The 56,184-nt window shown below is 30.4% G+C and carries 44 protein-coding genes (1 of these 44 only partly in view); 19 read left to right on the top strand and 25 right to left on the bottom strand.

All coding sequences use genetic code 11. The features are described 5' to 3' along the window. The first annotated feature begins 715 nt into the window (after positions 1-715). A complete protein-coding gene (locus tag J3U20_RS03300) occupies positions 716-2,119 on the top strand; it encodes an anion permease (RefSeq protein WP_160542395.1) in 1,404 nt (467 codons plus the stop codon). 50 nt (positions 2,120-2,169) lie between these two features. Here J3U20_RS03300 and J3U20_RS03295 read toward each other — a convergent pair whose 3' ends face one another. Then, on the bottom strand, positions 2,170-4,317 hold the full coding sequence (locus J3U20_RS03295; RefSeq protein ID WP_160542394.1) for a S46 family peptidase: 2,148 nt from the start codon (positions 4,315-4,317) through the stop codon (positions 2,170-2,172). A gap of 195 nt (positions 4,318-4,512) precedes the next feature. On the opposite strand from J3U20_RS03295, the gene J3U20_RS03290 reads away from it, so the two are divergent. Beyond that, positions 4,513-6,735 (top strand): RelA/SpoT family protein, encoded by a 2,223-nt coding sequence (locus J3U20_RS03290; protein ID WP_160542393.1) that lies wholly within the window; start codon positions 4,513-4,515, stop codon positions 6,733-6,735. Between the two features lie 238 nt (positions 6,736-6,973). Here the strand turns inward: J3U20_RS03290 and J3U20_RS03285 are convergent, their stop codons facing one another. Both J3U20_RS03285 and J3U20_RS03280 read right to left on the bottom strand, forming a co-directional pair. Next, positions 6,974-7,852, bottom strand: a complete 879-nt coding sequence (locus tag J3U20_RS03285; protein ID WP_160542392.1) for a PPK2 family polyphosphate kinase — start codon at positions 7,850-7,852, stop codon at positions 6,974-6,976. A 267-nt stretch (positions 7,853-8,119) separates the two neighbouring features. Continuing rightward, the gene (locus J3U20_RS03280; protein WP_160542391.1) at positions 8,120-8,944 is read right to left on the bottom strand and encodes an SAM hydrolase/SAM-dependent halogenase family protein; all 825 of its coding nucleotides are present in this window, start codon (positions 8,942-8,944) and stop codon (positions 8,120-8,122) included. A gap of 66 nt (positions 8,945-9,010) precedes the next feature. Between J3U20_RS03280 and J3U20_RS03275 the strand changes: the two genes are divergently transcribed. Then, positions 9,011-9,964, top strand: a complete 954-nt coding sequence (locus J3U20_RS03275; protein ID WP_160542390.1) for a PhoH family protein — start codon at positions 9,011-9,013, stop codon at positions 9,962-9,964. Between the two features lie 204 nt (positions 9,965-10,168). Here J3U20_RS03275 and cmk read toward each other — a convergent pair whose 3' ends face one another. From cmk to J3U20_RS03245, 6 genes are all read right to left on the bottom strand, one after another. Next, positions 10,169-10,867 (bottom strand): (d)CMP kinase, encoded by a 699-nt coding sequence (gene cmk / locus J3U20_RS03270; RefSeq protein WP_185149846.1) that lies wholly within the window; start codon positions 10,865-10,867, stop codon positions 10,169-10,171. A gap of 6 nt (positions 10,868-10,873) precedes the next feature. After that, a complete protein-coding gene (gene porQ, locus J3U20_RS03265) occupies positions 10,874-11,890 on the bottom strand; it encodes a type IX secretion system protein PorQ (RefSeq protein WP_160542389.1) in 1,017 nt (338 codons plus the stop codon). Positions 11,891-11,985: 95 nt separating this feature from the next. Beyond that, entirely contained in the window at positions 11,986-13,377 is a 1,392-nt protein-coding gene (locus J3U20_RS03260) for an arginine decarboxylase (RefSeq protein WP_160542388.1), read from the bottom strand. 172 nt (positions 13,378-13,549) lie between these two features. Next, complete coding sequence (dapF, locus tag J3U20_RS03255; RefSeq protein ID WP_160542387.1) at positions 13,550-14,413, bottom strand: diaminopimelate epimerase; 864 nt, start codon at positions 14,411-14,413, stop codon at positions 13,550-13,552. Between the two features lie 212 nt (positions 14,414-14,625). Continuing rightward, positions 14,626-15,933 carry an ABC transporter permease gene (locus tag J3U20_RS03250; protein ID WP_160542386.1) on the bottom strand — a complete coding sequence of 436 codons (1,308 nt, stop codon included), beginning with the start codon at positions 15,931-15,933 and terminating at the stop codon, positions 14,626-14,628. After that, on the bottom strand, positions 15,930-16,853 hold the full coding sequence (locus tag J3U20_RS03245) for an ABC transporter ATP-binding protein (protein WP_160542385.1): 924 nt from the start codon (positions 16,851-16,853) through the stop codon (positions 15,930-15,932). The genes J3U20_RS03250 and J3U20_RS03245 overlap by 4 nt, the downstream gene beginning before the upstream one ends. 197 nt (positions 16,854-17,050) lie before the next feature. Here J3U20_RS03245 and J3U20_RS03240 point away from each other — a divergent pair, with 197 nt between their 5' ends. Both J3U20_RS03240 and J3U20_RS03235 read left to right on the top strand, forming a co-directional pair. Next, positions 17,051-19,135: a DUF5686 family protein gene (locus J3U20_RS03240; RefSeq protein WP_160542384.1), complete on the top strand. Its 2,085-nt coding sequence runs from the start codon at positions 17,051-17,053 to the stop codon at positions 19,133-19,135. A gap of 69 nt (positions 19,136-19,204) precedes the next feature. Then, on the top strand, positions 19,205-19,714 hold the full coding sequence (locus J3U20_RS03235; protein ID WP_160542383.1) for an SPOR domain-containing protein: 510 nt from the start codon (positions 19,205-19,207) through the stop codon (positions 19,712-19,714). 62 nt (positions 19,715-19,776) lie between these two features. On the opposite strand, the gene hflX is transcribed toward J3U20_RS03235, so the two are convergent. From hflX to J3U20_RS03215, 4 genes are all read right to left on the bottom strand, one after another. Beyond that, a complete protein-coding gene (hflX, locus tag J3U20_RS03230) occupies positions 19,777-20,994 on the bottom strand; it encodes a GTPase HflX (protein WP_160542382.1) in 1,218 nt (405 codons plus the stop codon). Between the two features lie 252 nt (positions 20,995-21,246). After that, positions 21,247-21,822: a DNA-3-methyladenine glycosylase I gene (locus J3U20_RS03225; RefSeq protein ID WP_160542381.1), complete on the bottom strand. Its 576-nt coding sequence runs from the start codon at positions 21,820-21,822 to the stop codon at positions 21,247-21,249. A gap of 37 nt (positions 21,823-21,859) precedes the next feature. Continuing rightward, complete coding sequence (locus tag J3U20_RS03220) at positions 21,860-23,536, bottom strand: OstA-like protein (RefSeq protein ID WP_160542380.1); 1,677 nt, start codon at positions 23,534-23,536, stop codon at positions 21,860-21,862. After that, the gene (locus J3U20_RS03215) at positions 23,537-23,989 is read right to left on the bottom strand and encodes a Fur family transcriptional regulator (RefSeq protein WP_160542379.1); all 453 of its coding nucleotides are present in this window, start codon (positions 23,987-23,989) and stop codon (positions 23,537-23,539) included. Between the two features lie 368 nt (positions 23,990-24,357). Here J3U20_RS03215 and msrA point away from each other — a divergent pair, with 368 nt between their 5' ends. From msrA to J3U20_RS03200, 3 genes are all read left to right on the top strand, one after another. After that, positions 24,358-24,936, top strand: coding sequence for a peptide-methionine (S)-S-oxide reductase MsrA (gene msrA, locus J3U20_RS03210; protein WP_255448174.1), 579 nt, complete (start codon positions 24,358-24,360; stop codon positions 24,934-24,936). Between the two features lie 244 nt (positions 24,937-25,180). Beyond that, the gene (guaB, locus tag J3U20_RS03205) at positions 25,181-26,641 is read left to right on the top strand and encodes an IMP dehydrogenase (protein WP_160542377.1); all 1,461 of its coding nucleotides are present in this window, start codon (positions 25,181-25,183) and stop codon (positions 26,639-26,641) included. A 77-nt stretch (positions 26,642-26,718) separates the two neighbouring features. Beyond that, positions 26,719-27,306, top strand: coding sequence for a hypothetical protein (locus J3U20_RS03200; protein WP_105297090.1), 588 nt, complete (start codon positions 26,719-26,721; stop codon positions 27,304-27,306). 150 nt (positions 27,307-27,456) lie between these two features. On the opposite strand, the gene J3U20_RS03195 is transcribed toward J3U20_RS03200, so the two are convergent. Continuing rightward, entirely contained in the window at positions 27,457-28,635 is a 1,179-nt protein-coding gene (locus J3U20_RS03195; protein ID WP_160542376.1) for an MFS transporter, read from the bottom strand. A 280-nt stretch (positions 28,636-28,915) separates the two neighbouring features. On the opposite strand from J3U20_RS03195, the gene trmB reads away from it, so the two are divergent. Continuing rightward, on the top strand, positions 28,916-29,587 hold the full coding sequence (gene trmB, locus J3U20_RS03190; protein WP_160542375.1) for a tRNA (guanosine(46)-N7)-methyltransferase TrmB: 672 nt from the start codon (positions 28,916-28,918) through the stop codon (positions 29,585-29,587). Between the two features lie 141 nt (positions 29,588-29,728). Here the strand turns inward: trmB and J3U20_RS03185 are convergent, their stop codons facing one another. Both J3U20_RS03185 and atpD read right to left on the bottom strand, forming a co-directional pair. Further along, complete coding sequence (locus J3U20_RS03185) at positions 29,729-29,998, bottom strand: FoF1 ATP synthase subunit delta/epsilon (RefSeq protein ID WP_160542374.1); 270 nt, start codon at positions 29,996-29,998, stop codon at positions 29,729-29,731. 24 nt (positions 29,999-30,022) lie between these two features. After that, positions 30,023-31,537, bottom strand: coding sequence for a F0F1 ATP synthase subunit beta (gene atpD / locus J3U20_RS03180; protein WP_105297063.1), 1,515 nt, complete (start codon positions 31,535-31,537; stop codon positions 30,023-30,025). A 31-nt stretch (positions 31,538-31,568) separates the two neighbouring features. On the opposite strand from atpD, the gene J3U20_RS03175 reads away from it, so the two are divergent. After that, a complete protein-coding gene (locus J3U20_RS03175; protein ID WP_255448173.1) occupies positions 31,569-32,597 on the top strand; it encodes a bifunctional riboflavin kinase/FAD synthetase in 1,029 nt (342 codons plus the stop codon). A 40-nt stretch (positions 32,598-32,637) separates the two neighbouring features. On the opposite strand, the gene J3U20_RS03170 is transcribed toward J3U20_RS03175, so the two are convergent. The 4 genes from J3U20_RS03170 to porU all read right to left on the bottom strand — a co-directional run bounded on the left by J3U20_RS03170 (position 32,638) and on the right by porU (position 39,395). Next, the gene (locus J3U20_RS03170; protein WP_160542373.1) at positions 32,638-33,201 is read right to left on the bottom strand and encodes an FKBP-type peptidyl-prolyl cis-trans isomerase; all 564 of its coding nucleotides are present in this window, start codon (positions 33,199-33,201) and stop codon (positions 32,638-32,640) included. Continuing rightward, entirely contained in the window at positions 33,188-34,201 is a 1,014-nt protein-coding gene (locus J3U20_RS03165; RefSeq protein ID WP_160542372.1) for a DHH family phosphoesterase, read from the bottom strand. The genes J3U20_RS03170 and J3U20_RS03165 overlap by 14 nt, the downstream gene beginning before the upstream one ends. A gap of 88 nt (positions 34,202-34,289) precedes the next feature. Continuing rightward, the gene (porV, locus tag J3U20_RS03160) at positions 34,290-35,450 is read right to left on the bottom strand and encodes a type IX secretion system outer membrane channel protein PorV (RefSeq protein WP_105297060.1); all 1,161 of its coding nucleotides are present in this window, start codon (positions 35,448-35,450) and stop codon (positions 34,290-34,292) included. Between the two features lie 66 nt (positions 35,451-35,516). Continuing rightward, positions 35,517-39,395 (bottom strand): type IX secretion system sortase PorU, encoded by a 3,879-nt coding sequence (porU, locus tag J3U20_RS03155; RefSeq protein WP_160542371.1) that lies wholly within the window; start codon positions 39,393-39,395, stop codon positions 35,517-35,519. Between the two features lie 148 nt (positions 39,396-39,543). Here porU and gldJ point away from each other — a divergent pair, with 148 nt between their 5' ends. From gldJ to J3U20_RS03140, 3 genes are all read left to right on the top strand, one after another. Next, positions 39,544-41,214, top strand: a complete 1,671-nt coding sequence (gene gldJ / locus J3U20_RS03150; RefSeq protein ID WP_370457895.1) for a gliding motility lipoprotein GldJ — start codon at positions 39,544-39,546, stop codon at positions 41,212-41,214. 77 nt (positions 41,215-41,291) lie between these two features. Continuing rightward, the gene (locus tag J3U20_RS03145) at positions 41,292-41,807 is read left to right on the top strand and encodes a Smr/MutS family protein (protein ID WP_160542369.1); all 516 of its coding nucleotides are present in this window, start codon (positions 41,292-41,294) and stop codon (positions 41,805-41,807) included. 32 nt (positions 41,808-41,839) lie between these two features. Beyond that, positions 41,840-44,683, top strand: a complete 2,844-nt coding sequence (locus J3U20_RS03140) for a M1 family metallopeptidase (RefSeq protein WP_160542368.1) — start codon at positions 41,840-41,842, stop codon at positions 44,681-44,683. Here J3U20_RS03140 and J3U20_RS03135 read toward each other — a convergent pair. Continuing rightward, on the bottom strand, positions 44,655-45,830 hold the full coding sequence (locus J3U20_RS03135) for a cysteine desulfurase family protein (RefSeq protein WP_160542367.1): 1,176 nt from the start codon (positions 45,828-45,830) through the stop codon (positions 44,655-44,657). The two genes, J3U20_RS03140 and J3U20_RS03135, sit on opposite strands and share 29 nt — an antisense overlap. A gap of 467 nt (positions 45,831-46,297) precedes the next feature. Further along, positions 46,298-47,599, bottom strand: coding sequence for a C4-dicarboxylate transporter DctA (dctA, locus tag J3U20_RS03130; RefSeq protein ID WP_105297054.1), 1,302 nt, complete (start codon positions 47,597-47,599; stop codon positions 46,298-46,300). A gap of 321 nt (positions 47,600-47,920) precedes the next feature. Here dctA and J3U20_RS03125 point away from each other — a divergent pair, with 321 nt between their 5' ends. Then, positions 47,921-48,847 carry a ribonuclease Z gene (locus tag J3U20_RS03125; protein ID WP_160542366.1) on the top strand — a complete coding sequence of 309 codons (927 nt, stop codon included), beginning with the start codon at positions 47,921-47,923 and terminating at the stop codon, positions 48,845-48,847. A gap of 118 nt (positions 48,848-48,965) precedes the next feature. Further along, a complete protein-coding gene (locus J3U20_RS03120; protein WP_160542365.1) occupies positions 48,966-50,309 on the top strand; it encodes an NCS2 family permease in 1,344 nt (447 codons plus the stop codon). A 291-nt stretch (positions 50,310-50,600) separates the two neighbouring features. Here the strand turns inward: J3U20_RS03120 and J3U20_RS03115 are convergent, their stop codons facing one another. After that, positions 50,601-51,854 carry a glutamate-5-semialdehyde dehydrogenase gene (locus J3U20_RS03115; protein WP_160542409.1) on the bottom strand — a complete coding sequence of 418 codons (1,254 nt, stop codon included), beginning with the start codon at positions 51,852-51,854 and terminating at the stop codon, positions 50,601-50,603. 3 nt (positions 51,855-51,857) lie between these two features. After that, positions 51,858-52,934, bottom strand: a complete 1,077-nt coding sequence (proB, locus tag J3U20_RS03110) for a glutamate 5-kinase (protein WP_160542364.1) — start codon at positions 52,932-52,934, stop codon at positions 51,858-51,860. A 259-nt stretch (positions 52,935-53,193) separates the two neighbouring features. Between proB and J3U20_RS03105 the strand changes: the two genes are divergently transcribed. The 3 genes from J3U20_RS03105 to J3U20_RS03095 all read left to right on the top strand — a co-directional run bounded on the left by J3U20_RS03105 (position 53,194) and on the right by J3U20_RS03095 (position 54,955). Then, on the top strand, positions 53,194-53,517 hold the full coding sequence (locus J3U20_RS03105; protein WP_105297050.1) for a zinc ribbon domain-containing protein YjdM: 324 nt from the start codon (positions 53,194-53,196) through the stop codon (positions 53,515-53,517). Positions 53,518-53,816: 299 nt separating this feature from the next. After that, positions 53,817-54,224 (top strand): Rrf2 family transcriptional regulator, encoded by a 408-nt coding sequence (locus J3U20_RS03100; protein ID WP_160542363.1) that lies wholly within the window; start codon positions 53,817-53,819, stop codon positions 54,222-54,224. 80 nt (positions 54,225-54,304) lie between these two features. After that, the gene (locus J3U20_RS03095; RefSeq protein WP_160542362.1) at positions 54,305-54,955 is read left to right on the top strand and encodes an NAD(P)-dependent oxidoreductase; all 651 of its coding nucleotides are present in this window, start codon (positions 54,305-54,307) and stop codon (positions 54,953-54,955) included. A gap of 128 nt (positions 54,956-55,083) precedes the next feature. On the opposite strand, the gene J3U20_RS03090 is transcribed toward J3U20_RS03095, so the two are convergent. Beyond that, positions 55,084-55,728 (bottom strand): trimeric intracellular cation channel family protein, encoded by a 645-nt coding sequence (locus J3U20_RS03090; protein ID WP_160542361.1) that lies wholly within the window; start codon positions 55,726-55,728, stop codon positions 55,084-55,086. A gap of 422 nt (positions 55,729-56,150) precedes the next feature. Here J3U20_RS03090 and uvrA point away from each other — a divergent pair, with 422 nt between their 5' ends. Continuing rightward, positions 56,151-56,184 carry the 5' portion of an excinuclease ABC subunit UvrA gene (uvrA, locus tag J3U20_RS03085; RefSeq protein ID WP_160542360.1) on the top strand. 2,789 nt of this gene lie beyond the right edge of the window, so only the first 34 of its 2,823 coding nucleotides appear in the window; its start codon is at positions 56,151-56,153; the stop codon falls past the right edge of the window.

Genomic DNA, 56,184 nt, shown 5'->3' with positions numbered 1-56,184 from the left:
TTAAAAAAGAAAGCTTTGTATAGGATTATACAAGGCTTTTTTTGTTTTGTTTTGGAGTGGTTTTTTTGGTTGGTGGAATTTTAAACTTATAAACTTTTAATTTAGATAAACTCATAAGTTAACTCGCATAATTTTATATCAGACCTTTACTGTCTATGATGATATTTACTATACATATTCATCGATGTTATTAATAACAATTTCATTCCCGATAAGGACTTTCTTATTTAAAAATAGTAAAACTAAATAGCTTTTGAAATCATAAATTAAAGAAATAGGTTTTATTGATTTTTATTTCTTTTATAACTCTTTTTTGATAGGTTTTTTCTTTTGATTCTTCGGAGACAACAAAATTTTAAAAAAAATATCTAATATTTAGTTTTTTCTAATCTTAAAATTTAACTTATTTATAAATTTATCTATTAAATATATTCTTGTGACTATTATATTATTACATTTTTAATCATTTTAAAAACTAGAATCTCCTACACTTTTTTTTGGATTAATTATTGCTTTTAGAATAAAAAATTGTATGAAATGTTTCATATAACCTAAAAGTTTAAAAAATGGTAATTTCGAAGGGAATAAATGATTCTAAATACTATGATACATTTTTTACTTCATATATATTTATTGATAGTTGACTTATATCGTTAAACAATTAGAATTTATTTATATAATAATTAAAAACAAATTAAATACATATAGTTAAATTATGAATAAAAATATATTAAAGTTTTTATTGGTTATTTTAGTAGGAGTTATTCTTTGGTTCGTACCTGTGCCGGATGGTCTTGATGTTAAAGCTTGGCATTTGGCATCAATTTTTATCGCAACGGTTTTAGGATTGATTCTTTCTCCGTTTCCTTTGGGAGCAATGGCAATCTTTAGTATGACCACGGTAGTTGCTCTAGATTTAATTCCGATTAAAAGCGCCTTAAAAGGTTTTGGAGATACTACAATCTGGATGATAGCTTGTGCTTTTTTTATTTCAAGAGGATTTATTAAAACAGGCTTTGGAAGAAGAGTAGGATATCTTTTCATTAGTAAATTAGGAAACAGTTCCTTAGGTTTATCTTATGGTTTGGTTATGACCGATTTAATATTTGCTCCGGCAATGCCATCCACATCTGCACGTTGTGGCGGAATAATAACCCCTTTATTTTTATCTATATCAAATGCCTATGATTCTACTCCAGAAAAAGGAACTCAGAATAAGATCGGGGCATTTTTAGTACAATGTATATTTCAATGTAATGCAATTACATGTGCCATGTTTTTAACTTCGATGGCAGGCAACCCTATGATAGCAAAATTTGTTGAGAATATGGGATATACCATCTCATGGACTGATTGGGCAAAGGCCGCAATTGTACCCGGCTTGTTATCTTTACTTGTAATTCCATACGTTTTATATAAATTTTATCCACCTGAATTAAAACATACCCCGGAAATGAAAGCGATTGCAAAAGAAAAGCTTAAAGAGATGGGTAAAATGACTACCAAAGAGTGGATCGTTCTGGGGGTTTTTTCCTATTTAGTAATTTTTTGGGTATTAGGTTCATTTCTTAAAATAGATGCGACATTTACAGCCTTTGTAGGATTATGTATTTTATTATTAACTCGTGCTCTAGATTGGAATGATGTAATTAGTGAAAAAGAAGCATGGCATACAATTATATGGTTTGCGATACTTATGACATTAGCTTCTCAATTGAATACTTTAGGATTTATTCCTTGGTTTGGAAATTATGTAGCTGAATCGGTGAAAGGTTTACCTTGGTTACCGATGTTATTTATACTTTTATTGGTGTATTATTATGTGCATTATCTTATGGCAAGTGCTATAGCACATATCAGTGCGATGTACGTTATATTTGTTTCCATATCGATAGCTGCAGGGGCTCCACCAATGTTAGCAATATTATTATTTGCATTTTTCAGTAATTTAAATATGTCAATTACACATTATTCGAGCGGACCCGCTCCTATTTTGTTTGGTTGCGGATATATCCCATTGGCAAAATGGTGGAAGATCGGATTTTTTATGAGTTTAGTTATTTTGGCCATTTGGCTACTAGTGGGAACCGCTTGGTGGAAAGCGATAGGATTGTTTTAAAAAATAATTATATAAAAAAAGGTTTTCTAATTTAGAAAACCTTTTTTATTTTACTTTACAATTTTCATTTCATCTATAAGCCTTTGGGCTCCTGCATATTTATCGATTATAAATAATATATAACGAATATCAACCATAATGTTTCTGCAGATAGAAGGATCATAATTAATATCGCTCATAGTGCCTTCCCAAACCCTGTCGAAATTAAGTCCTACCAAATTACCATGAGCATCAAAGGCGGGACTTCCTGAATTACCCCCGGTAGTGTGGTTGGTTGCAATATAATTTACTATGATATCTCCATTTTGTGAATAAGGCCCGAAATTTTTTTGATTGTACAATGTTATTAATTTTTTAGGTAAATTAAATTCGTAATCATCAGGAATATATTTTTCAATAACACCGGATAATGTTGTAAAAGGTTTATAATAGACTCCATCTTTTGGTGTATATCCGTCTATTTTACCATAAGTAACTCTTAAAGTAGAATTTGCATCAGGAAAGAATTTTTTTGAAGGAAAACTCTTTAATTGAGCATTCATATAGTTTCTTTGCAGGCTGTCATTTTTTTTATCAAAATCATCATGAAATGGTAAAATTTTTCTTCTGTACATTTCAATATAAGGAGTAATAAAGTTTAATACTGCATCGTCTTTTAATTTAGATTTTATATTTTCCTTTGAATCAGAAGATAATATTGATAAAAGATCTCCTCTTTCACGAGTTATATAAGAATTTTTCCAAAAATCGGTTAGATAAATATTACACGAAGATTCTTTTTCAAAATCTTCATGACCGGCTACCTGAAATCTTGGCTCAATATTCATACTGTACATGGAAAGCATTTTTGAAGATACTTTCCTGTCTAATTCCGAATCATAATTTTTATAAATTGAACTAACATTTTTTATTACTCTTAATTTAATTTTTTCAAAGTCTTGATCAGAAGCATTAAGAAGATTGGATACTATATAAGCCATACGAAAAGTTTCAGAATTCGAATAAAAAACTTCATTAAAATAAGTGTAAGCTTTATTATACCGACTATTATTTTTATATAAATCATTTAATGCATTTACTAAAGACAGATTTTTATTTTTAGTATCAAGATTTATTTGACTTTGCTCTACCAATTGATTTTCATATTCTTTTCTTTTTTCGATAGCATTTGATTTAAGTAACCCTTGATTTTCACCAATCCATTTTTTCCATCCATTAGCGATAGATGCATATTTTGCCGCATATTTTATCTTTATTTCTTTATTTTCACGCATCGCATGATCTAAAATTTTTAAGGATTCATTACGTAAAGAAATTCTTGATGGATTGGTTATTTCCAATAGTTGTTCAATAGCAGATGCCGGTAAATATTCTTGAGTTCTCCCGGGAAATCCGTATACAAATGAAAAGTCATTTTCCTTTTTCTCTTTAATTGATATAGGCAAATAGTACTTGGGGGTATAAGGTACATTATCTTTAGAATATTTTGCCGGATGATTATTTTTATCTGCATAAATCCTAAATAGGGAAAAATCTCCGGTATGCCTAGGCCACATCCAGTTGTCGGTATCTGATCCGTATTTTCCTATAGAAGATGGAGGAGCTCCCACTAATCGGATATCTTCGTAAGTTTCTGTAATAAAAGCATAATATTGATTACCGTTGTAAAAAGGCAAGATGGCAATGTCTTGATAGTACTCTTTTTTAATGGTTGAACTAATTTTATTAATATTATTTTTAATAATAATGTTTCTTTGTTGTTCAGTGAATTTATCACTAATACCCAATAATATTTGAGAAGTTACATCTATAATATCAACTATAAAAGTTGCTTTTAAGCCTTCGTTCGGTTTTTCTTCTTCATAGTTAGAAGCCCAAAATCCATGGGTTAACAGGTCATTGGTAACTGTAGAGTGTGATTGTATGCTATAGTAACCGCAATGATGGTTAGTAAGTAATAATCCCTTAGGTGAAATAACTTCAGAAGTACAGCCTCCTCCGAAATGAGCAACCGCATCTTTTATGCTTGGATTATGGGTATTAAATATTTGTTTTGGAGATATTTTCAAACCCATTTCCTTCATTTCTTTTTCATTGAGCTGATTAGGTATCCACATACCCCCACCCGTTTGAGCGATTAAAAATGAAGCATTAAAAAAACAGGTTAATAAAAAAGATTTTAGCGTAATTTTTTTCATTAATATTATAATTAGTTTTTCAAAAATATAAATTTATTAATAATATAATAACATAAAAAAGTTAGAATGCATATTTAAAAGAAAAATTAATTAGCTTTGTGTAACTAATAAATTTAAGATTTTAACAGATAAATAAAGATTAATTTTATGATTCGCATATAAATTGTAACTTGTAAAATAGACTAAATAAGTGGTATGGACGAAATAGACTTAAAAAAAGAAGAAGAAATAGTCAAACGTTACAAAGATATGCTTCGTAACACCTACAGAGATTTGACTACAGAAGATAAATCTCTGATTAGAAAAGCTTTTGAAGTTGCAAAAGATGCCCATAAGGATCAAAGGAGAAAAACCGGAGAACCTTATATATATCACCCTTTAGCCGTAGCTAAAATTGTTGCAGATGAAATAGGCTTAGGAGCAACAAGCATAGCATGTGCTTTACTGCATGATGTAGTGGAAGATACTCAGTATACCATTGAAGATATCTCCAATTTATTTAATCCTAAAGTAGCTAAAATTATAGATGGACTTACCAAAATATCCAACATAGACCATCAAAATCTTTCGTTACAATCCGAGAACTATAGAAAGCTGTTACTTACCTTGTCTGAAGATGTTAGAGTTATTTTAATTAAGATAGCTGACAGACTTCATAATATGAGGACTTTGGACAGCATGAAAAGTTCTAAACAGAAAAAAATTGCTGCTGAAACCACCTATATATATGCTCCTTTAGCCCATAGAATGGGGCTATATACCATCAAATCTGAGCTTGAAGATTTGAGCTTAAAATATACCGATCCGGAATCTTATTCTTTAATCGTTAAAAAACTTGAGGAAACAGAAAAAGACCGTCAACGATATATTGAAGAGTTTTCAAGGATTATGCAAGAAAGCTTAAATGCCGAAGGTTTGAATTTTACTATTAAAGGACGACATAAATCCGTTTTTTCAATTTATAAAAAAATGAAAAAACAAGATGTTTCCTTTGAGGAAGTTTTTGATTTATTTGCTATTAGAATTATATATAAATCTGATTATAAAAATGAAAAATTCCTGGCTTGGAAAATTTATTCCATAGTTACGGATAAATTTATGCCTAATCCCAGCAGAATGAGAGATTGGATTACTACTCCCAGATCTACGGGATATGAAAGTTTGCATGTTACCGTCATTGGTCCGGAATCTAAATGGGTGGAAGTACAAATCCGATCGGAGAGAATGGACGAATTGGCTGAAAAAGGTATTGCCGCTCACTATAAATATAAAGAAGGATATAAGGGAAGAGAAGATAATCAAATTGAAAATTGGATTTCTCAAGTTAGAGAAATGTTGGAAAACTTGGGAACGGCCTCTACAAAGGAATTGTTAGATGATTTTAAATTAAACTTATACACAAAGGACATTTTTGTCTTTACTCCTAAAGGAGATTTAAAAGTTCTTTCGGCAGGAGCAACGGCTCTAGATTTTGCTTATTCCGTGCATTCCGGTATCGGAGATCATTGTTTAGGAGCTAAAGTAAATAATAAATTGGTGCCGTTAAGTTATAAGTTATCAAGTGGAGATCAGGTGGAAATACTGACGTCCAATGTTCAAAAACCTAAAGCAGATTGGTTGGATTTTGTCGCCACTTCAAAAGCAAAATCAAGGATCAAAGCGGCATTGAATTCGGAAAAAAGAACGTATACAGAAGAAGGTAAAGAATTATTAATTCGTAAGTTACGGCACTTAAAAATTAATTTTTCAGAAGAAGAATTAAATTCCATTCAAAAATTTTTCGGAGCAAAAACCAGTCACGATGTTTTTTATCAGGTTGCTACCGGAGTCATCGATAGTAAAGCACTAAAAAAATATAGAGATAGTAAAGGAGTTTTAACAAATTTATTATCCAAATTAAGAAAAAGAACCTCTATAATCACTGAAAATAATTTTCTAGAACCTAAAGAGGAGGAAAATTATGATATGATTGTTTTTGGAGATGATGAAGAAAAACTAAACTATCAATTAGCGCAATGCTGTAATCCAATTCCGGGTGATAATATTTTTGGTTTTGTAACCATAAACAGTGGTATAAAAGTTCATAAAGAAAGCTGTTCCAATGCTATTGATATGCGAGCTAATTATGATTACAGAGTAATTCCGGCTAAATGGGTAAGTAGTTCAAGCAGGGATTTTCTGATAGAAGTTTCATTACAAGGAATTGACAGAAACGGTATTTTTAACGATATAACCACTCTTATTTCTAATAAATTTAAAATTAGTATAAAAAAAATAAACATTAATTCCGAAGATGGTATCTTTTACGGAAATTTAATATTATTTGTAAAAAATACTCTTCAATTAGAACAAATTATAGAAGAGTTGCATAATATTGAAGGTATAACCAATGTTAAAAGATCTGAGATAAAAAAATAATTTATTATTTAGTTTCTTTGTAATAATTTAGAGTATAAATTATTATTGTATTAAAAAAGTTTTTTTAATATAATATAGATTTATGGTAATCTCAGCTAAGAAATTAATTATAAACTCGAAAAAACAGTTTTTATTTATCTCAAAGGTGAAAGAAACAATTATAAGATAAATAAAAATTGTTAAGCAATAAGATGGAAGTTGTTTGTTCTACTCAATTAAAATAAACAAAGTGTGAATTTTAATCTTTTTCATTTAGTAAATCCTGATAAGCAATTTTTAAAGCCTCCTTTTCTTGTTTATTAACTTCCGGATATTTTGGGTTCATAGATTTTAATGTTTCATTAATGATGTAAGCCATTACCAATTGCCCGTAAGATTTATTATCAAAAGGAACAATAAACCAGGGACAATTTTCAGTGGAAGTTTTTTCAAAAGCCATTGCAAAAGCTTTTTGATATTCATTCCAAAATTTACGTTCTTTTAAATCTGAAGCTGAAAATTTCCAATTTTTTTCTTTTTCATTAATTCTCTTAATAAATCTTTTTTTCTGCTCGTCTTTACTTATATTGAGAAAAAATTTAATAATTCGAGTACCATTGTTAAACATACGATTTTCAAAATTTTTAATTTCCTCATATCTTTTTTCGAAAAACTCATCATTAATATCTTTGACAGAATTTATAGTAGGAATTTTTTCATTTAAAATAAATTCAGGATGTACTTTGCAAACTAATACGTTTTCATAATGAGAACGATTAAATATTTCAATTTTTCCACGTTCGGGCATTTTGATAATATGTCTCCATAAATAATCATGTTCATACTCTAAAGAAGAAGGTGTTTTAAAAGATGATACATTTACTCCTTGGGGATTTACTCCCGTCATGATTGCTCGTATGGAACTGTCTTTTCCGGCAGCATCAATTCCTTGTAAAATAATTAATAAAGATTGTTTGTTTTCAGCATTTAAAATATTTTGATAATAATCTATATTTTTAATTATTTTCTTTATCTCTTTTTTATTTTTTTTGAAATTTTCAGGTGATTGAGTAGTATAATTTTTAAGATTTACTGATTTTCCTTCTATCACACGGAAATCATCAATGGTAATTTTCATAATATATTATATTTTAATTGTTTTTTATATTAATTGTTTAAACGAACAAAATAAACTAATTTTTTTATAAAATAGAATGTTATAAATAATTTGTAAATTTATTCTGATGTGTAGATGTGAAAATATTGTACCAAAGTATATTTTTATATTCTTATTTTTTTTCTAAAAAATATAAATCAGAATTTTTTAAAGTTTTACACATGAATGATCACATGTATAGGTAAAAAAGTGTATAAAATAGGAAGTTTAAAAAATATGATTTACTAACTACGAAAAAACAATGCGGATATTAGTTCCTATATATAAGCCCATTAGAGAACTTGCGCCTCCAACGGTTTTTAAATTACTCTTATACATGGAAATTTGTAAATAGCCCGAAGAATTAAAAATAGCAAAAGCTTTTCCATGATATTTTTTGTCCTCAGAATCTGTCCCAAGTATATCGGTATATTTAGATTTAATTTCAGTGAATTTAACGTTTCTGGCAAAAATTATAAAGTCCTTTTTTTTTCCAAATTGGTGAAATTGTTCTTTACTAATGTTGGTTATTGCATTACCGAAATTATCTACATGAATAACCATTCCTGTTAACGAATTATCTTCACTTTTTTCAACCGGTTTGGGTTGAGTTAATTCTTTATAAGAATTTATTTTTCTACCTATTAATTCTAATTTTCCGCCTCTGGCAAGATGACAGGCCACAGGAATGAAAAGGTCTTTAGTTAAAAAGTGAAGATCATCGTATTTATTAATCGTGATTTCATATACTTGATCGGGAATATATTCTTCAGCGATTAAAGAAAGAATGCCGTTATCATTACAAATAAAAAAATGGCCGTTGATTTCTGCAGCTAAAGATTTTACAAAAGGAGAAGGCAACGCGTCGACACCAATTATATGAATGGTCCCTTTAGGAAAATTTTTGTATGAATTTTGAATAATATAAGCAGTTTGAATTAAATCAAAAGGCATAATTTGATGTGAGATATCAACGACTATAATATCCGAAATTTGGCTGTATATAGCACCTTTAAGAGCAGCCACATGGTAATCGTCTAAACCAAAATCGGTAGTGAGTGTTATTATTCCCATTTTTTATTATCCTACACAAAGTTATTGCTTATTTTTGTTATGTAAAATTAAAAAAGGAGTTAAAATTTGAATCAAATACGAATTACTTTAGAAGGGGTGGATTTAAAAACTTTCTATGGTGAATATAATCAAAACTTTAATCTGTTGATTAATCATTTTCCCAAATTAAAAATTACAGGAAGGGATCGAGTAGTGTCGGCTGCAGGAAATGATGCGGATTTAACTTTGTTTAATAATAAAGTTAAAGAAATAACAGAATATATAAACAGATATAATAAGTTAAATGATATTGCTCTGGAGGGAATACTCTCTAATGGAGAAAAGCAGAATGAACTTAGATCCGAATCTGAGGATATTATTGTTCACGGAATAGGAGGAAAACTTATTAGGGCTAAAACAGAAAATCTTAAAAAGCTGGTGAAAGCAGTCGAAAACAATGATATGGTATTTGCCATTGGTCCGGCAGGAACAGGGAAAACCTATACTAGTGTTGCTTTAGCTGTAAAAGCTTTAAAAGATAAACAAGTAAAAAGAATTGTGCTTACTCGTCCGGCTGTGGAAGCAGGGGAAAGTTTGGGATTTTTACCCGGTGATTTAAAAGATAAATTAGATCCCTATCTTCAGCCTTTGTATGATGCATTACGAGATATGATCAGTCATGAAAAACTGGCTTCTTATATTGAAAAAGGAGTCGTACAAATTGCTCCTTTGGCATTTATGAGAGGTCGAACATTAGATGAAGCCTTTGTAATTTTAGATGAAGCTCAAAATACAACCCATCTGCAAATGAAAATGTTTTTAACGCGTATGGGGGCTAATGCTAAGTTTATTATTACGGGAGATCCCGGGCAAATAGATTTACCTAAACATCAGAAATCCGGATTAAAAGAAGCTGTTCATCTTTTAAAAAGAGTTAAGGGAATAGGTTTTGTGCAATTGACAGAAATTGATGTGGTAAGACATAAATTAGTAAGAAAAATATTAGAAGCCTATCATAAACAAGAAGAGATTGAAGAATAGTTTTTCATTTTCTTTTCTAAAATAAAAGATCTTATTGAAAAATAAAATCCTTATTAATTTACTTATTTATAAGTTTTAATAAGAAACAGATTAATAAAAATTAATCCTTCATACTATAAACAAATAGATATATTTTCGAATTTTTTTAAAATAAATTGAATAATCAGTAACAAAAAGATAAAGTAAAAAGAATTACTTTATAAATCAGATTTGAAATTTATCCTTAACAATTTGAACCATTTTATTATAGGTTTCTGCTTTGCTTAAATGAGTGTTATCGATAAGAATGGCGTCTGCGGCCTGAGTTAATGGTGACACCGATCGGCTGCCATCAATGTAATCTCTTTGCTTAAGATTTTCTTGAACCTCTTCTAAAGAAATGTTTTTGTGTTGATTTTTATATTCAGTGAATCTTCGTTTAGCTCTTTCTTCTATACTGGCAGTAATAAAAAATTTTAAATCAGCATTTGGAAATACGACCGTTCCAATATCTCTACCATCCATAACAATCCCGCCGTTTTTTCCTATATTTCTCTGTTGTTTTACTAAATATTCTCTTACTTCAGGTATTTTTGCCACCCATGAAACATGTTCAGATATGTCAAAAGCACGAATTCTATTTTCAACATTTTTTTCATTAAGATAAATTTCATTGGTATTGGAATCAGAATTTAGCTTAAAGTCCAAATGAATATCATTTAAATGGGTTAATAAAGCTAGCTCATCTATAGTATTATTTTTATAAAAATTTTCAATAGCATATAAAGTTACAGCTCTATACATAGCACCGGTGTCTATATGAATCCATCCAAATTCTTTGGCTAACATTTTTGCATAGGAGCTTTTACCGGTGGAAGAATAACCATCTATGGCAATTATAGGTTTTATCTTGTTGTTTTTCATGTTATTTTACCAATCATAACGAGGGGCAAACATATTTTCCAAGTCTATACGTAGTCCAAATGTATTGGTGTTTCCCGCAGCATTATATCGCCCCCAAGCGTAATCAAAGCGAAAATATGAAATTTTCACACCAAAACCAAGAGTTAATCCGGCAAATGACCGTTGATCTTCAATGGCCAATTCATTACCTCTCTTAAAATTATATCCGGCTCTGAGGTTGAATCCTGATTCGGGAAATAATTCGGCTCCTAACGAAATATGATCTATAATTTTTCTTCCTCCATTGATCTTTTCTCCCTTTTTATTAATTGGTGAAGAAATATCAAATTTTTGTAAGTCATGTAAGGTAAGAGTTAACTCCATCGGTAATTTTTCGAATCGTTGCGAGATTCCTAAATTTGCTTGAATGGGCAATTTTTCTCTTCTATCATTATAATAAGTTAATTGCCCTCCAAAATTTCTAACCACAGCAGAAACGGTAGTATAGTAATCAATATCGTGAAATACCACCCCAAGATCAGCCAAAAGAGCGGAAGAGGTATAACTTTCAATTTTACTGGTAACATAAGATAAATTTCCGCCCACCGTAAAGAAATCAGAGATATTATAGGCATAACCCAAAGTTACTGCTGCGTCTTTTGCTGTAAATTTTCCGGTTACATTTCCAATTTCATCGGCGGCTTTAAGATCTCCATAATCTACATATCTTCCATGAAGGGAAAAAAAGTGCTTACTTTCTTTGGGATTATAGACATAGGATAAAGCTCCCAATTTGACATCTGCAAGATAAGAGGAATAATTTATTCCCGCTTGGTTATGCATTTTATTGTTCATCATTGCCGGATTGAACATAGCCATATTAGGATCATTGTCCCAAGAAGAGTTAGCATTACCTCCTAAAGCTGCTTGACGGGCAGATACGGTCATATTCATAAAAGTATATATTTCTTGCCCGTTTTGAGAATAGACAATGGAGTATAAACTAATGAATATAATTAGTATAAATTTATGCAATAGACGCATTATAGTAAAAATTACAAGAAAATAAATCAGGTACGCTTGATGGTACTTTTTTGTAATTATAAACTATGAATCTGTCAATTTATTGTATGGAGCTACTAATAACCTAAAAGATCTAAAATTTGCTTATAATTTTGTTCTTCTCGAAATACCTCATAAGTAAATTCGCCGTCTTTATTTTTATTGATCAAAATATGTTTTGGCTGCGGAACTAGACAATGGTGCACGCCTCCGAACCCGCTAATGGCATCTTGATAAGCTCCTGTATTGAAAAAACCTATATATAGAGGTTTTTCTTCACTGAAAATAGGAAGATAAATGGCATTAACGTGCTGTTCAGAATTGTAGTAATCATCGCTATCACAAGTAAGACCTCCTAAGAAAACCCGTTCATAGGAATCTTCCCAACGATTGATAGGAAGCATGGTAAAACGACGAGAAATAGCCCAAGAATCTGGTAATGTTGTCATAAAAGAACTGTCAATCATATCCCATTTTTCCCGATCATTTTGTCTTTTTTGACTTAAAATTTTGTAAACAATCCCTCCACTTTCTCCAACAGTGAATGAACCAAATTCGGTATATAAAGTAGGTTCTTCTACTCCTTCTTCTTCACAGAATTTTTTTATTTGGTAAGTAATCTCATTGACCATATAATAATAGTCGTAATCAAAATTCAAGGAATTTTTTATAGGAAAACCTCCTCCTATATTGAGCGAATCCACTTCGGGTGCGATTTTTTTCAATCGAGCATAAACTCGCAAACATTTATAAAGTTCGTTCCAATAATAGGAAGTATCTTTAATCCCCGTGTTGATAAAGAAATGCAACATCTTTAAACGAGCAAAAGGATGATTTTGGATTTTTTGAGCATAAAAGGGAACAATATCTTTATATCCGATTCCCAAACGAGAAGTATAAAACTCAAATTTAGGTTCTTCTTCAGAAGCAATTCGAATACCTATATTAAAATTAGTATCTATGCTGTCGGAAAGTCGATCGATTTCTCTGAAATTATCCAATACAGGTAATATGTTAGAAAATCCGCCGTTAATCATTTCCGAGATAATTTTTAAATATTCATCGGTTTTGAATCCGTTGCAAACAACTTCTATATTTTTATCGACAATTCCTTTATCGTATAATCTTCGTATAATTTCCATATCGTTTGAAAAAGAAGTTTCCAAACTAATTTTATTTTTTAAAGCTTCTTCAACCACGAATGAAAAATGACTTGATTTCGTACAATAACAATATCTATATTCATTATTGTAATTATTTTCCTTAAAAGCCTTTTTAAACCATTTTTTGGTTTGTTGTATGTTTTGCGATATTTTAGGTAAATAATTGAACTTAAAAGGAGTTCCGAATTTTTCAATTAAGTCCATTAAAGGGATGTCATGAAATAATAAATTTCCGTTATCAACCTTAAATTCGGGCTGTGGAAAATCAAAAGTTTGTTGAATTAAATCGTGATACTTTATTTTCATTTTAAATAGTGGAAAAAAATCAGATTACAAATATCTATAAATTTACTAGTTAATAAATGCTTTTTTAAAAAAATTAATAATTTTTTCCATCAAATATTAGATTTTAAAAATATTTTAACAATTTTAAGTTATCATTTATCAAATTCAGAAAATATTTTTTTATTGAGAATAATTATAAAAAACTGTTTATTAGCTCTTCATGCAAAACACCTTCACAAATTTGTCGAACTTCTCCGGTCATTCTTATTTGCCAATGATCATCAATTTCTATTTTAAGTTCTCCTCCGGGCATTTTAATGGTTACATTATTATTTATTAACCCTTTTTTTCTTAATACACCGGCTACTGCACAAGACGAACTTCCTGAGGCTAAGGTGAAACCGGCCCCTCTTTCCCAAATTAATATTTGAACTTCATCTCTATTTAGTACTTTTGCAAATTGAACATTTATACGGTTAGGAAATTTTGAAAACGTTTCAATTTTAGGTCCGTATTTTTTTATTTCCTCACTATCTAAATTTTCTTTGAGAATTACACAATGTGGATTTCCTACAGAAACACAATTGATTAGAAACTCTTGATCATCGATAGTAATACGTTCATCTTGTACTTCATCCGAATCAAAGGAAGTGGGTATTTGTTTTGAATCGAAAATGGCTTGGCCCATATCTACTGTTATTAAAGCAGCCCTTTCATTTAAAGTTTCTTGTATGGTTGCACGAACTTTACCTCCTTTGGTTTCTACTGTAAATTCCCTTTGAGGAATAATTTTATAATCGTATACATACTTGCAAAAAATTCGTAATCCATTTCCGCTTTTTTCTGCTTCGGAACCATCCGGATTAAAAATTTTCAGACCTATGTCAGCCGTTTCTGACTTTGTTTTTACTAATATTCCATCAGAACCTATTCCGAAGTTTACGTTACAGATTTTTTGAATGGCTTTTTCAGTTAAAGGAAAAGTAATAGCATCTTCATTGATTACTATGTATTCGTTACCCAAACCTTGGGATTTAATAAAAGAGTTTTTTTCCATCAGAACGGATTTTTTTTAATTAATAAGATGGTATTTGAGCATAAATATAAAATTTATTTTAATTCATGTTCTAAATTTTTACTTTTTAAATTTTTGATTGTGCTGTAGAGGTGACTATTGATTTAAAATTAAATTAAAGCCCTTTACATAAAAGCATCAATTGAATTCTTATTTACTAATTTTCGGAGTAAGAAATAAAGCAGAAAAATATATTATGATTGTTTAATCCACTTGAAAATTTCTTTTATAGTTACTTTTTTTCCATACATAAGTATTCCAATCCTATAAATTTTACTTGCAATAAAAACCATTACTAATACCGATCCGACCATGGTAATAATTGATATTGCCAATTGCCAACCCGGTATTCCATAAAAGGATCGGGTAACCATAGCCATGGGAGAGGTAAAAGGAATAATGCTTAACCAAAATGCCACAGGACCTTCCGGATTGTTTATGATACTTATGCATCCATAAGCACCTAAAAGTAAGGGGATTACAATTATTGGGATAAATTGTTGAGTTTCTGTATCATTATCCACAGCTGCTCCAATGGCTGCAAAAAAAGAACTGTAAAATAAATATCCCGTAAAAAAGAAGAAAAGAAAAACGAAAATAATTAACGGATAGTTAAGATTGAAAAGGGCATTAATAGTGTCGCTAATTTGAATTTGCATTTCTTGATTAAGAATATTTCGTAAATCATTTTGTTGAATGGAAAGCGTTAATTCATGTCCTAATATCAATTTACCCATACTAAGAAGGAGCAGGGTCATTCCAATCCATATACAAAATTGAGTTAAAGCAATTAAGGTTGTACCCAATATTTTTCCCATCATTAATTCAAAAGGTTTAACGGATGAAATAATTATTTCAACCACCCTGTTATTTTTTTCTTCCATAATGCTTCTCATTACACGTGTTCCGTAAATAATAAAAAACATAAGATTTACATACATTAATGACAAAGAAAGAATTTCTTTAATTAAGTGGTTATCCTCTGATTTGCCTTCTTTAACATTAGTAATTTGTAAAGATATTTTGGAATTAATTTTATCTATATCGGATTGGTTTATTCCTAATAATTTTCTTCTTTTTTCTTCAATTTTTTTATTGATGGTTTCTTCTAATGAATAGAGAAGATTTTTGTTCAGATTTTTGTTTGTATAAAGTTGGATATGATCTTGTAAATTATTTAATAGAGAATCTTTGGTTTTGGGTATATACAAGATAGCATCTAATGAATTACTTTGTGCTAACGAATCTTTTAAAACTTGTAAATCATTTTCTGTATAAAAATTAAAGATATTTTTTTCATTACTCTTGAAATCAGGATAAAATTCATGGGTTGAATCAATGATGACAATACGTGAATTGCTTTCATTAATTTTAATCATAAAACCAATGATTGCTACGGCTAGGATTACTAATATCGGAGCAAAAAAAGTAATAAGAACAAAAGATTTTTTTCTTGCCTGAGTAAGAAATTCTCTTCTCATTACCAAAAAGATATTTCTCATAGATTTTTTGAATTTACAGCATTAATAAAAACTTCATTCATACTGGGTATTTCTTCATAAAAAGAAAGGATTGTTCCTTTAGATGAAAGTTCTGATAAAAGGGATTTTGAGCTTTCCCGGTCGGTTAATTTAATTGAAAATGAATATTCATTATCCATTTTTATTAAATTTTCGATCGGATGATTAGATAGTAGATGTTCAATATCATGGGATTGTATATCAGTAATCCTGATATTAAATTTTCCTTGTTTAAATTTATGTCTGATATCTTTAACCGAACCATCTAAAATTTTTTTTGAATTATGGATAAGAGCAACATAATCACAAAGTTCCTCAACCGACTCCATTCGATGAGATGAAAATAAAATGGTAGTTCCTTTTTCTTTAAGCTCTAGAATTTCATCTCTTATAAGATTGGCATTTACCGGATCAAATCCGCTGAAAGGCTCGTCAAAAATTAATAATTCGGGATTATGCAATACAGTAACTACAAATTGAATTTTTTGAGCCATTCCTTTAGATAATTCGCTCAATTTTTTATTCCACCATTTTTCAATTTTTAGTTTATCAAACCAATATTCTAAACGCGACTTGGCCTCCGTTTTATTCATGCCCTTAAGCTGGGCTAAATAAATTGCCTGTTCGCCAATTTTCATATTTTTATACAGTCCTCTTTCTTCCGGCATATAACCTATATGTGAAATATGTTTGGGTTGTAGAGGCTCTCCATTAAAATAAATTGTACCGCTGTCCGGCTTAGTGATTTGATTAATGATTCTTATAAACGTAGTTTTTCCGGCACCGTTCGGACCTAAAATTCCATAGATACTGCCTTTAGGAATTTTTATGTTGAAGTTATCTAAGGCAATTTTGTCTTCATAAGTTCGGGTAACATTTTCAGCTACAATAAAATAATCCATTTTTGAGTTGTATTATTTATTCAATCACAAATAGCAAATGTACTATTTTTATAGAAATTTGTTTATGTTAAATACTTTATATTTGCCCCTAAAATGAAGTATGATTAGGTTTTAATTTAAAACTTGGTTGTAATAAACTTTTATTTGACTATATGAAGAGTTTTCCGGTTTATATTTTTTTGTTATTTCAAATATTTATGTTCTCTCAGAATTTAGAGATGAAATATTATGTACCGGATCGTCCTCATTCCCGTGTTTATAAAATTTTAAAAATGGTTAAAAAGAACGAAAAAATTAACCATCCTAACCATTTAAATTCTTATAATTATTTTTTATATACTAAATTCTATATTGATGATTTTAGTAATGTTATGCATAGTATGAATAGTGATTCATCTGAGATAGCTAAGTTAGAGAAAAAGGAATATATATTTTTAGGAGAGCGGGTGATAAAATGCAGATATGACACAAGATACGGGAAAAAAAATATAATTTTAGCCGATCAGGTTTCGGGCTTTAAAAAACCTTTTTATGAGTTGTTTTCTGAACCTTTTTTTCAAGAAGAATTTCCTAATCTTTTCAAGAATAAATTCAATTCCTATAATTTTAAATTAATTGACAGTATTGTAATCGATACTAAAAAAAATTATATTATTTCATTCGGATCCAAAAAAAACTTGTTAGTAAATGGGAGCAGGGGAACATTGTATATTGACGCTAAAAGTTTTGCAGTAGTTAAATATTCAGGTGAGGAATATAACTCAAATTATACTCGTTATTTTGAATATCAATGGAAATCGTTCAAAGGAATATGGTATTTAAAGTCTAAAACCAATAAAATAAGAATAAGTACCATTGATATTACCAAATTTTTGACAAATTCCAACAAGGAACAAAAGTTTTTGTTTTCTCCCTGGATAGTTATCCGGATGACAACGTCTCATTTTACATCCAATAAGTCTTTTACAAGAAAAGATTTTAGAGGGTATGAATATGAATTGGAAAAAGATTTTAATACGAATACGGAATCTAAAATTAAAAACTTTCGTAAAACTCCTTTAACGCAACGAGAAAAGAATACCTATGCAAATTCCAGCTTTTTCAATGTGTTACCCATTGAAAAAAATGTTCGTCTATTAAATTCGGTAAAAAATTGGAAATTACCTTTAGGTAAAGTAGATTTAAATCTGTTGAATTTGATGAATTATAATGATTATGAAGGGTTTAGGTTTCAGTTGGGAGGAAAAACCAATTACAAGTTTAGTAAAAATATATCCATACTCGGATATCTTGCCTTCGGGACGAAAAGCACTAACAGTAAAGGTGCGTTGGGAATGGATCTTAATGTAAACAAAAAAAATAATGGAAAAATAAAGCTTTTAGGATACTCTGATGTAAATCCGTTTTCTAAAACTATTGATAGATTCCCTAATCGTGAGGAACAAATAAAGGACGAATTAAATTACATTCAAAATTCAATTTTTTATACTTATAGAGGAGCAAAGCTCGCTTATGAACAAGATATAGTAAAGAAAGTTACTGCTTCGGTGGAAGCGAATTATGAAGTTCAAAAATCGGATTATGAATATTCATTTAAATCTTATTCGCCTTCTCATAAATATACGTTATTTTCAACTTCTTTACACCTTAAATACGCACCATTTGCTAAATACCTGATGACTCCGGAAGGAAAAATGACGGTAGAAGATAAGCCCGTTTATTTTTATTTTGATTATACCAAAGGGTGGAAAACTTTAGGAGCTGATTTCAACTATGATCGCTTTGATTTAGCTGCTCATATATCTGTAACTAATCCAATAGGGGAGAGTTCCTTAGTTATGAATTCCGGATATATTTTCGGAAAAACGGTTTTATGGAATAATTATGGAAGTTTTGGTAATGCGAAAGTAGGTAAATCAATAGGAAATAGATTTTCAATGAAAGGCTATCGATCACTGGAAACCTTAGCACCCGGAGAGTTTTATGCGGATAAATATGTGGCTTTTTTCTTAACTCATTCTTTTAAAGACATAAATTTTATAGGAAACAGTAAGTTGCAATTTTCTTTAGTTTATAATGGGTTACTAGGAAATATGAATCATAAAGAAATCCATAAATTAAATTCTTTTTCAGTTCCCGACAACTATTATCAAGAAGTTGGAATGGAGCTTAATAAGCTAATTTACTATTTTGGATTGGGAATTTATTATAGAATGGGAGCCTATCACCTTCCTACTTTCGATAAAAATTTATTTCTTAAATTAACTTTTAGTCTCTTTTAAATAGCATATTTCTTTAGATTTAATTATAAAATGCTATTTTTGTGTAGTTAATTTTATCATAATATCCAAATGAAAAGCTATATTTTTTTATTACTTTTTTTTATATGTATTTCTTTTAAAGCCCAGCAAATCATTACTAAAGTAGATTCAGCTACCGGGGGAAAGCTGATTATTAATGCTGATGAAGAAATATTGAAAATGGTTAGTGAAGATGAATTATGCAAAAAATTTGGAGACACCACGCGAGAATCTAAACCTATTTCTTCCACCGATAAAAAACCGGTGAATAGGCCTGTTTCTCCTGAAAACATTTGTGGCAGACGTAACGATATACCCGGTTTTATGATCAAAGTTGGAGAAGCTAAAACAGAGAAGGAAATTAATACGTTGACTACAGAATTTAGAAAGTTATTCCCTGAGTTACGGGTTGAAAAAAGTTATTTACGTCCTGATTGGAGACTTTTGGCCGGAGATTATTTTAAGAGAGAATCAGCAAAATCTGATTTAAAAAGAATTAAAAGGAATTTTCCTTCCGCCTTATTAGTTAATTGGAGAATTTATTGTAACCGAGCAAAATAATTTTTTTTAATAAAAAATATAAAACAAAAAGGGCTTATTATTAAGCCCTTTTGCATTTTAAATTATATTTCTTTTCCTTCTTGATCGTAATATTCAAAGAGGAAATCATTATAAGGAAATCGTTGGGTATGGATATCTTTAACTTGATTATAAATAATTTTCTTCAATTCTTCATAATTTTCTTTAGTTAAAGCAGAAATAAAAACACTAGGATATTTGGATTTAGCCATCCATGTTTTTTTCCAATCGTCTAACGAATAATTTCTTTTGGTAACCGGTGTTAGATCATCTTCATCTTTTCTTTCATAAGAAAAATTATCAATTTTATTAAATACCATTATTGTTGGTTTATCTGCAGAACCTATTTCAGCCAATATGGTATTTACGGAATTAATATGATCTTCATAGCTGGGATGAGAAATATCAACTACATGGATCAAGAGATCAGCCTCTCTTACTTCATCTAACGTTGATTTAAACGACTCTACCAGCTGAGTAGGTAATTTTCTTATAAAGCCGACTGTATCGGTTAGTAAAAAAGGAAGATTACCTATTACTACTTTTCGTACAGTTGTGTCTAGTGTTGCAAATAATTTATTTTCGGCAAAAACTTCAGATTTACTCAACACATTCATTAAGGTAGATTTTCCTACATTAGTATATCCAACCAAAGCTACTCTAACTAATTTTCCTCGATTGTTTCGTTGAGTTGACATTTGCTTATCAATCGATTTTAATTTTTCTTTAAGCAAGGATATTCTGTCTCTGATAATACGTCGGTCGGTTTCAATTTCAGTTTCTCCCGGTCCTCTCAATCCAATACCTCCTTTTTGACGTTCCAGGTGAGTCCACATACGAGTTAAGCGAGGAAGAAGGTATTCATATTGAGCAAGTTCCACTTGTGTTCTGGCATAGGATGTTTCTGCTCGTTGAGCAAAAATATCTAATATAAGATTCGTACGGTCAATAATTTTCCTGTCTAATTCTTTTTCTATATTTTTAAGTTGAGAAGGAGTCAATTCATCATCGAAAATAATTGTATCGATTTCATGTTCTTTAGCATAACTATTAATTTCTTCCAACTTTCCTTTTCCTACAAACGTTCTAGAGTGTGGCTGATCCAGCTTTTGCGTAAATCTTTTGTAAACTACAGCTCCGGCTGTATTTGCCAAAAACTCCAATTCATCCATGTATTCATTTAACTTTTCTTCATCTTGGATTTGAGTAATCAATCCGATTAGAATAGCTTTTTCATATAATGCTTCTTTTTTTTCTAACATATAAAATTAATCTGCTTTAAACTCGATTTATTTATCAAATGTATTGTTTTTTAATAATGTGTAATACTATTAAATTTTAAAAGGTTTGTGTAATTACAGCATAATGTGATTTAACATAACAGGTATCTTTCAATAATTATACAATTTTTTTTAATTCTGTGTTTTTTACTGAATAGTACAATGAGTCCTAAGAGAGATTTTTTATTATTAGTTATTAAATATAAAAGTAAATTGAAAAAAACATATTTACAATCAATAATGATTAACAGGATGAAATGAGCAAGTAAGAGTATGATCATTAACTACTCCAACTGCCTGTAAAAATGCATAAATAATAGTTGTACCCACAAATTTAAATCCACGCTTTTTTAAATCTTTTGAAATACTATCGGAAAGTTGAGTTGAAGCGGGAACTTGTTTAATGGTCTCCCAGTGGTTGCAAATAGGTGTGTGGTTGACAAAGTTCCATAAATAATTGCTAAAACTTCCGAATTCATTTTGCACGTCCATAAATTTTTGTGCGTTGGTTGTGGCAGCTTTAATTTTCAATTTATTTCTAATAATACCTTCATTGAGAAGTAAACGATCCATTTTTTCTTGAGTATATTGTGAAATTTTTTTATAATCAAAATGGTCAAAAGCTTCACGAATACTCTCTCTTTTTTTTAATACCGTAATCCAACTAAGACCGGCTTGAAATCCTTCAAGTAAAAGAAATTCAAATAGTAATCGGTCATCATATACCGGTTTGCCCCATTCCTCATCATGGTATTTTTTGTATATGTCATCAGAACCTACCCATTCGCATCGAATTATTTCTCTTTCCATACTAATTTATATTAATGTAAGATGCAAATATAGATATTTATATAGGTATCTGATAATTATCGATTGCTGACTTTTGCATTTTGTTTTTTCTCTTCTTCCAATAGTTGCTGAATGGTTTTTCTAGGCTCGTTTTATTATAGGGAAAGACATCCGGAAATATATCTTGCCATTTTTTTAATCTTTCGTCATCTCTCCATTCAAATTCAGGTAAATATCTGTTTTGCTCGGGAAGCTTACTTTCAGGGTATAATTTTGATTCTGCACTGAGCTGACAAGAAACAATATCCATTTTGCGTTCAACAAACTCACCTTGTAAAATTCCACATACAGATATGCTGATTCCCGTCCGTTGTTTACCTTTCGTTTTAGATTCTTCTTCTACATAAGTGATGGATTCGGCATTACCTTTTAAATCTACTAAATGAAGCTCTTCATTTTGAAAATAGGCATGAAGCATTCTTCCTTTTGCTTGATTGAATTCCAATTTAGGACTTAATGAATCTACTTTGCTAATTACAAAAGCATGGGATCTGCCATAAATGGAATCTATGGCTTGACTGGAACTATTTAAATACGCAGAAAGAGTATCTGCGGTTAATTGTCTTCCTCCTGTTGACCAAAATATGGGTTTTTTATAAAAATCAATTCTTCCAATTGTTTCTTGATACACCAGAGAATCACTTTTTCCGGAAACATTCGATTTGAATAGCCTTCCGTTATGATACCCACGAATGGTAGATTTTTTATCTTTTCCTTGAATGGCAATCAAGGTATCGGAATGAATGTATAAAGAATCTTTAGTAAATGCTTTTACCATATAAGGCCTTCCTGTAATCATTGCAGAATCCTTAAATTGGTATACTTCAGCATATTCACCGATTAAAAATCTTTTTTCTTTAGGTTCTTCCAGTTTAACGTTTTTAATTCCTCTACCAAATCCTTTTATTTCATCAAAAAATAAATCATTGCCGGATAATATTTTCCCTTGGTAATAAACCTTTCCGTCATTTTTTAAATCGGATTGTTTGGTTTTGGTATTGTAAGAACCCGTACTTCCCGTTACGTAAACCGTAGGATCTTTTTTATTGGTTATGCGGGTAAATTTAGTAAATGTTGCAATTTCATTTTTAGCATCGTATTTAATATCAGATCCTTCTAATATATATTCCGGAGATTCTAACGTAGAATTATCCCCTAGTTCAATTCGATTATCTTTAACAAAATATTTTCCAACTTTTGTATGAGTTATATTTTCGCCTTTATAAACTGTTCCCCAATTGTCAAAATAGGCAACATCCCGATTGGCATCATAGATCATTTCCTCGGTTTCAACCGTTTGATCGGGGGTAACTAATTTTACGTTATGATAGGCGATGGCATTTCTGGTTATTCCATTATAAGTCAATTTTTTACAATTCAAGGTAGATTGTTTATCCCTAAAAAAAACATTTCCTCTTGCTTCAATAAAATTTTTATCGCTAAAATAAATGATTGAATCAGCTTCTAAATGAGAAGTTTCGTGTTCTGCTATGACATGTCCTGAATAAACAATATTTCCGTTAAATACATGTTCATTCACCTCTTCCATGTCGGCATTGATAAGATTTATGGGTTTGGGATTATCCTTTTTGGAAGGAGCCGGAGGGGTAACTTGAGAAAATAAAAATACACCTGTGAATATGAAGAAAATAAAAAATATAATTTTTAAATTCATTTACTTGCTTTTCTTTTTTGCATAAAAATATAAAGAATGACTTTCGATTTCAATATTAAATATTTTTTCTAAAGAATCTTTAATTGTTTGAAGTCTAGGATCACAAAATTCAATAACTTCTCCCGAATCGATCATTAAAATATGATCATGTTGCTTAGCAAAATATGATTTTTCATATAAAGCTTGAAGTCCTTCTCCAAATTGATGTTTTCGGACTAACTTGGCATCTAAAAGAATTTCAATGGTATTATAAATAGTGGCTCTACTCACTCTATAATTTTTTTCTTTCATTCTCATATACAGCCAATCGATATTGAAATGTTCATCTGTTGAATAGATCTCCTCAACGATAGCAAATCTTTCAGGAGTTTTTCTATGTCCTCGATCTTCTAAATATTTTATAAAAACATCTTTAACAATTTCAAAATTTTTATTTGCAGTATCTGTACTCATGTTATAGAATAGGTAATATGCAAAGTTAGCAAATTAATTACCTTAATCATACTTTCTTATAACATAATTTAGAATGATTTCCTAAACAAAATAAATATTTTTTTTATGGAATAATTTATTTATTCAAAAAAAAAATATAAATAAATCCTTTTGTTTGTCTAAAATATTTAAAAAAAAATAAATTTTAGTACAGTTTTTGTTTAATAAAGAATAATATTAAATACTTAAATTTTTATAACTGTTTTATAAATATGCAACTAGTTCTAACAAATAATATAAAAAAGCAATTATTTATTTTTTTTAATGCTATTAATTTACTTTTGTTTAGTTGTCAGACCAATCAATCACAAGAAAAGAAAACGGATATAATGAGAAAAAAATTAGAGAAAATTACATTAGGAGGAGGATGTTTTTGGTGTTTAAGTCCTTGTTTTGAAATGTTAAACGGTATTACTAAGGTTACGGCAGGATATTCCGGAGGAAAAAAAGAAAATGCTAATTATAAAGATGTTTGTACGGGCACTACGGGACATGCGGAAGTAATTGAAATTGAATACGATCCTGAAGAAATTTCTTTTTCAGAAATATTAGATGTTTTTTGGTTTTTACATGATCCGACTCAATTAAACAGACAAGGAAATGATATTGGCACTCAATATAGATCTGTTATCTTTTATAGAAACGAAGAACAAAAAATTCTTGCTCAAGAATCTTTAAAAAAATCAGAATCTTCTGACTTATGGAAAGGTAAATATGTGACAGAAATAGTACCTTTTAAAGAATTTTATCCGGCTGAAGATTATCACCAAAGATATTACGAACAAAATCCTAATCAACCTTATTGCAGCTATACGATTGCACCTAAAATCCAAAAATTTAAAGCGAGATTTAATTATAAACTGAAAGCAGAATATCAAAAAAGAAATGTGGATAAAAATCAAGCGTAAGAAATTCACAATGTAAAAAATTGTAGTAAGAATTAATTTAAATTGTAGAAAAAAATATTTATAATTTTAATAAAAATAAATCCAAAATATCTATATCAATTTAATTTATTTTTATAAATAATTAGTCTTTTTATAAAAAATTACGTATTATTTTATCATGTATTATTTTGATTATATACTTTTTTAAAAAAATTAAATTATTTTTTTAGAAAAAAAATTATATATTTGCTTGGCAAAAAACAATATGTCGCTTAGTTCTAAAATTGTAGAAGAAGCTATCACATTTGATGATGTTTTGCTTATTCCTTCTTATTCAGAGATTCTACCTTCTCAAGTAAATTTAAAAACCCAGTTAACTAAAAGAATTCAATTAAACATTCCAATAGTTTCAGCAGCTATGGACACTGTAACTGAATCAGGTTTAGCCATTGCTCTTGCCAGAGAAGGAGGTCTTGGATTTATTCACAAAAATATGCCGATAGATCAACAGGCTGTTGAAGTTAACAAAGTAAAGAGGTCAGAAAACGGCATGATCTCCAATCCCATTACCTTAAGTCGAAACCATACCTTACAGGATGCGCTTATGTTAATGAGAGAATATAAAATATCCGGTTTGCCGGTAATAGAAGAAGATGATACCTTAGTCGGAATAATTACCAATAGAGATATTAAATATCAATCGGATTTAAATCAGAAAGTAGAAGATGTCATGTCCAAAGAACATATTATTACTTCTTCAAAAAATACTTCTTTGGAACAAGCCAAGCAAATATTATTAAATAATAGGATTGAAAAGCTACCTATTATAGATGATCACAACAAATTAATAGGGTTGATTACCATAAAAGATATTGATAATTTGTTGGAATATCCCAATTCATGTAAAGATTCTGAAGGAAGACTTAGAGTGGGAGCAGGGGTAGGAGTAGGAGATGACACCTTAGAAAGAGTCGAAGCATTAGTTAAAGCCGGAGTGGACATAATTGCGGTAGATTCCGCTCATGGACATTCAATCAATGTATTAAATAAAATCAGAGAAATCAGAGCTTCTTTTCCTGATTTAGATATTGTTGGTGGAAACATAGTTACCGCACAAGCGGCAAAAGATTTAATAGAAGCCGGAGCCAATTCATTAAAAGTGGGTGTAGGTCCCGGATCTATATGTACCACTAGAGTAGTAGCGGGAGTGGGTGTGCCACAATTATCTGCCATATATAATGTCTATGAATATGCCAATCAGCATCATATACCGGTAATTGCAGATGGAGGAATTAAACTTTCGGGTGATATAGTTAAAGCTATTTCCAGCGGTGCATCCTGTGTCATGTTGGGATCTTTATTTGCCGGAACTGATGAAGCACCAGGAGATGAAATTATTTTTCAAGGAAGAAAGTTCAAAAGTTATCAAGGTATGGGTTCAATTTCTGCCATGAAAAGAGGAAGCAAAGATCGTTACTTCCAGTCAGGAACAAAAAAATTAGTACCGGAAGGAATTGAAGGGAGAGTTCCTTATAAAGGAAAATTATCCGATGTGGTTTATCAATTATGTGGAGGAATTCGTGCAGGTATGGGCTATTGCGGTACAGAAGATATAGTAAAATTGCAAAAAGAAAGTAAAATGGTTAAAATTTCTTCAGCAGGACTAAAAGAAAGTCATCCTCACGATGTTATAATTACTCAAGAAGCACCAAATTATTCTAATTAAAAAAAATATAATATTTTGTTAAAATTTTGGCATAGGTTTTGTCGTTTACTATGGTGTATAAAAATAATATAATAATTATGAAAAAAGTACTTTTATTGTTTACTATTTTTTTAGGTAGTATAGCAATATCAAATGCACAGATTGTAACTACACCACAAACTTCGGCTAACGTAGGTTCTACACCAATTCAAAAAGGAAGCTGGTTGACCGGAGCAGGTATTACAAATCTCGGCTATGATTTCGAAAACAAAGGATTTTCATTTAATTTAACTCCTAGAGTTGGGTATTTTCTTTCTCATGGAATAGCCGTTGGTGCAGCTATAGATTTCGGGGCAGTATTTCAAGATGATGAAAAACCTATTTGGAACTATGGGGTTATGCCCTTCGTAAGGTATTACTTCCCTGAAGGTGCTAAAGAAACCGGAAGATTTTTTGCTGAAGGTGATGTTGGATTCAAAGGAGCAGCAGTTAACGGAAGCTCAGACAGTGGATTTGCCTTTGGTGTAAATGTGGGTTACGCTCATTTTATTACCCGTTCTGTAGCGTTAGAAGGTACAATCGGATATAACTATGCAGCTGCAATTCAAAATATTAACAACGGAAACAAACAAAGTGGTTTAGGTTTTGGTTTAGGATTTCAAATTTATATTCCACAATCCAAATAATTTAGCTGCTGTTAAAAAAAAAATTAAAACTCCTAGAAAATAGGAGTTTTTTTTTATGAAATAAAGTCAGTTACCACCGGTTTAATGAATTAAATATTACTTGTTTATTTTATACTATCTTTATTACAAAAGAAATAAACTAACAATACATTATCGTTTTATTGAAAGTAAATGGAATATTAACATTATTATAGCGAAAAAACTACCCACACTAATCACACCGGTCCAATTATAAATTTCAAAAGCATAGGCGGAAATAAAGGTTCCCAGTGATCCACCGATAAAATAACTGGTCATATAAATAGTATTTACACGATTACCTGCTTCCGGGTGATTTGAAAAAATAATAGATTGATTAGTAATTTGGGTAGATTGCACCCCAATATCAATTAATATGATCCCAATAGTTAAACCCAAATAAGAATAACCTCCATAGTAGAATATAATCCATGAAAGTAAAATCAATAATGCAGTAAAAACAAGTATTGTATTTTTATTGAATTTAGATATAACTTTTCCCATGAGGGCAGCAGCCAGAGCTCCAAATGCACCTACTAAGCCAAATTTTCCGGCTATATTACTTGCTGTTCCGTCGCTTAAATGAAAATTTTCTTCAAGATGGAAAACCAAAGGAGTCCAAAAAGCACTTAAAGAAGCAAAACTAAGTCCTCCTCGTAAAGCGGTAGAGCGTAATGATGAATCTGTTTTAAAAAGTTCAACGAGTGAAAGCATTAACTTTTTATAATTTCCTTTAAAATTCGGATAGATTTCCGGTAAATTAAAATATATCAAAAGATACACAACACCCATTAATATAGCTGCGATATAAAACATTTCTCTCCATCCTAAAATATCGCCGATATATCCACTTAAAACTCTAGATCCCAATATACCGATGAGTAATCCGCTCATCACAAATCCTACGGCTTTAGGTTTATCTTCCGGAGCTGCCAAAGTTGCAGCCATGGGTATAAACAATTGAGGAATAACTGAGGTAAAACCTATTATAAAACTTATAGGAAATAATAATTCTATGGAAGGACTGACAGCCATAGCTAATAAACTACTAATAATGAATATAAAATCAATAAGAATAATTTTTTTTCTACGAAACATGTCACCTAAAGGAATCAGAAAAAATAGTCCACAAGCGTAGCCGATCTGCGTAAACATGGTTATACCGCTTATTTTTGATTCACTGACATTAAAATCTTTGGCCATTAAACCCAATAATGGTTGGTTATAATAGTTATTTGCTACTACTAGTCCTGAACTAATAGCCATAAGCCAAAGTATTTTAGGAGTAAGTTTTGGTTGAGAAAGTTTCATTGATAATAGTGTTTAATCCATAAAAATATTAAATTAATTTTAAGTATATGAAATTTTTTATGAATGAATTAATAAATACGATAATAATTGAAACTTTAATTTTAATATTTTAATGAATTTTAAAGAAATTTAAGAAGATTTAAAAGGAAACGTTTTTAGTTAGCAGATCTTAATTATATTTAGGGGTATTCATTTATTGTCACATTATGAAACTAGCTAACAATAAAGAAATTTGAAATGTGTACGAATATAGTTATTTTTGTACATTCAATACTAAATTATGGGCAAGGATAAACTTCGTAAATTTGCTGAAAACAAGACTTTTAATAATGTAATACAGCCTACGAGAGATGAAATACTTTCTAATTTTCTTTATAAAGGTAAATGGAAAGAAGAATTTTTTAAAAATGATAATCCCATAATCATTGAATTGGGTTGTGGAAAGGGCGAATATTCCGTTGGTTTAGCGCAACATTTTCCTGATAAAAACTTTTTAGGAATAGATATTAAAGGAGCACGTTTTTGGAGAGGAGCAAAAACAGCCATAGAACAACAAATAAAAAATGTTGGTTTTTTGCGCACTCAAATTGAATTAATTGAACATGTATTTTCTCCCGGAGAAGTAGATGAAATTTGGATAACATTTCCGGATCCACAAATTAAATATAAAAGGACAAAGCACCGATTAATAAATTCTATTTTTCTTGAAAAATATAAAAGAATTATGAAAGAAGGAGGTAGTATCCATTTAAAAACGGATAGTGAATTTTTACATGGTTATGCCAACGGATTAATACATGGTTTGGGATATACCGTGTTATCTTCTCACCATGATATTTATGGAGCGCCGGAATACGAATTACCTTCTTACGTAAGAGAAATAAAAACTTTTTATGAGAATATGTTTTTAAAAGAAGGTAAACCTATCACCTATTTGAATTTTAAAATATAACTATAAACGGAATTTCATGCTATATGATTAACCTATTATAAATATCTTAACTAGATACTCTAAATGTAAATTATATATAATAAAAAAAGGATTGTTATTCAATCCTTTTTTATGTTATTATAATATTATTGTATAAATATTTTAATCACAAAGTATTATACCTTTATTATTATTAAATTCTAATAATCCGCTCTTAATAGTGAATGTTTGGTATTTGCCATCATTCTTTAATTTAGTAGCGTTGGAAGAAGAACTTACATTTTCAAGCTTAATGATTCCGGGTTCAAGAGTAGAAACAATAGAAGCATGGTTTTCCAACATTTGAAATTCACCCAATGAACCGGGAACTGTTATAGATGAAACTTCACCGTCAAAAATAACCTCTTCCGGAGTAAGTATTTGTATTTTCATCAAGATTTAAAATTATTCAACAAATTATTTTTTTAGTTCTGCTAATAGTCTTTCGCCATGTTCAATAACTTCTTCGATAGTTCCCTTCAAGTTAAAGGCAGCTTCCGGATATTGATCCAATTCTCCATTAAGAATCATATTAAACCCTTTAATCGTGTCTTTAATATCCACTAATGCACCGGGAGTTCCCGTAAACTGTTCAGCAACATGGAAAGGTTGTGAAAGGAATCTTTGTACTTTTCTAGCTCGATAAACCACTAATTTATCTTCTTCACTCAATTCTTCCATACCTAAGATGGCAATAATATCTTGTAAAGCTTTATATCTTTGAAGGATTTCCTTAACATTTTGAGCACATTCATAGTGATCATTTCCTAAAATTTCAGGAGAAAGAATTCGCGAAGTAGATTGTAGTGGATCTACGGCCGGATAGATACCCAATGAAGCAATTTTCCTGTCTAATACAGTAGTAGCGTCCAAATAAGCAAATGTAGTTGCAGGGGCAGGGTCAGTTAAATCGTCTGCCGGAACATAAACCGCCTGAACAGATGTAATAGAACCGTTTTTGGTTGAGGTAATTCTTTCTTGAAGTGCACCCATTTCACTGGCTAAGGTAGGTTGATATCCTACCGCAGAAGGCATACGTCCTAATAAAGCAGAAACTTCCGATCCGGCTTGAGTAAAACGGAAAATATTATCTATAAAAAACAATACGTCCCGACCTTTTCCGGCTCCTAATCCGTCTCTATAATATTCAGCTAAGGTTAAACCGGATAGAGCCACTCTGGCACGAGCACCGGGAGGTTCATTCATTTGGCCAAAAACAAAGGCAACTTTCGATGATTTTAAAGCTTCAAAATCAACTTTTGAAAGGTCCCATCCGCCTTCTTCCATGGATTTCATAAATTCATCTCCATACGAGATAATTTTAGATTCCAACATTTCCCGTAATAGGTCATTACCTTCACGAGTTCGTTCTCCAACACCGGCAAATACAGATAACCCACCGTGTCCTTTAGCAATATTGTTAATCAATTCTTGAATCAATACGGTTTTACCAACTCCCGCACCTCCGAAAAGTCCAATTTTACCTCCTTTGGAATAAGGCTCAATTAGATCGATAACTTTAATACCGGTATATAAAACTTCTGCAGAAGTAGAAATATCTTCAAAATTCGGAGAAGGCCTGTGTATAGGTAATTCATGGGTTTTGGGTACATCACCGATACCATCAATAGCTTTTCCGATAACGTTGAATAAACGTCCGTTAATTTCTTCACCGATAGGAACCGTTATAGGTTTATTGGTTGCTATAACTTCCTGACCTCGATATAAGCCATCAGTAGCATCCATAGCGATACATCTAACTGTATCTTGACCTATATGTTGCTCAACTTCCAGTACTAAATTGGGTTCGTCGTTGTCTTTAATAACTTCTAAAGCATCATATATATTGGGAAGTTGTTCTACATCATCAAAAACAACGTCTATAACCGGACCTATTACCTGAGATATTTTACCTTTATTTTCCGTTACCATATAATTTAAAATTCAAATAATTACATTTCCTTTGTGGAATTACAAATATACTATTTTAAAGCTTATAGGCGTTGAAAAAAAACCAAAAAAATATCATATTTTTGCAGACAATTTGTTTTCATTATCGGTGAATATTCATACTAAAAATTTCAGAGTAGCTAAAGAAAATAAAATTATACTAACTTTAGGTATGTTCGATGGAGTGCATTTGGGCCATCAGTTTGTTTTAAACTATTTGCATGATATTGCAAATAAAGAGGGAGCTGAAACAGCAGTTATGACATTCAATCCACACCCCCGATTCGTTTTACAACCCACGACTGAACTTAAACTTTTAACTACTTTAAATGAAAAAATACAACTTTTGGAAAAATTTAATGTGCAGCATTTATTTGTACAAGAATTTACGAAAGAGTTTAGCCGGTTAAGTGCCTTAGAATTTGTTAGAGATCTATTAGTATCCCAATTACACATACATTCATTAGTTATTGGTTATGATCATCAATTTGGAAATAATCGGGATGGAAATTACGAACGCTTGCAAGCATATTCCGAACAATTTGGATTTACTCTTTACAAACTTCCTTCAGTAAGTGGATATACTTCTGTAATCAGTTCCACTAAAATTAGAAATAAAATTAGCGAAGGTAAAATAGGTAAAGCAAACGAGTATTTAGGATATAATTTTTTCATGAAGGGCAAAGTGGTTACCGGTGATAAGATAGGAAGAACCATCGGTTTTCCTACTGCAAATATTGAATTTGATCCACACAAGATATGTCCAAAAAATGGGGTATATTATGTGAAAGTTAAGATTAAAGATGAATTTTTTTACGGGATGATGAACATAGGAATGCGTCCTACCATACAAGGTTTACAAAAACAAATTGAAGTTCATATACTTGAATTTGATAGGGATTTATATGGAAAAGAAATTGAAATTTATTTCTATGATAGAGCTCGTGATGAGATCAAATTTTCTTCATTAGATGAACTTAAGGCTAGATTAACTTTGGATAAAAAAAATACACAAAACTATTTTAAAGATTTATATAATTAATTTTTAAAATAAGTGTAACCGCCCAAATTTTATAAGATAATCATTTCGATAATTTCGATAAAGGTTTAATGTCGATTAAAGTCAGGGTTACTAAGAGGGGAACATTCGATCCAATTTTATTTTCATCACCATATAAACCATAGGCAGTGAAGGAAGGGAGGACTATTTCAGCTATATCTCCTTTTTCCATCATGAACAATGCTGACTCAATTCCTCTTATCTCTTTAAATTTTCCTAAAACTCCCTGCTTTTCACCAAACTCATCAAAAGAATAAATTACATCTCCTGAAAGTGTTTTTATTTCAGCAGAATATTTAATCCAACTATTATTTTTAGGTTGTGGAGATTTTTTATGTGAAATAAATCGAATCCAAATACCCGAAGAAGTAGGCACAAATTTTACATGTAAAGAATCCTCTCGTTTACTAATCCAGTTTTGCAAGAAATCCCTTTCCTTATCTTCTCTAGCTTTAGAGTTTTCTAATAATTTTTTGCCGTATGCAGATTTTGAATTAGTAACCGGAAGGAAAATTTCTTTTTTCTGACACGAGAATAAAATGCCTATACAAAATGAATATATAATTGCAATGTTAAGAAATTTCATGGATTTCGTTTTCAATTATATTTTTAAATCTTGAAATAGAATCTTTTAAAGAAAGATCACTTCTGCCACCGGCAGCATTAATATGTCCACCGCCATTAAAATAGCTTCGAGAAAACGCGTTAACGTCAAAATTACCTTTGGAACGGAAAGAAATCTTAACAAAATCATTTTGCAGATCTTCCATAAAAAATGCAACAAACTTAATGCCTACAATGGAAAGCCCGTAATTAACAAATCCTTCCGTATCTCCTTTTTGATAACCCAATTCTAACAATTGGTTTCTGGTTACATACAATATTGCAGTATTTTTATTAGGAATAAGTTCAATGGATTCTAAAACACAGCCTAAAAGTTTTAGTCGTTCCGGTGTATTACAATCAAAAATATTGGAAGCTATAAGATCCGGTTTAGCTCCTTTTTCCAAAAATACGGATATAATTTTATGAGTTTCAGCGGTGGTATTTCTAAACCGAAAACTTCCGGTATCAGTTAAAATTCCGGTATATAGACAAGTTGCTATTTTTTCATCGATTTTTGATACTTCACCTAAGGCATCAATAAATTTATAAATCATTTGGCAAGTAGCCGGTTGAGAAGTATCTGAATATATGTAATCAAAATTATCCGGGTTTTGATGATGATCAATCAACACTTTAACGGCTCTTGATTCATTTAATTTTGTTTCCAATTGATTAATCCTTGAAGAAGTATTGAAATCAAGACAGAAAATTAAATCTGCATTTCTAAAAGCTATTTCAACGAATTTTACCCGATATTCACCTATAATTATATTTTTGGCTTCCGGCAACCATTTTAAAAATTTAGGAAATTCATTCGGTACAATTATCGTGGATTGAACTCCAAGGGTACGTAAAAAATGATATAACCCTAAAGAAGAACCAATGGCATCACCATCTGGATTCTGATGAGCCAAAATGAGTATATTTTTTTTTGTTTTTATTAATTGTTTTAATTCATTGAGTTTTTCAGGTGTAAACATCGTACTATATAATTTTGGTAAATGTAAAAAAAATCACTCTTTTATACAGAGTGATTCTTACTATAGGTTAGATATTTTAGTTGAAATTTTAATAATTGTCGTAAGCATTGGTTGCATCACCACCAAAATCCCACGTCAATCCAAATCGTAATGTATTGTCTAAAGCATTATTAACACTTGAAGTTGTAATCAGATAAGAAAAATCAATACCGAACGATTGATATTTAAGACCTGCTCCCAGTGTTACATATTGTCTTCCTCCTTTGTCAGGATTTTCGTAGAAATAACCGGTACGAAAAGCAAATGCGTTATTGAAAGTATATTCACCAGCAATACTGTACGTAATTTCTTTGCCCACATCTTTATTACTAAATGATTTAAACATTCCGGAAATAAAACTTTTATCGGGAACTTGATATGTTATGCTACCGTCGGGATTTTTAACTTCTTCGGGTGCAGGAACAAGTAATTTTGTAGCTTCAAAAGTCAATCCCAATTTATTATCGTCATCGAAATATAGGTCATAACCCACACCTAATCTTAAATTAGTAGGCAAATAGCTGGAATTTTCTTTGCTGTCAGAGTAATCTAATTTAGGTCCCATATTAAATAATCCCCAACCAGCTCTCCATCTTCCTTCATAATTGCCGAAAGAACTGCTTTTTTCAGATTGGAAATATCCGGTTACATCAACTGCAAATGTATTGGCAGCCTTTGTTTGGGCAGATGAATTATCAACATTGTTAAATAAATCGGAACGAACGTACCTTGCGGTAACCGCCATGGAATATACATCCGCTAATTTAAGTCCATAAGACACATCTAATGCAAATTCATTGGGTTTAGAAATACCTTTTTCAACAATGTTATTTCCCAATAATTCGTTAAGTTGGATTTCACCCATGTTGAAATAATAAATACTTGCGGCTAATGTGCTTCTTTCTTCTTCACCGAGGAATGTATAAAAAGTTCCGTTTAATAAAAATACATCGCTAGTTAGTTTATTCATATAGGGAGTATATGAAAGACCTACTCCGGAATAACTAGTTCCAAAAACATATTTTGAAGGGTTCCAAAATTGGGAGAACCCATCGGGTGAAGTTGCCACCCCTTGATCACCTAAACCGCCAGAACGAGCATCCGGTGATATTCTTAAAAAGGGTGCTCCGGTGACTATGGCGTAATTTCTATTCTGAGCCTTAAAGGCGCTAAATAATAACAACGTCAGAATTAAAATTCTTTTTTTCATGAACTATTTGAGTTAAAATGATATAAATTTTTTTATTATAGCGTTTTTCTAATGCAAAAATAAATTTTATTTTAATATTACCAATTTTTCCACTTGAGAAACTGAACCCTTACAAAATTCAGATGTTCCTTTTATTTTTACACGATAAATATACACACCTTTTCCGATTTTATCTCCAAAATCATCCAATCCGTCCCATTCAATTCCGAATTTGTCGGTTCTGTATCCTTCGTTAAATGGCTGAGAAGTAACTGTTTTGTTAATAGTTTTAACTAATTTTCCGGATACGGTAAAAATTTGGACTTGAACATCAAGAATATCGGGACAATTATGTTCAAAATGAAAAAATGTTTTAGTTGTAAATGGATTAGGCCAGTTTAATAATTTTTTTATTATTAATCCCTGATCACCGTTATCAACAACTAAAAAATCTAAGGTAGCAGAAGATGAATTATTATTAATATCCCAAACTTTGAATTTAATTGAATGATTTCCTGTTTCAAGATTATCTAATCGATACCAAACTTTTCCTTTTTGATAATCTTTTAAATTCGGATTTAGACAAGGAGAAGATTCTCCTCCGGTATAAAAATCATTTAGAATAATGGTACCATTTACATTATTATTTAACACGCCCGTGATATCATGTCCAATTCCTAAACCGGTTGAATTAATACCGGTACTATCCGTAACACAGACTAAAAGATACGGTGAGCGATCAGTTATTCCTCCATTGGCAAAATTTAGATTATTCATGTATAAACCTATTTTTGGGCCTTCCGAATCATTTATTCCATTGGGATTTATATCTCCAATTTTTAAATCATTTTTAAAATATAGGGCGTCAATTTCAGAATTATCGGCATATAAAAGTAATTTGCCATCACCGATATCAAAATTAATATCTTTAGGAACGTAAAATTCTATTTTAAAATTTCCATCTTTTACTTGTGAACCTCCTTTATATATGGCATTAACCTGTTCTTTATATTCAAGAGGTGGTTTAAGTGAATTATAATTAAAATTATTTAGAGTTTTTTTATCCACAGGTTTATCATATAAAACAGTTTGGATATTTCCCGAAAAAGAGGGATCAACATCTCCATTTTCATTTAGTACTTGGCCTTCAATGGTAATGAAATCAAGGGCTTTTATAACACCCGAGAAATGGTCTGCATCCAATCCGTTTATTTTAGTGACCTTAATTTTACGTTTTGGGTATACCAAAGATTGCGCGGGATCTCCGAACAAATTTATTTTTCGACTTTCTCCACTTAAGATTTCTTTTTTGGAAAGTCGAAGCGCTTCACCTAGAGCTATATATTGATTAATTTCAGTTTTTTTTGTGAATATGTTTTTCATGATTATAGGATTCATATTCAACCCATAATAGATTGATAGCGCCCTATTGGTTGTAATCATGGAATATGCTCCACCATTTTTTTTGAGATATAATAAATCACCTAAAGAATTTAAAGAAGGATTGTCCCATACGGAAACATCGCATGAGATAGTAATAAATAAAGGAAGTCGAGAAAAATCTCTGTTGAAATTAGACAAGCTGTTTACATCTTCTTTTGAAAATAGCCTATATTGAGAAAGAGATAATGTACCGCCATGTCCAAAATAATTTATTACTAAATTACCATTGTTAAAAGCGGCTTTAATAGCTTCATTTACCTGTGGAAATCTGGCTCCACCTGTAGTGTAATCTGCATTATAAGAATCTATATATAACTTTTTAAGTGTATATTCTTTCAATGATTTATCAAAAATATTTTGAGCAATAGTTTCTTCAATTTTTTTATGGAAATTGTTATCACTGTCAATGTCTACAATAACAGAGGCGTTTAATCTCCAATTTCCAAAAGGAGTACCTTGAGGAGCTTTTCCATTATCGTATTTTACACTTTTATCTACACATGCTGTTGCTTCGGATAGATTTTTTGCAATCATTCTTCCCACTGCTATATCTAATTGAGTAGCTGAAAGATTGGCATCTTCTCCTATTAAATTAGCTTCATCATCATCCAATATCGTTATAAAATCATCTGTTGCATAAGAGTAATTAAGACCGGTGCTATTATAACTTTGATAGGTAGGAATTAAGTTATGTCCGGTTCCGGTTTTATTTTTATAATCATACGAGGCAGAGCCCAGTAGAAGCACATATTTTAATTTTCCATTGTCTTTCTTATATAAATAACGTAAAAAATCCCTTATTGCAGTTAAATCTTGTCCCCCGGAGCTAAATTCATTATAAATTTGATTTACAGTAACTACTTCTACTTTTAATCGATTTTTAGATTGATGTAAATTTTTAATGCGATTTGCCTGAGAAACAAATTCAGGAACAGTTATGACAATATAATCTACATCGGATATGGAATGTAAAGCCTGATTTGAAATTTTACCAACAACTTCCGGAATGTAGGCAGCTGAGTGCTTAAAGGCGATCATTTCGTTTTTAAAATTAGTTGATAACAATTGATAGGAATACGTAAAAGCATTTGCTGATCGTTCCAGTTTTTTTGCGTTGACAACATCTGAAACATCCCAAACTTCAAAATCTTCAGAAGGAACAAAAGTAAATCCATATATTTTTCCATCTTCAATGGGATCAAATGTTCTGAAATTCATTTGACTACCATTAAATTTAAGCTTTTGCTTATATAAGACTTCAAAATAATCGGGATAAAATTCAGCCGAGGGATTGGCCGAATTATCAAATCCTAAAGTAAATTTTAATTGATTATTAGTTGGAGTAATAGTTTGTGTTTGGCTTCCAATTGCAAAATCAATTTCATTAGGGGATGGTCTTAAAATCGATGAAAATACTGGATTATCATTATACGACACATTTATTTTTCCATTAATACCGTTTCTTGATACCCAAGCATATTTCCAAGTTATGCTTGAACCCGGAACTAAGTCATGCACCGGAAATAGGATTTCTTTATAATTTTTCAATCCTAAATTTTCATCCACCCATATTTTACCTAATTGATTTAAATTTAGTCTATCTTCTTCAAAGAATTGATGATCATCGTACTCTACATATACTTTAGCGTTCGGTGTCTTGTATGGATTGGATTGAATTCTTTTTCCCGAAGTTTGATTGACGTTAATAAAATAATATGCATAATCTTCATATATATTTTTTTTATGCCTAACCTTTGAATTTCTTATCCAATAGTCCGGTCCTTGCCCATAAAATAATATATAATCATCTGAATCAAAAATTCCATCATTTTCTCCTCGGACAAAAATGGCATTTTCTTTTAGGTTATCGTATCTGAACGATGAGGTTGGTTCCGGAAGCATTTTTCCACCATTGCCAAATATTCGTATGGTTTTGGGGTCTAAAGAATTACAATTTATTCCTAAAGATTGTAATAAATTACGATCAATTTTATAAATTCCTGTTTTAGCTATTTTAATTTTATACCATGATCCGTTTTTTAGAACACTCTCAACATTCAAAAAAGAATCTGTAGATGAAAAATTTTTACTATACGAATTTTTTTTCTCAATAGTAAAACGCACGAGTTTAAAAATGGTATTACCTGTTTTCTTTAATGTTTTAATGGTTACGGATATAAATTTTTGATCTCGTGACTTAGTAATTGACGCGCTGAAAATATCATCATCGGGAATGAAGTCCAAAGGCGTATCGCCAAGTTGCGATTTTTCAATAGGTTGCCATTGTAAATTGGTTAGATATACATCTCCATTAAATTCAGTTTTCTCGGCATAATATAAAGTAGGTATTCCTTCATCAATGGAATAGTTATCATTGGTAAAGAAAGGATATTTTTTTACTTGCTCAGTGGAATAATAAAAATTCTTTATACCGTCCCAATTAATCGTAATAGTTTGTGCCACAGGGATAAATGTGGACACTTGAATGAAAAACGCTATAAAAATGTATAAAAATCTTTTCATTTACCTCTAAATAACGAATAAGTAGAAATAATATTTTACTAAATATACAATATCTACAAATAAGTTAACGTTATTTGAGGTTATGTAATATAAAGTAGAAAAAATTTTTCTTTCAGTAATATTATATTATTTTTGCATGATCTTAATTATGAAAATAAATACAATGAGAATCGGGAAATTCATATTATTATTATCCGTTGTTTCTTCAATTTCCTTAGCATTAGTTAGTTGCGGTGGTGGGAGAACTAAACCTGGCGGTGGAACTAAAAATACAAAAAGTTTGACCGGATGGAAGGCCAATGATAGAAACGGCTGGTTTTATAGTAAAAAGAAAAAGACTGAAAAAGGTTGGGTTGGAATGGTATTCGTGGAAGGAGGAGCTTTTACTATGGGATTAGTTAAAGACGATGTAATGCATGATTGGAACAATACCCCTAACCGAATGCAAGTAAGATCTTTTTTTATCGGTGAAACTGAAGTAACAAATTATGAATATCGTGAATATGTAACTTGGTTAAAGTATGTATATTCACCAACGGATGAGAATTATAAAGATATTTATTATGGAGCCCTTCCTGATACTCTTGTTTGGAAAAATAAATTGTCCAGAAACGATGTTTATTCAGAAGATTATTTCAGAGCCCCTCAATTTGATAACTACCCGGTAGTTGGAGTAAGTTGGTTACAAGCACAAAGATATTGTGATTGGTTGACCGATAGGGCCAATGAAAGAGAATTAATGAATAAAGGTATTATCCCAAAAGATTTTTATAGTAATCCGGCCAATAATGTGGGTTCAAATTCATTTAATGTTGAAAAATATAAATACAATGATCCTGAATTAGAAGGTATTGTTAATCAAGATAAAATCGCTAAACAAAGCGGTATTACCAGCAAAAATGAAAGAATTATAGCAGTTAATAAAAGTGCTCAAGGAAATTTAGTACAAAAATTCAGATTACCTACAGAAGCTGAATGGGAATATGCTGCACTGGCTGAAGCAGATAACAGACAGTATAACATCATTGAAGGTAAAGACGTAATGATCAATAGAATGCGTGCTAAAAAAGGAAGAAATAGAGGTCAATTCCTGGATAATTTTAAATCCGGTGGACAAGGAGATTATTCCGGTAGTGGAGGTTGGGCTAATGATGGGAATGCAATTACTTCCGATGTTAGAGCATATCCATCCAACCCTTTTGGATTGTATGGTATGTATGGAAATGTTGCTGAATGGACACAAGACGTTTATAGACCGTTAATAGATACTGATTTTAATGATTTCAACTATTATAGAGGAAACGTTTATCAACAATTTATTAGTGAAGAAGGAAATCCCGGAAGATTTAAAAAAGTTGATGACGGTACTATTCAATATGATACTTTGGCAGATGGAAGAAAATTATATAGAAATTTATCCGGAAAATTTGAAACAGAGATTGTAGATGATGCAAGAAACTTTAGAGACGGAGATTTACAATCATCTTTAGAATCAGGAGATGGTCGCGTTGATTCAACCGGTACTTTTAATTACTACAATTCACCTATTAGAAACTGGACCGTAGATAAAAGTGGAAGAGTAGTTTTAGATAAGGATTCCAAACAAAGAACTTCTCAAATCAGTAATGATTTAAGGGTTATTAAAGGAGGATCTTGGAATGATACCGCTTATTGGTTAGATCCGGGACAAAGAAGATATATGCTTGAAAATGAGTCTGCCGTATGGGTTGGATTTAGGGTAGCTCAAGATCATAAAGGTAAAGAATCTTCTTCTAAAAGAACCAAAAGAGGAGCCAGCAATAGAGTTCCCAGAAAATGATGTAAAATAAATTAAATAATATAAACAATACAAAGAAGGCTATCCTCAAGATAGCCTTCTTTATTAATTCAATCTGTATGAAGATCGGGGATAAAGTTAAACTACTGGATGAAGAAGGATTTTTTACTATAAAAAATTTTATAGGAAATAAAGCAGTATTATTAGATTCTTATGGATTTGAAGTTACACATTTACTAAATAACTTAATTGCCTATGATAAATATGCAAACATGTATACTGAAGTTACCGATTTTAATGCTAAAAAAGAAGATGTAACTTCTAAAAATATCAACAATGTAAAAAAAGAAACTATACAAGAAAGAATTATTGATTTGCATATAGGAAATATTGTTGATTCTTTTAAAAACATGATGCCTCATCAAATGCTTGAAAAGCAAATTAATAAAGCTATGGAGGAAATAAAATCAGCCAAGAAAGATAAGGTTAAGAAGTTGATACTAATACATGGCAAAGGAAAAGGAGTATTAAAAAAAGAAATTTATAAAATATTAAATAGTATGGATGATATTGAATATTTTGAAGCAGACATTATTAAATATCGTTTTGGAGCCGTTGAAATAAGGTTTAAATAGTAATCATCTCCTATGACTTCTTGCTGTTAACTATGAAAATTCTAAGAATCTTAACGAATATAATTTTAGTAATTTTACCTGTATTGTGCTTTTCACAAAGTGACAAAATACTTATATCAGCAACCTTAGACAGCCTAACTAAAAATATATCCGTAAAACAAAAGATCGTTTTTTATAATAATACGGGTATAACTTTAGATAAAATATATTTACACGCAGCCGCTAATTCCTATTCTAATACTAGTACGGTATTAGGAAAACGAAAATTAGAGGATAGAAATAAAACTTTATATTTTTCAAAATATATGGATAGAGGTCGAATTAATGATTTGACCATCTTTATAAATAAACGACAACCCGTTTTTTTACTTAGAGATTTTGAATTTTACGAAGTAAATCTTTTTTCTCCTTTATTACCCAATGATAGTATATCTTTGGATTTAAATTATAATATAAAAATACCTTCCAATAAAATTACCGGATATGGATTTTCCTCAAAAGGTACTTATGTATTAAAAAACTTTTTTATACAGCCTCTAGATTTTATCAATTCAAAACCCAAGTTGGAGCCATTTACCGATACTGAGTTTAATCCCTATAGAAAAACCAATTATACTATTAACTTTTACCATCCTATGGGTTTATATATGGATGGAGACCTTACAAAAGTAGGAGAAAATCAATTACAGGGAACATGCGGTGATGCTGTAACTATAATCCTTACTAAAAGTAAACCAATTTCTTTTATTTATACTATAAACGGATCGAAAACCGAAGTAGTTATTGGATATTCCATTAATGAAAAATTTAAAGAAATTTATTATAAAAATATTAAACGCGAATTACTATTTTTAAATGAAAAATTAGGCAAACTACCCTCAAAATTATTAATTAGCTCTAAAATTAAAAAAGATCGCAATTTTATAGGAGTTGATGATATTAAATTATTGGGTTTAAAAGAATGGAAACTTTTTCCTGATGACGTAAAAATTGATCTTAAAATGTTTCAGCAAATAGCCTATTCAGTTATCAATCAGGTAATACAAGTGGATAAAAATAAATATCATTGGATACCTAACGGTTTGCTAACTTATTATCAATTAAATTATTTAAAGAAGTATTATCCTGACACTAAATTATTAGGTAATCTTCCTAAAGAACTTAGTATAATAAAAATTAAACCGTTACAATATTTTTTCATATCTAAAGTTCCTATAACCGATCGATATAAATTAGGTTACAGATATATAGCAACTCAAAATTATGATCAGCCGATAAGTGAAGATTTTTTAGAATTGAGCAATATCAACCAGTATATAATTAGTGGATTTAAATCGGGATTAAGTTTTAATTTTCTATCCGCCTATTTGGGAGCGGATCTTTTCGAAAATTCAGTTAAAAAGCTTATAGAAGAAGGAAAAGATCGTGAAATTACTTCATCAGACTTTCAAAGGATTTTAGAAACAAACTCTCAAAAAAATTTAGCATGGTTTTTTCAAAATTATATAGTTACCAATGATCGTATTAATTTTAAGATTAAAAAATTTTATGAGGATAAGTATGAAAAAGATACTATAAAAGTACGTATCACTAATAAAACTGCTTTACCGATTCCAATATTAATCACGGGAGAAAAAAACAAGAAGATAATCAATCAGAAATGGGTGTTTTCAACCAATAAAGATTCTTTATATTCATTTAAAAATGGAGAATATGATCGTTTACTTATAAATAAAAATTACCTATTTCCGGAAATTAACGATAATGATAATTTATTGAATACAGAGGGTATCTATAAGAACAGAAAGAAATTGCAAATGAAATTCTATGCAGACGTTGATAATCATAATTATACACAAATTTTTTATGAACCCAATATAAACTGGAACAATTACGATAAATTTATACTAGGATTACGTTTTTATAATAGCTCTCCATTTTCAAGACCTTTCGAATATTCATTTTCTCCAACTTATTCCACTGGAACCAAAAGTTTAACGGGATCAGGTGCCTTAAATTACAATTACGATATGGAAGAAGGCTTATTTAGAAGAATGTCTATGGGAACAGGATATACTTATTATCATTATGATAAGAATTTGAGTTATAAAAAATATTCAGGAAATGTAAATCTTATATTTAAAAAGAGACCCAGATCAGATATTAACAGAACCATAGGAATTTCATTTAATAGTGTTGAAAGAGAAAAAGATCCTTTTAAAATACTAGAAAAAAATGATTATTCCCATTATAATCTGCTGGATCTGTCATATTCTCATTCAGATAAAAGAATAATCAATGAATGGTATAGTAAAACTAACTTTCAACATTCTAATATTTTCAATAAAATAAGTACAGAAATATATTTTAGACATGAATATGCGCCGAATAAAAAAATAAGTTTACGCTATTTTGGAGGATATTTTATTAACAATCATTCCAATTCTACTTACTTCGATTTCGGAGTAGATCATATCACAGATTATAGTTTTAATTACATGGATTATTTAGGAAGATCTGCAACCGGTGGATTGTTTTATCAACAATATATAATGGCTGAAGGAGGGTTTAAATCCATGTTGGATAAATCAGCCAATAAATGGATTACTTCATTAAATGGAGAAATACATTTATGGAAGCCTTTTGACTTATATGCAGATATGGGATTGTATTCGAATAAAAAGAAATCTACGCATTTTATCTACGATTCAGGAGTTAAATTGAACATAATACCTGAATTTTTAGAATTGTATTTACCCATTCAATCAACGTTGGGATTTGAACCGGCAAAAAATAATTATTTATCCCATATTCGATTTACCTTTAATTTTAACTTAAGTGCGGTGGTTACCCATTTCCGGCGGGGATGGTATTAGTTAAATTCTTTTGTATCTCAGAAAGAAAATTGATCAAAACATCTATTTCTTCTTTTGTATTATAATGGCTGTATGAAATGCGTAACGTCGTTGTATTTTTTAATTCTTCTTCGGTATAAAGCTGCAACATGGTTTTTGACGGTTTGGAAGCACCGGAAGCACAGGCGCTTCCTTGAGAAACGGCGATACCCTTCATATCGAGTTGAAAACCAACCAAAGTATTGGGAAAAGGAAGCAAAATACTTAAAAGAGTATAGTTACTTTTAGTAAAATCTGTTCCATGTCCATTAAACAAAACCCCTTGTATATTTTTAGACAATTGATCTATTGTATATTGTTTTAAATCTTCAATTATTCTTCTTCTTTCTTTTAATTCTTGCATAGCAAAATCAAAAGATTTACCTAAGCCAACAATCCCGTAAACATTTTCAGTTCCTGCTCGTAAATTACGCTCCTGAGTTCCTCCGGTAATAATACCTTTTAAACCGCTTGATTTTCTTATAAAAGCCATTCCTATTCCTTTAGGACCATGAAATTTATGGGCACTGCAAGAAGCAAAATCAATGGGTGTTTTAGAGAAATCTAAAGGATAATGAGCCATAGTTTGAACGGTATCAGAATGAAATAAAGCTCCATATTTTTTACATAATTGAGCAATACAATCAATATCCGTTAAATTTCCAATTTCATTATTGGAATGCATTAAAGAAACTAATGTTGGAATTTTTTCTTCTAGTAAATCTTCTAAAAAAGCAATATCCAAATCCCCTTTTTTATTCTTCAAAGGAAGAAAAACAACTTCAATTTCAGGATGTTTTTCTTTTAGATCTCTGATGGTTTCCAAAACAGATTTATGTTCTAAGGGAGAAGAAATGATTCGTTTAATGGATAAGTTTTCTATACAAGAACGTAAAATTAAATTATTAGATTCAGTACCGCAGCTTGTGAAAATGATTTCATTAGGATTTACATGCAACCATTGAGCTATATTTTTTCTGACCATTTCTATTTTTGACTTACTTTCTTGCCCAAAGCTGTGTATAGCAGAAGGGTTACCAAAATCTTCTTTCATAGATTGAATCATTGCTTCAATAACTCTTTCATCTATAATGGTTGAAGCGGCACTGTCTAAATATATTTTTTTCATTGGTTAATTGCTTAATTATAATTCAAAAGTTGCTCGTATTCTATTTTAAATGCTTGAAGATAATTTATTTATCGAAATAAATTACTTCATAAGATTAACATTTAAAATATAAATAAAAACTAACATAGTAAAACTTTTATATTTTCAATATTTTCTAATAATAAATTTTATTAATCTAAAATTTCAAATTTCTTTTAAAAAATTTAATATTATGCTAATCCATAGTATTACAAAAATAAAAAATATATGTTCATAAATTTACGTAAGCCTGCGTTAAAAAGAATATTTATAAATAAGTCGAAGTAAAAAATAGAAAATTTACTAAGAAAGCCCTAGTAAATTATCTACCAGGACTTTCAAAACTAGTATATTTTATACAAATCTATTTTTAATTTATAATTTTACCAAAAAAATGATAATATTTATTTAACAAATTATATTTTTTAAAAATAAATTAAAAATCACACTTAAGACTTATTGGATATTAATATGCTTTCAGCTTTATCGTAATTAAATTCATTTTCCCTTCTGGCAACAACAATAGTAGCTGCTGCATTACCTATTAAATTAGTTAAAGCTCTTGCTTCACTCATGAATTTATCAATACCGAATATTAACGCCACAGCTTCAACCGGTACATGTCCTACTACCGGTAGGGTAGCGGCAAGAGTAATAAAACCACTTCCTGTTACCCCGGCTGCTCCTTTTGAGGTTAAAAGCAATACTAAAAGAAGCGTAATTTCTTGTTGTAAATTCAAATGCATGTCTAAAGCTTGAGAAATAAAAACAGCAGCCATGGTAAGATAAATGGAAGTACCGTCGAGATTAAAAGAATAGCCGGTTGGTATTACCAAACCAACGACAGACTTAGAACATCCTATCTTCTCCATCTTGCTCATAATTCCCGGTAATGCTGATTCTGAAGATGAGGTGCCGAGCACTATTAAAAGTTCTTCTTTAATGTATTTAATAAATTTGAATATGTTGACCTTATTGTAATAAAGAACTGCTCCGATAACTCCAAAAATGAAAACAATACACGTTAGATAAAAGCATAAGATTAACATTCCTAAATTACTCAATGCTTTCAATCCGTAAACTCCAATAGTATATCCCATAGCACCCATGGCTCCTAAAGGTGCCAGATACATAATTATTTTTATAATAGCAAAAAGTCCATCCAGGAAAGATTGCATTACGGATAGAACCGGTTTTGAAGATTTAGGTCCAATTTTCGTCATGGCAAAACCAAAAAGAATGGCAAAGACTAATACTTGAAGTAAATTATTAGAAGCAATTGAAGCAATAACATTTTCAGGAATCATATCCAAAATAAATGTAATAATTCCGTGATCTTCTTTGCTTTTTTCTATATAATGGGACATAGATGAAGAATCCAATGCATAAGGATCTACATGCATGCCGTTTCCGGGTTTTAGCACATTAACGAAAACCAAGCCGATGATTAAAGCTATTGTTGTCATAATTTCAAAATAAACAATAGCTGTTAAACCAACCTTACCAACCTTTTTAGTATCTTCCATTCCTGCAATACCTAGCACAATGGTACAGAAAATCAAAGGTCCTACGATCATTTTAATTAGCTTGATAAATCCGTCTCCTAATGGTTTTAGCATTTCACCAAGTCCCGTACTGTGTTGTTTAACCCCATTAACTATAATATCTTCACTTGGGAAAAAATATCCAATAAGAATACCTATAATTATGGCAATTATTACTTGTACGTAAAGACTTTTAAGTATTTTCATAATGTTTTTATTTTATTAAGGACAGTAATATATGAATAATATATTTGAATTGTTATAAATTGTAATTTTTTTCTTTAAAAAACATTTTTTGAAAATGTAATTGTTTGAAATTTAGTATTTTGCACTAATTTAATTAAGAAAAAATTCATTAAAAAATCACTTATTTTTCTTAAAAAATGCGTTAAAAATGAAAAAAAAGCGTAAAAAAAAGTGGCTTAAAAATTAATTTTTTATTTATCAAATGAAAAAAATCATGTATTTTTATGAAAAATATTAGTAAGGTAATAGTTTGTAAAAACTCAAAAATACAACTTAAAATTTATGAAACTTACTATTTTAGGATATAACTCAGCGGTTCCGACTGTTCGTACCAATCCTACATCACAGTTATTAGAATGTAATAACCAATATTTTCTAATAGATTGTGGAGAAGGGACTCAAGTACAACTTAGAAAAGCAAGAGTAAAATTTACCCATATAAATACTATATTTATTTCTCATCTGCATGGCGATCATGTTTTTGGTTTGATCGGGCTTATATCTTCCTTTCATTTATTGGGAAGAACTGAACCTTTAACCATTTATGGGCCTAAAGGAATTAAAAAATTAATTGAAATTCAATTACTATTAACTGAGAGTAGTAATCATTTTGATATTAACTTTATTGAACTGACTTCTTTAAAAAGTGAATTAATTTATGAAGATAATAAATTGTGTGTTTGGACGATTCCATTAAACCATCGTATTTACACTAATGGGTTTTTATTTAAAGAAAAAGTAAAGCCGAGAAGGCTTAATATGGATGTAATTAAATACAATCCCGAAATTGAAGTATGCGATTATCATAATTTGAAATTAGGTAAAGATTTTATAACTCAATCCGGAGATATCATAAAAAATGAGTATCTTACCCTTCCTCCTAAACATTCTTACAGCTATGCCTTTTGTTCAGATACTAAATTCAGTCCCAATATAGTCCCGTTAATTAAAGGGGTAGATGTTTTATACCATGAAGCTACTTTTTTAGATGAATTAAGAGAATTAGCCTCTAAAACAGGACATACCACAGCATATCAAGCCGCAGAAATAGCAAAAATGGCAAAAGTTAAAGTGTTAATATTAGGGCATTTTTCCAATCGTTATACCGATATATCCATACTAAAAGAAGAAGCCGGTCAAGTCTTTTTCAATACGATTTTACCCGAAGAGCTTTTAACTTTAGATTTTAATAAACTGATAATTAATTAAATAAAAAATGCAATTGATTAAATGAGTGGTAAGGCAGCCTTTACACACAAAAATACTAACCAATATTACTTATTTGTTAGTACTTTTGCTTTTTACTAAACTAAACTAAACTGATAACATGAAAACTTTTCTAGACGGATATTTTAAGCTATCCGAAAATGGTACAACTATTAAAAAAGAATTAGTAGCCGGGATCATCACTTTTTTAACCATGTCCTATGCTTTGATAGTCAATCCTAGTATTTTATCGGAAACGGGAATGGATAGAGAAGCTCTTTTTACAGGAACTACGTTAGCTATTATTTTTGCGACGTTGTTAATGGGAATATTGGCAAAATTGCCCATAGCACAAGGACCCGGAATGGGACTGAACAGCTTTTTTGCTTTTTCTGTAGTTTTAGGACTTGGATATTCTTGGCAATTTGCTCTAACAGCTGTTTTTATAGAGGGGCTTATATTTATAATACTTACTTTTTTGAATGTCAGGGAAATGATAGTTAAAAGCATTCCCAGAGTACTGAAAGAGGCAATTCCTGTCGGAATTGGATTATTTATTACTTTAATAGGACTAAAAGGAGCGAATATCATTGTTTCTGATCCCAATACTTTTCTTGCTTTAGGTGATTTTAAACAACATTCGGTATGGATTGCTTTTGCGGGATTGTTGGTTACGGCTGTACTTCATTCGCGGAATATAAATGGATCTATCTTAGCGGGAATTGTAGTTTCCACTTTATTCAGCTATTTGTTGGGCGACATACAATTACCTGGTTCATTGGTAAGCATGCCTCCTTCCATTGAACCTATATTTGGTAAAGCTGTCGAACCGATGTTTTCTTCTGAAGGATGGGACAAAATATTTTCAGTGGATATGTTGATTGTAGTTTTCACTTTTCTATTTGTTAATTTGTTTGATACGATTGGGACATTAATAGGAGTTGTATCTAAACTGGGATTCACGGATGAAGAAGGAAATTTTCCTCAAATGAAAAAAGCATTATTGTCTGATGCATTGGGAACGACGGTTGGAGCGATCTTGGGTACCAGCACGATTACTTCATATGTAGAAAGTGCTTCCGGAGTAGCCTCCGGAGGGCGAACCGGTCTTACAGCGGTTAGTACAGCTTTGATGTTCTTTTTATCTTTATTTCTAGCACCTATATTTTTATTAGTTCCGGCGGCTGCCACAGCTCCGGCATTAATTATTGTCGGTCTCTTTATGATTTCTTCTGTTGTAAAAATTAATTTTAATGATATTACGGAAGGTTTACCCGCATTTTTAACCATAATTTTTATGCCTTTTACATTTAGTATAGCCGAAGGTATTGTATTTGGTATGCTAAGCTTTACTTTATTGAAAGTATTAGGTGGCAGAAGAAAAGAGGTTACTCCAACGGTTTATATTGTTTCGTTACTGTTTTTAGTTAAAATAGTTTTGGATGCTTCGAAGATTTTAGGATGAGATTGAAAAACGGTGATGGAAAATAAATAATTTACAGAAAGATATATTTGATTAAGAATTTATTCTACTAAATATATATTTTGTAATGGATGATTTAAATTTTACAAACTGATTAAAATTTAGTTCATCCATTGCCTTTTATTATTTTCAAAATTTATATTTAATGAAATTTTTTACATATTAAAGATAAATCATTTATCTTTTTTTAATTCCAATTTTTATACTGAATTTAAAAACCGAAAAGATTATTAATTTAAGAAATAAAAATAGTATAGCTACTATCTAAATTATCTAAGGTCTTATTTGACCGTTACCTTCTACAATCCATTTATAAGAACATAATTCATCCAAAGCCATAGGACCTCTTGCATGCATTTTCTGCGTGCTGATCCCTATTTCTGCACCCATTCCGAATTGTGCGCCATCTGTGAAGGCAGTAGAAGTATTAACATAAATACAAGCGGCATCTACCAGCTTTTCAAAAATTTTTATACATGATTTATTATCGCTTATTATTGCTTCGCTATGTTTGGATCCGTAGTTCGCTATATGTTCAATTGCTTCCTTAATAGAATTTACCGTTTTTATAGACATTTTATAATCCAAGAATTCCATTCCGTAATTTGCGGAAGTTGCTTTATGCAGTAAATTGGATGGATAAGAGTTTTCTAATTGAGCGTATGCAGGTTCATCCGCATAAATAACTACTTTTTTCTCAATTAATTTTTTACACAATTCGGGAAGGTCCTGTATTCTTTCTTTATCAATAAGTAAGCAATCCAACGAATTGCAAACGCTAACTTTTCGGGTTTTAGCATTAAAGATGATCTCTTTTCCTATTTCTAAATTACCTTCCCGGTGGAAATAAGTATGACATACTCCTGCACCGGTTTCGATTACTGGGATTTTCGAATTTTCACGAACAAAATTAATAAGCTCTTTACTTCCTCTCGGAATAAGAAGATCAACATAATTACTTGCGTTCAATAATTGTAAAGTCGAAGAACGATCAGCGGGCAATAAATTACAAATATCGGGACTCAATCCTTCCTGTAGTAAAACTCTCTTAATAATCGAAACAATCGCTATATTAGAAAAAAAAGCATCAGAGCCTCCTTTCAAAATACAAACATTACCCGATTTTAAACATAAAGAAAATACATCGAAACTTACATTGGGTCTGGCTTCATAAATAATTCCTATAACTCCGAAAGGAACTGTAATTTTAGATAACTTAAGACCATTGGATAGAATTTTTTCTGAAATTATTTTTCCAACAGGAGAGGGAAGAGAGGCAACTTTGCGAATATCTTTTGCTATATCTTGTATGCGTTCTTCAGTTAAAAGCAACCGATCAAATTTCGGATCGGAAGTAGACATCCTTTCTATATCTTTCTTATTTTCAGAAAGAATATAGGGAATTGAATTTTCAGTTTCTTTGGCAAGAACTTCTAAAACTTGGTTGATTTTATCAATATCAACTAAATTTAGTTCATTTACTGCTTTAACGGATGAGGTAAAAATATTTTGTTGAATTGAAGACATCATTTATTTTTCAATATATAAATAGTCGTAATGTATGATCGGCTTGTTGTTGGCCTGTCCTAAAATTTCTTTCGCTTTTTCGCTGGAATAGGAAGATCGTCCTATTCCAATTTGTTTACCGGTGTGATCAATAATGCGAACAATATCATCACTTTCAAAATTTCCGACTATCCGAGTTACGCCTACAGGCAATATGCTGACGGCTTTAAAATTTAATAAAGCTTTTCTTACTCCTTCATTAATATGTATTTCTCCTTTAGCGAAACCTTCAGAATGGGCGATCCATTTTTTTACGCCCGAAATTTCTTTAGACGCGGGAATAAATCGTGTGGAAGGTGTGTCAACGCCATTTACAAGTCTGGAAATGATGTTTTTTATTCTTCCATTGGCGATAATAACTTCTATACCTTCTTCTGCTACTTTTCTAGCTATATTATATTTGGTTTTCATTCCTCCCCTTCCGGTAGTCGACCGCTTAGATTGTATATAATCCTCAACTGAATCTCTTGAACTGTCTATTTCTTTTATAAGCTTAGATTCAGGGTCTGAAGGATCGCCGGTGTAAATTCCATCGATATTACTTAAAATGATCAATTTTTTGCAATCCATCATAGCAGCTATCAAGCCTGATAATTCGTCGTTATCCGTAAACATTAGTTCATTAACGGAAATCGCATCGTTTTCATTTACAATTGGAATCACATGATTTTCAAGCATAATATTCATGCAATTTCTTTGATTTAGATAATGCCTGCGTGTTGAAAAATCTTCTTTAGTTGCTAAGATTTGTCCGCATAGAATTCCGTGTTGATTAAATAGGTCGTAATATCTATGAATTAATTTTACCTGTCCAACAGAAGAATATAACTGGCGAGCTGAAATACTGTCAAGTTTTGAATGGATTTTAAATTCATTTTTACCGGACGCTACCGCTCCGGATGATACCAGAATGATTTCCGTATTATTTTTATGTAGTTCGGCAATCTGATCGACGATATCAGACATTTGGGTAATGTCAAGAGTTTCATCCTTACGGGTTAACAGCTGACTTCCAATTTTTACAACAATTCTATCTTTCATGGTAAATGAATTTGTCGAAATAAAACAAAGGTAAACTTTTTTATTTTGACTAAAAGAATCTTATAAATTAAAGAATAATTTATATAGTTATAAAGAAACCTATATACAAATGTTTTTAAAAATATGAAAAAATACTTTGTAAATAATTAGAGAAAAGAATAATATAAATGTAATAGTAAATTGAATATTTGTTCTCTGCGTTTAAATAAGTTATATTTGCAACCCAATTAAATTTAGTAATCTTTAAATAGAAAAAATAATGACAGATGTTTTAAAGTGCCCAAAATGTTCAATGGAAAATGTTTATTTTGATGGTACTTCCTACGTATGCCCGGATTGTTTTTATGAATGGTCGGGAGAAGAATCGGCGGGAAATTCAATAGTTAAAGATAGCAACGGAGCTGAACTTCAAGATGGAGATGCGGTTACAGTCATTAAAGATCTTAAAGTAAAAGGTTCTTCTATGGTAATTAAAAGAGGAACTAAAGTAAAAAGCATCCGATTAACTGATAATCCGGAAGAAGTAGATTGTAAAATTGACGGTTCAAGTATTGTTTTAAAGACCTGTTTTCTTAAGAAATAGAATTTACTAATATATTTATACTTATGAAAGAGCTATTTTAATAGCTCTTTTTTTGTTGTATCTTATTACTGTAACATTTCTTTGAATCCCTTTTTTAATGTCTGTTATTATAAGCTCTGTATAACTAGTAAATAAAAGTTATATATCGGAAACTAATTCATTTTGAAATAGAGACAATACAAAATAATTAGAATAATAGTTTACTAATTTATTTTAATAAATATTAAATAACTTAATAAATATGTAAATATTTTATAAAAAAAGCTTATATTTGAACTGTAATTAAAAATATTACAGTAATGAATGATCGCCATTTTACAGTTTCCATGCATATACTTACTCTTTTGGCAAAAAATTTGGATCAATGGCTACCGTCAGCTTATATAGCAGGAAGTTTAAATCTTAATCCTGTTATAGTCAGGAATGAATTAACCAACCTTCAAAAACATGGTTTTATAGAAACAAAAGAAGGAAAGAACGGGGGAAGTAGATTATTAAAATCTCCTGAAAAAATTGCATTGTCTGAAATTTATTTAAGTGTTTACAATCAATCGCTAGTAGGAAAACTTTTACCATCTCCCAATCCTTTATGTTGTGTCGGAAAAAAAATTAATGAAAACATTAGCGAATTGAATGAAACTATTGAAGAGGTAGTATTTAAAAAACTGGAAGGAGTAACCCTTCTAGATTTCAGCATGAAATTTTAGGGAAAACAAATATGGAAATCTCTTTTATTATATGAAAATAAGTTATCAAAGAATTAATTATTAATATTAGTATACAAATTATGAAAAAAGTAGCATTAATAGGTGCCTCAGGATTTATAGGGTCACAATTAGTAAAGGAATTACTGAGCAGAGGGTACCAAGTAACAGCAATCGTTCGTTCGGCTGATAAAATTAAGAATGACGATAAAAATTTAAAAGTGGTAAGTGCAGATGTATTTGACACAGATAAATTAGCAGAAGTTTTAAAAAATAATGATGCAGTAATAAGTGCATATAATCCGGGCTGGACTAATCCCAATATTTACGATGATACAATAAAAGGATATCAATCAATAATTGAGGCTGTTAAAAAAGCGGGTATTAAGAGATTACAAGCGGTTGGTGGAGCAGGAAGCTTATTGGTAGCTCCGGGTAAAACCGTTGTAGATTCAGGAGCCATTCCGGACGAAATTTTACCGGGAGTTAAGGCCTTAGCATTAGTCTTAAAAGATCAATTTTTACCGGAAAAAGAACTGGATTGGGTTTTCTTTTCACCTGCCGGAACTATAGAGCCGGGAGAAAGAACAGGAAAATATCGTTTAGGATTAGACAATCTTATTACAGATGATCAAGGGAACAGTAAAATATCTGTTCAGGATTATGCGAAAGCTATGGTCGACGAACTTGAAAATCCAAAACATCATCAACAAAGATTTACCATAGGATATTAAAAAAGGGAGTGTTTAAACTCCCTTTTTCTTTTTATATAGTAATGTATATTTTAAATTTTTAAAATGAAATGGTCTAACTTCTTAATTAATTTATAAATTTAGGATATAAAGTAAAGGCATACAATGATTTAAGGTTTTTCACTTTTAAGTTTAGGGATTTGCAAATCCCATCTAACTGCTATATATCTTAATAAAACTACAATTCCGATAGTTACAGCACTAATAAAAGGTAAATTAAAGTTGAAGAATTGAAGCGTTACAAAAAAGATACCTCCAACTATACAGGGAGAAGCATATATTTCACGCTTAAAGATTCGAGGGACTTTATTTAAAAGAATATCGCGAATTACTCCACCTAAAACAGCTGTAATAGTTCCCATAATCACTATGACCCATGAATCATATCCTAACAACATAGCCTTTTCAGCGCCTACAACAACAAATAATCCAAGACCGATACTATCACTCCAAAAAAAGAAACTATTCAAATGATTAAGATGTTCACGTAGAAATATATAAAATAACAAAGAGAAAAGAGTACACCATACATAGATACTATTAAGCATCCAAAAAGGAGTTATACCCAAAAGAAGGTCTCGAAAGGTTCCCCCTCCAACGGCAGTAACAAAACCTAAAACAAAAGCACCAAACCAATCGCATTTTTTTGTTGCAGCACCCCGAACACCACTGATTGCAAAGGCAAATGTTCCTATAAATTCAATAATGTCAACGAAGCGGATTTGTCGAACTAATTCAAAAACGTATTCTTTCATGGTTATCAATTCAATTAAAACTTGCAAAATTACAATAATTTAGCATTAGCCGGTTTGAACGTTACTAATTTAATTAACTAAATTTTGATTGGTTAAAATTATAAAATATCAAAAACTAAAACTTTTAATTAGAGGGATATATAAGAATTATTTCCTCTATAAAATACCGGATTTAATTATCTCATTACTACTTGCTTGTAATGTATATTTTATAAAATTGGAATAACCCATGATAATTAATTATAGGTTCAAATTTACCTAATTTTTCAGAACATAAATTAGTCAAAGATTTGGTATGATTATTTGTGTTATTTATACATAATATGTTAACTACAGATTTAAATAAAAAGAAGCAAATTTTCATATCTTTGCGCACTACTTTAATTTAAGTCAGTTAATTAATTAACTTGAGATAACCTATAATGAATCAGGATTATATAAATATTTATGGAGCAA

Origin of the sequence: Apibacter sp. B3919 (assembly GCF_026537405.1) — a bacterium.
Taxonomy (GTDB): domain Bacteria; phylum Bacteroidota; class Bacteroidia; order Flavobacteriales; family Weeksellaceae; genus Apibacter.
Note: the sequence above shows the minus strand (reverse complement) of the source record. Positions and strands in the feature narration are given on the sequence as shown.

What these genes read in the sequence shown, in the direction of transcription:
- J3U20_RS03145 (WP_160542369.1), top strand. Translation starts at nt 41,292, where the DNA reads ATGAAGATCGGGGATAAAGTTAAACTACTGGATGAAGAAGGATTTTTT.
- J3U20_RS03290 (WP_160542393.1), top strand. Translation starts at nt 4,513, where the DNA reads ATGGACGAAATAGACTTAAAAAAAGAAGAAGAAATAGTCAAACGTTAC.
- J3U20_RS03295 (WP_160542394.1), bottom strand. Translation starts at nt 4,317, where the DNA reads ATGAAAAAAATTACGCTAAAATCTTTTTTATTAACCTGTTTTTTTAAT.
- J3U20_RS03240 (WP_160542384.1), top strand. Translation starts at nt 17,051, where the DNA reads ATGTTCTCTCAGAATTTAGAGATGAAATATTATGTACCGGATCGTCCT.
- J3U20_RS03250 (WP_160542386.1), bottom strand. Translation starts at nt 15,933, where the DNA reads ATGAGAAATATCTTTTTGGTAATGAGAAGAGAATTTCTTACTCAGGCA.
- gldJ (WP_370457895.1), top strand. Translation starts at nt 39,544, where the DNA reads ATGAAAATAAATACAATGAGAATCGGGAAATTCATATTATTATTATCC.
- guaB (WP_160542377.1), top strand. Translation starts at nt 25,181, where the DNA reads ATGTCGCTTAGTTCTAAAATTGTAGAAGAAGCTATCACATTTGATGAT.
- J3U20_RS03100 (WP_160542363.1), top strand. Translation starts at nt 53,817, where the DNA reads ATGAATGATCGCCATTTTACAGTTTCCATGCATATACTTACTCTTTTG.
- J3U20_RS03280 (WP_160542391.1), bottom strand. Translation starts at nt 8,944, where the DNA reads ATGGGAATAATAACACTCACTACCGATTTTGGTTTAGACGATTACCAT.
- trmB (WP_160542375.1), top strand. Translation starts at nt 28,916, where the DNA reads ATGGGCAAGGATAAACTTCGTAAATTTGCTGAAAACAAGACTTTTAAT.
- dapF (WP_160542387.1), bottom strand. Translation starts at nt 14,413, where the DNA reads ATGGAAAAAAACTCTTTTATTAAATCCCAAGGTTTGGGTAACGAATAC.
- J3U20_RS03215 (WP_160542379.1), bottom strand. Translation starts at nt 23,989, where the DNA reads ATGAGTACAGATACTGCAAATAAAAATTTTGAAATTGTTAAAGATGTT.
- J3U20_RS03115 (WP_160542409.1), bottom strand. Translation starts at nt 51,854, where the DNA reads ATGTCTTCAATTCAACAAAATATTTTTACCTCATCCGTTAAAGCAGTA.
- J3U20_RS03105 (WP_105297050.1), top strand. Translation starts at nt 53,194, where the DNA reads ATGACAGATGTTTTAAAGTGCCCAAAATGTTCAATGGAAAATGTTTAT.
- J3U20_RS03125 (WP_160542366.1), top strand. Translation starts at nt 47,921, where the DNA reads ATGAAACTTACTATTTTAGGATATAACTCAGCGGTTCCGACTGTTCGT.
- J3U20_RS03285 (WP_160542392.1), bottom strand. Translation starts at nt 7,852, where the DNA reads ATGAAAATTACCATTGATGATTTCCGTGTGATAGAAGGAAAATCAGTA.
- J3U20_RS03185 (WP_160542374.1), bottom strand. Translation starts at nt 29,998, where the DNA reads ATGAAAATACAAATACTTACTCCGGAAGAGGTTATTTTTGACGGTGAA.
- J3U20_RS03200 (WP_105297090.1), top strand. Translation starts at nt 26,719, where the DNA reads ATGAAAAAAGTACTTTTATTGTTTACTATTTTTTTAGGTAGTATAGCA.
- J3U20_RS03220 (WP_160542380.1), bottom strand. Translation starts at nt 23,536, where the DNA reads ATGAATTTAAAAATTATATTTTTTATTTTCTTCATATTCACAGGTGTA.
- porQ (WP_160542389.1), bottom strand. Translation starts at nt 11,890, where the DNA reads ATGCGTCTATTGCATAAATTTATACTAATTATATTCATTAGTTTATAC.
- J3U20_RS03300 (WP_160542395.1), top strand. Translation starts at nt 716, where the DNA reads ATGAATAAAAATATATTAAAGTTTTTATTGGTTATTTTAGTAGGAGTT.
- proB (WP_160542364.1), bottom strand. Translation starts at nt 52,934, where the DNA reads ATGAAAGATAGAATTGTTGTAAAAATTGGAAGTCAGCTGTTAACCCGT.
- dctA (WP_105297054.1), bottom strand. Translation starts at nt 47,599, where the DNA reads ATGAAAATACTTAAAAGTCTTTACGTACAAGTAATAATTGCCATAATT.
- J3U20_RS03195 (WP_160542376.1), bottom strand. Translation starts at nt 28,635, where the DNA reads ATGAAACTTTCTCAACCAAAACTTACTCCTAAAATACTTTGGCTTATG.
- porU (WP_160542371.1), bottom strand. Translation starts at nt 39,395, where the DNA reads ATGAAAAGATTTTTATACATTTTTATAGCGTTTTTCATTCAAGTGTCC.
- J3U20_RS03225 (WP_160542381.1), bottom strand. Translation starts at nt 21,822, where the DNA reads ATGGAAAGAGAAATAATTCGATGCGAATGGGTAGGTTCTGATGACATA.
- cmk (WP_185149846.1), bottom strand. Translation starts at nt 10,867, where the DNA reads ATGAAAAACAACAAGATAAAACCTATAATTGCCATAGATGGTTATTCT.
- J3U20_RS03140 (WP_160542368.1), top strand. Translation starts at nt 41,840, where the DNA reads ATGAAAATTCTAAGAATCTTAACGAATATAATTTTAGTAATTTTACCT.
- J3U20_RS03095 (WP_160542362.1), top strand. Translation starts at nt 54,305, where the DNA reads ATGAAAAAAGTAGCATTAATAGGTGCCTCAGGATTTATAGGGTCACAA.
- msrA (WP_255448174.1), top strand. Translation starts at nt 24,358, where the DNA reads ATGAGAAAAAAATTAGAGAAAATTACATTAGGAGGAGGATGTTTTTGG.
- J3U20_RS03260 (WP_160542388.1), bottom strand. Translation starts at nt 13,377, where the DNA reads ATGAAAATAAAGTATCACGATTTAATTCAACAAACTTTTGATTTTCCA.
- J3U20_RS03135 (WP_160542367.1), bottom strand. Translation starts at nt 45,830, where the DNA reads ATGAAAAAAATATATTTAGACAGTGCCGCTTCAACCATTATAGATGAA.
- J3U20_RS03120 (WP_160542365.1), top strand. Translation starts at nt 48,966, where the DNA reads ATGAAAACTTTTCTAGACGGATATTTTAAGCTATCCGAAAATGGTACA.
- J3U20_RS03090 (WP_160542361.1), bottom strand. Translation starts at nt 55,728, where the DNA reads ATGAAAGAATACGTTTTTGAATTAGTTCGACAAATCCGCTTCGTTGAC.
- J3U20_RS03170 (WP_160542373.1), bottom strand. Translation starts at nt 33,201, where the DNA reads ATGAAATTTCTTAACATTGCAATTATATATTCATTTTGTATAGGCATT.
- J3U20_RS03245 (WP_160542385.1), bottom strand. Translation starts at nt 16,853, where the DNA reads ATGGATTATTTTATTGTAGCTGAAAATGTTACCCGAACTTATGAAGAC.
- J3U20_RS03165 (WP_160542372.1), bottom strand. Translation starts at nt 34,201, where the DNA reads ATGTTTACACCTGAAAAACTCAATGAATTAAAACAATTAATAAAAACA.
- hflX (WP_160542382.1), bottom strand. Translation starts at nt 20,994, where the DNA reads ATGTTAGAAAAAAAAGAAGCATTATATGAAAAAGCTATTCTAATCGGA.
- J3U20_RS03235 (WP_160542383.1), top strand. Translation starts at nt 19,205, where the DNA reads ATGAAAAGCTATATTTTTTTATTACTTTTTTTTATATGTATTTCTTTT.
- porV (WP_105297060.1), bottom strand. Translation starts at nt 35,450, where the DNA reads ATGAAAAAAAGAATTTTAATTCTGACGTTGTTATTATTTAGCGCCTTT.
- atpD (WP_105297063.1), bottom strand. Translation starts at nt 31,537, where the DNA reads ATGGTAACGGAAAATAAAGGTAAAATATCTCAGGTAATAGGTCCGGTT.